The organism is Psychrobacter sp. LV10R520-6, from assembly GCF_900182925.1.
In the GTDB taxonomy this organism is placed as follows: Bacteria; Pseudomonadota; Gammaproteobacteria; order Pseudomonadales; family Moraxellaceae; genus Psychrobacter.
Genome location: NZ_LT900024.1, coordinates 2,940,076 through 2,997,746 on the forward strand (window position 1 = coordinate 2,940,076; position 57,671 = coordinate 2,997,746).

At 42.5% G+C, this 57,671-nt stretch carries 55 protein-coding genes and 4 tRNA genes (2 of these 59 only partly in view); 29 read left to right on the plus strand and 30 right to left on the minus strand.

Features of this window, described 5'->3' with window-relative positions; all coding sequences use genetic code 11:
• The 4 genes from dapA to U1P77_RS12315 all read left to right on the plus strand — a co-directional run.
• Positions 1-87, plus strand: partial view of a 4-hydroxy-tetrahydrodipicolinate synthase gene (gene dapA, locus U1P77_RS12300; RefSeq protein ID WP_321155257.1) — the 3' portion only. The gene continues 819 nt to the left of window position 1, outside the view; only the last 87 of its 906 coding nucleotides appear in the window; the start codon falls outside the window, past its left edge; it ends in the stop codon at positions 85-87.
• Positions 88-178: 91 nt separating this feature from the next.
• Entirely contained in the window at positions 179-565 is a 387-nt protein-coding gene (locus U1P77_RS12305) for a hypothetical protein (RefSeq protein ID WP_321155258.1), read from the plus strand.
• A gap of 159 nt (positions 566-724) precedes the next feature.
• Positions 725-1,438: a phosphoribosylaminoimidazolesuccinocarboxamide synthase gene (purC, locus tag U1P77_RS12310; RefSeq protein ID WP_321156697.1), complete on the plus strand. Its 714-nt coding sequence runs from the start codon at positions 725-727 to the stop codon at positions 1,436-1,438.
• A 287-nt stretch (positions 1,439-1,725) separates the two neighbouring features.
• The gene (locus U1P77_RS12315) at positions 1,726-2,076 is read left to right on the plus strand and encodes a DUF3817 domain-containing protein (protein ID WP_321155259.1); all 351 of its coding nucleotides are present in this window, start codon (positions 1,726-1,728) and stop codon (positions 2,074-2,076) included.
• Positions 2,077-2,096: 20 nt separating this feature from the next.
• Here the strand turns inward: U1P77_RS12315 and U1P77_RS12320 are convergent, their stop codons facing one another.
• The 6 genes from U1P77_RS12320 to U1P77_RS12345 all read right to left on the minus strand — a co-directional run bounded on the left by U1P77_RS12320 (position 2,097) and on the right by U1P77_RS12345 (position 6,825).
• On the minus strand, positions 2,097-2,798 hold the full coding sequence (locus U1P77_RS12320; protein WP_321155260.1) for a glutathione S-transferase: 702 nt from the start codon (positions 2,796-2,798) through the stop codon (positions 2,097-2,099).
• An 801-nt stretch (positions 2,799-3,599) separates the two neighbouring features.
• Positions 3,600-4,619 carry an IS701 family transposase gene (locus tag U1P77_RS12325; RefSeq protein WP_321155261.1) on the minus strand — a complete coding sequence of 340 codons (1,020 nt, stop codon included), beginning with the start codon at positions 4,617-4,619 and terminating at the stop codon, positions 3,600-3,602.
• 4 nt (positions 4,620-4,623) lie between these two features.
• Positions 4,624-4,851, minus strand: coding sequence for a hypothetical protein (locus tag U1P77_RS12330; protein ID WP_321155262.1), 228 nt, complete (start codon positions 4,849-4,851; stop codon positions 4,624-4,626).
• A gap of 311 nt (positions 4,852-5,162) precedes the next feature.
• Entirely contained in the window at positions 5,163-5,318 is a 156-nt protein-coding gene (locus tag U1P77_RS12335) for a hypothetical protein (RefSeq protein WP_321155263.1), read from the minus strand.
• 21 nt (positions 5,319-5,339) lie between these two features.
• Positions 5,340-6,287, minus strand: coding sequence for a glutathione S-transferase family protein (locus tag U1P77_RS12340; RefSeq protein WP_321155264.1), 948 nt, complete (start codon positions 6,285-6,287; stop codon positions 5,340-5,342).
• Between the two features lie 85 nt (positions 6,288-6,372).
• A complete protein-coding gene (locus tag U1P77_RS12345; protein WP_321155265.1) occupies positions 6,373-6,825 on the minus strand; it encodes a DoxX family protein in 453 nt (150 codons plus the stop codon).
• 158 nt (positions 6,826-6,983) lie between these two features.
• Between U1P77_RS12345 and U1P77_RS12350 the strand changes: the two genes are divergently transcribed.
• From U1P77_RS12350 to U1P77_RS12360, 3 genes are all read left to right on the plus strand, one after another.
• A complete protein-coding gene (locus U1P77_RS12350) occupies positions 6,984-7,919 on the plus strand; it encodes a LysR family transcriptional regulator (protein WP_321155266.1) in 936 nt (311 codons plus the stop codon).
• 473 nt (positions 7,920-8,392) lie between these two features.
• Positions 8,393-9,040: a DNA-3-methyladenine glycosylase gene (locus U1P77_RS12355; protein WP_321155267.1), complete on the plus strand. Its 648-nt coding sequence runs from the start codon at positions 8,393-8,395 to the stop codon at positions 9,038-9,040.
• A gap of 156 nt (positions 9,041-9,196) precedes the next feature.
• Positions 9,197-9,508, plus strand: a complete 312-nt coding sequence (locus U1P77_RS12360; protein WP_321155268.1) for a YqfO family protein — start codon at positions 9,197-9,199, stop codon at positions 9,506-9,508.
• 545 nt (positions 9,509-10,053) lie between these two features.
• Here the strand turns inward: U1P77_RS12360 and U1P77_RS12365 are convergent.
• Positions 10,054-10,524 (minus strand): hypothetical protein, encoded by a 471-nt coding sequence (locus tag U1P77_RS12365; protein ID WP_321155269.1) that lies wholly within the window; start codon positions 10,522-10,524, stop codon positions 10,054-10,056.
• Between the two features lie 375 nt (positions 10,525-10,899).
• On the opposite strand from U1P77_RS12365, the gene U1P77_RS12370 reads away from it, so the two are divergent.
• Entirely contained in the window at positions 10,900-11,607 is a 708-nt protein-coding gene (locus tag U1P77_RS12370; RefSeq protein WP_321155270.1) for a ZIP family metal transporter, read from the plus strand.
• A gap of 680 nt (positions 11,608-12,287) precedes the next feature.
• Here U1P77_RS12370 and U1P77_RS12375 read toward each other — a convergent pair.
• From U1P77_RS12375 to U1P77_RS12385, 3 genes are all read right to left on the minus strand, one after another.
• Positions 12,288-12,491: a CsbD family protein gene (locus tag U1P77_RS12375; protein ID WP_321155271.1), complete on the minus strand. Its 204-nt coding sequence runs from the start codon at positions 12,489-12,491 to the stop codon at positions 12,288-12,290.
• A gap of 74 nt (positions 12,492-12,565) precedes the next feature.
• A complete protein-coding gene (locus U1P77_RS12380) occupies positions 12,566-13,267 on the minus strand; it encodes an IS1 family transposase (protein ID WP_321154869.1) in 702 nt (233 codons plus the stop codon).
• 404 nt (positions 13,268-13,671) lie between these two features.
• Positions 13,672-14,489, minus strand: a protein-coding gene (locus tag U1P77_RS12385; protein ID WP_321155272.1) for an IS5 family transposase whose coding sequence is annotated in 2 segments (ribosomal slippage) — positions 13,672-14,108 and positions 14,108-14,489 — 819 coding nt in all. Because the reading frame shifts where the segments join, the coding sequence is not laid out codon by codon here.
• A 40-nt stretch (positions 14,490-14,529) separates the two neighbouring features.
• Between U1P77_RS12385 and U1P77_RS12390 the strand changes: the two genes are divergently transcribed.
• Positions 14,530-15,225: a molybdopterin-dependent oxidoreductase gene (locus U1P77_RS12390; RefSeq protein WP_321155273.1), complete on the plus strand. Its 696-nt coding sequence runs from the start codon at positions 14,530-14,532 to the stop codon at positions 15,223-15,225.
• Positions 15,226-15,230: 5 nt separating this feature from the next.
• Complete coding sequence (locus tag U1P77_RS12395) at positions 15,231-15,770, plus strand: molybdopterin dinucleotide binding domain-containing protein (RefSeq protein WP_321155274.1); 540 nt, start codon at positions 15,231-15,233, stop codon at positions 15,768-15,770.
• Positions 15,771-15,915: 145 nt separating this feature from the next.
• On the opposite strand, the gene U1P77_RS12400 is transcribed toward U1P77_RS12395, so the two are convergent.
• Together U1P77_RS12400 and U1P77_RS12405 are read right to left on the minus strand one after the other, a co-directional pair.
• Complete coding sequence (locus U1P77_RS12400) at positions 15,916-17,244, minus strand: D-amino acid dehydrogenase (RefSeq protein WP_321155275.1); 1,329 nt, start codon at positions 17,242-17,244, stop codon at positions 15,916-15,918.
• Positions 17,245-17,403: 159 nt separating this feature from the next.
• A complete protein-coding gene (locus U1P77_RS12405; protein ID WP_321155276.1) occupies positions 17,404-18,168 on the minus strand; it encodes a CAF17-like 4Fe-4S cluster assembly/insertion protein YgfZ in 765 nt (254 codons plus the stop codon).
• A gap of 338 nt (positions 18,169-18,506) precedes the next feature.
• Between U1P77_RS12405 and U1P77_RS12410 the strand changes: the two genes are divergently transcribed.
• On the plus strand, positions 18,507-18,863 hold the full coding sequence (locus tag U1P77_RS12410; protein WP_321155277.1) for a zinc ribbon domain-containing protein YjdM: 357 nt from the start codon (positions 18,507-18,509) through the stop codon (positions 18,861-18,863).
• A gap of 102 nt (positions 18,864-18,965) precedes the next feature.
• Here the strand turns inward: U1P77_RS12410 and U1P77_RS12415 are convergent, their stop codons facing one another.
• Positions 18,966-19,352, minus strand: a complete 387-nt coding sequence (locus tag U1P77_RS12415; RefSeq protein WP_321155278.1) for a hypothetical protein — start codon at positions 19,350-19,352, stop codon at positions 18,966-18,968.
• Positions 19,353-19,716: 364 nt separating this feature from the next.
• Here U1P77_RS12415 and hemL point away from each other — a divergent pair, with 364 nt between their 5' ends.
• The 7 genes from hemL to U1P77_RS12450 all read left to right on the plus strand — a co-directional run bounded on the left by hemL (position 19,717) and on the right by U1P77_RS12450 (position 28,058).
• Positions 19,717-21,018: a glutamate-1-semialdehyde 2,1-aminomutase gene (gene hemL, locus U1P77_RS12420; protein ID WP_321155279.1), complete on the plus strand. Its 1,302-nt coding sequence runs from the start codon at positions 19,717-19,719 to the stop codon at positions 21,016-21,018.
• Positions 21,019-21,267: 249 nt separating this feature from the next.
• On the plus strand, positions 21,268-21,414 hold the full coding sequence (locus tag U1P77_RS12425; protein WP_321155280.1) for a hypothetical protein: 147 nt from the start codon (positions 21,268-21,270) through the stop codon (positions 21,412-21,414).
• Between the two features lie 367 nt (positions 21,415-21,781).
• The gene (gene ppx / locus U1P77_RS12430; RefSeq protein ID WP_321155281.1) at positions 21,782-23,308 is read left to right on the plus strand and encodes an exopolyphosphatase; all 1,527 of its coding nucleotides are present in this window, start codon (positions 21,782-21,784) and stop codon (positions 23,306-23,308) included.
• 284 nt (positions 23,309-23,592) lie between these two features.
• On the plus strand, positions 23,593-24,396 hold the full coding sequence (locus tag U1P77_RS12435) for an acetyl-CoA carboxylase carboxyltransferase subunit alpha (RefSeq protein ID WP_414479016.1): 804 nt from the start codon (positions 23,593-23,595) through the stop codon (positions 24,394-24,396).
• 129 nt (positions 24,397-24,525) lie between these two features.
• Positions 24,526-26,205, plus strand: coding sequence for a tRNA lysidine(34) synthetase TilS (gene tilS / locus U1P77_RS12440; protein ID WP_321155282.1), 1,680 nt, complete (start codon positions 24,526-24,528; stop codon positions 26,203-26,205).
• A 204-nt stretch (positions 26,206-26,409) separates the two neighbouring features.
• Complete coding sequence (proC, locus tag U1P77_RS12445) at positions 26,410-27,243, plus strand: pyrroline-5-carboxylate reductase (protein WP_321155283.1); 834 nt, start codon at positions 26,410-26,412, stop codon at positions 27,241-27,243.
• A 245-nt stretch (positions 27,244-27,488) separates the two neighbouring features.
• Positions 27,489-28,058, plus strand: a complete 570-nt coding sequence (locus U1P77_RS12450) for a YggT family protein (protein WP_321155284.1) — start codon at positions 27,489-27,491, stop codon at positions 28,056-28,058.
• Between the two features lie 131 nt (positions 28,059-28,189).
• Here U1P77_RS12450 and U1P77_RS12455 read toward each other — a convergent pair whose 3' ends face one another.
• Complete coding sequence (locus U1P77_RS12455; protein WP_321155285.1) at positions 28,190-28,984, minus strand: hydroxymethylpyrimidine/phosphomethylpyrimidine kinase; 795 nt, start codon at positions 28,982-28,984, stop codon at positions 28,190-28,192.
• Positions 28,985-29,516: 532 nt separating this feature from the next.
• On the opposite strand from U1P77_RS12455, the gene U1P77_RS12460 reads away from it, so the two are divergent.
• From U1P77_RS12460 to U1P77_RS12470, 3 genes are all read left to right on the plus strand, one after another.
• Positions 29,517-29,605: transfer RNA gene (locus tag U1P77_RS12460), tRNA-Ser, on the plus strand.
• A gap of 183 nt (positions 29,606-29,788) precedes the next feature.
• A tRNA-Arg gene (locus U1P77_RS12465) sits at positions 29,789-29,865 on the plus strand.
• Positions 29,866-30,054: 189 nt separating this feature from the next.
• The gene (locus tag U1P77_RS12470; RefSeq protein WP_321155286.1) at positions 30,055-30,711 is read left to right on the plus strand and encodes an RDD family protein; all 657 of its coding nucleotides are present in this window, start codon (positions 30,055-30,057) and stop codon (positions 30,709-30,711) included.
• Between the two features lie 52 nt (positions 30,712-30,763).
• Here the strand turns inward: U1P77_RS12470 and U1P77_RS12475 are convergent, their stop codons facing one another.
• The 10 genes from U1P77_RS12475 to U1P77_RS12520 all read right to left on the minus strand — a co-directional run bounded on the left by U1P77_RS12475 (position 30,764) and on the right by U1P77_RS12520 (position 40,005).
• On the minus strand, positions 30,764-31,735 hold the full coding sequence (locus tag U1P77_RS12475) for a calcium/sodium antiporter (protein ID WP_321155287.1): 972 nt from the start codon (positions 31,733-31,735) through the stop codon (positions 30,764-30,766).
• A gap of 237 nt (positions 31,736-31,972) precedes the next feature.
• On the minus strand, positions 31,973-32,353 hold the full coding sequence (gene panD / locus U1P77_RS12480; protein WP_321155288.1) for an aspartate 1-decarboxylase: 381 nt from the start codon (positions 32,351-32,353) through the stop codon (positions 31,973-31,975).
• A 234-nt stretch (positions 32,354-32,587) separates the two neighbouring features.
• Positions 32,588-33,169 carry an aminoacyl-tRNA hydrolase gene (gene pth, locus U1P77_RS12485; RefSeq protein WP_321156699.1) on the minus strand — a complete coding sequence of 194 codons (582 nt, stop codon included), beginning with the start codon at positions 33,167-33,169 and terminating at the stop codon, positions 32,588-32,590.
• 136 nt (positions 33,170-33,305) lie between these two features.
• Entirely contained in the window at positions 33,306-33,995 is a 690-nt protein-coding gene (locus U1P77_RS12490; RefSeq protein ID WP_321155289.1) for a 50S ribosomal protein L25/general stress protein Ctc, read from the minus strand.
• 399 nt (positions 33,996-34,394) lie between these two features.
• Entirely contained in the window at positions 34,395-35,342 is a 948-nt protein-coding gene (locus U1P77_RS12495; protein ID WP_321155290.1) for a ribose-phosphate pyrophosphokinase, read from the minus strand.
• Positions 35,343-35,436: 94 nt separating this feature from the next.
• Positions 35,437-35,511 (minus strand) — tRNA-Gln (locus tag U1P77_RS12500).
• Positions 35,512-35,759: 248 nt separating this feature from the next.
• Positions 35,760-35,834, minus strand: a tRNA-Gln gene (locus U1P77_RS12505).
• Between the two features lie 148 nt (positions 35,835-35,982).
• Positions 35,983-37,089, minus strand: coding sequence for a 4-(cytidine 5'-diphospho)-2-C-methyl-D-erythritol kinase (ispE, locus tag U1P77_RS12510; protein WP_321155291.1), 1,107 nt, complete (start codon positions 37,087-37,089; stop codon positions 35,983-35,985).
• A gap of 60 nt (positions 37,090-37,149) precedes the next feature.
• Positions 37,150-37,779, minus strand: coding sequence for a lipoprotein insertase outer membrane protein LolB (gene lolB, locus U1P77_RS12515; RefSeq protein WP_321155292.1), 630 nt, complete (start codon positions 37,777-37,779; stop codon positions 37,150-37,152).
• Positions 37,780-38,052: 273 nt separating this feature from the next.
• Complete coding sequence (locus U1P77_RS12520) at positions 38,053-40,005, minus strand: tetratricopeptide repeat protein (protein ID WP_321155293.1); 1,953 nt, start codon at positions 40,003-40,005, stop codon at positions 38,053-38,055.
• Between the two features lie 682 nt (positions 40,006-40,687).
• Between U1P77_RS12520 and hemA the strand changes: the two genes are divergently transcribed.
• From hemA to U1P77_RS12540, 4 genes are all read left to right on the plus strand, one after another.
• Positions 40,688-42,076, plus strand: coding sequence for a glutamyl-tRNA reductase (hemA, locus tag U1P77_RS12525; protein ID WP_321155294.1), 1,389 nt, complete (start codon positions 40,688-40,690; stop codon positions 42,074-42,076).
• 702 nt (positions 42,077-42,778) lie between these two features.
• Positions 42,779-43,915 (plus strand): aminotransferase class V-fold PLP-dependent enzyme, encoded by a 1,137-nt coding sequence (locus U1P77_RS12530; RefSeq protein WP_321155295.1) that lies wholly within the window; start codon positions 42,779-42,781, stop codon positions 43,913-43,915.
• A 170-nt stretch (positions 43,916-44,085) separates the two neighbouring features.
• On the plus strand, positions 44,086-44,523 hold the full coding sequence (locus tag U1P77_RS12535) for a YeeE/YedE family protein (RefSeq protein ID WP_321155296.1): 438 nt from the start codon (positions 44,086-44,088) through the stop codon (positions 44,521-44,523).
• Positions 44,524-44,591: 68 nt separating this feature from the next.
• Entirely contained in the window at positions 44,592-45,011 is a 420-nt protein-coding gene (locus U1P77_RS12540) for a DUF6691 family protein (protein ID WP_321155297.1), read from the plus strand.
• A 31-nt stretch (positions 45,012-45,042) separates the two neighbouring features.
• On the opposite strand, the gene U1P77_RS12545 is transcribed toward U1P77_RS12540, so the two are convergent.
• Complete coding sequence (locus U1P77_RS12545) at positions 45,043-46,260, minus strand: NAD(P)/FAD-dependent oxidoreductase (RefSeq protein WP_321155298.1); 1,218 nt, start codon at positions 46,258-46,260, stop codon at positions 45,043-45,045.
• 171 nt (positions 46,261-46,431) lie between these two features.
• Positions 46,432-48,399 (minus strand): acetate--CoA ligase, encoded by a 1,968-nt coding sequence (acs, locus tag U1P77_RS12550; protein ID WP_321155299.1) that lies wholly within the window; start codon positions 48,397-48,399, stop codon positions 46,432-46,434.
• A gap of 372 nt (positions 48,400-48,771) precedes the next feature.
• Between acs and U1P77_RS12555 the strand changes: the two genes are divergently transcribed.
• Both U1P77_RS12555 and U1P77_RS12560 read left to right on the plus strand, forming a co-directional pair.
• The gene (locus tag U1P77_RS12555) at positions 48,772-50,082 is read left to right on the plus strand and encodes a BaiN/RdsA family NAD(P)/FAD-dependent oxidoreductase (RefSeq protein WP_321155300.1); all 1,311 of its coding nucleotides are present in this window, start codon (positions 48,772-48,774) and stop codon (positions 50,080-50,082) included.
• A 228-nt stretch (positions 50,083-50,310) separates the two neighbouring features.
• The gene (locus tag U1P77_RS12560) at positions 50,311-51,282 is read left to right on the plus strand and encodes a pirin family protein (protein WP_321155301.1); all 972 of its coding nucleotides are present in this window, start codon (positions 50,311-50,313) and stop codon (positions 51,280-51,282) included.
• Positions 51,283-51,408: 126 nt separating this feature from the next.
• Here the strand turns inward: U1P77_RS12560 and U1P77_RS12565 are convergent, their stop codons facing one another.
• Positions 51,409-52,512, minus strand: coding sequence for an alkene reductase (locus U1P77_RS12565; protein WP_321155302.1), 1,104 nt, complete (start codon positions 52,510-52,512; stop codon positions 51,409-51,411).
• 786 nt (positions 52,513-53,298) lie between these two features.
• Here U1P77_RS12565 and U1P77_RS12570 point away from each other — a divergent pair.
• Together U1P77_RS12570 and U1P77_RS12575 are read left to right on the plus strand one after the other, a co-directional pair.
• A complete protein-coding gene (locus tag U1P77_RS12570) occupies positions 53,299-54,303 on the plus strand; it encodes a lipoate--protein ligase (RefSeq protein ID WP_321155303.1) in 1,005 nt (334 codons plus the stop codon).
• Between the two features lie 93 nt (positions 54,304-54,396).
• Positions 54,397-54,813, plus strand: a complete 417-nt coding sequence (locus U1P77_RS12575) for a VOC family protein (protein WP_321155304.1) — start codon at positions 54,397-54,399, stop codon at positions 54,811-54,813.
• Positions 54,814-55,121: 308 nt separating this feature from the next.
• On the opposite strand, the gene U1P77_RS12580 is transcribed toward U1P77_RS12575, so the two are convergent.
• The 3 genes from U1P77_RS12580 to U1P77_RS12590 form a co-directional block, all read right to left on the minus strand.
• Entirely contained in the window at positions 55,122-55,751 is a 630-nt protein-coding gene (locus U1P77_RS12580; protein ID WP_321155305.1) for a HEPN domain-containing protein, read from the minus strand.
• Positions 55,744-56,772, minus strand: a complete 1,029-nt coding sequence (locus U1P77_RS12585; protein ID WP_321155306.1) for a ParA family protein — start codon at positions 56,770-56,772, stop codon at positions 55,744-55,746. Before U1P77_RS12585 ends, U1P77_RS12580 begins: the two co-directional genes overlap by 8 nt.
• Before the next feature lie 146 nt (positions 56,773-56,918).
• Positions 56,919-57,671, minus strand: partial view of an NADPH-dependent 2,4-dienoyl-CoA reductase gene (locus tag U1P77_RS12590; RefSeq protein ID WP_321155307.1) — the final stretch only. 1,470 nt of this gene lie beyond the right edge of the window; only the last 753 of its 2,223 coding nucleotides appear in the window; its start codon lies beyond the right edge, outside the window — the gene reads right to left on this strand; it ends in the stop codon at positions 56,919-56,921.

Consider the following 57,671-nt stretch of genomic DNA (forward strand, 5'->3'; position numbering starts at 1 on the left):
ACGGGTATCCGCTTACCACTAGTATGGTTAGCTAAAGAACATCATGCGACCATCGACGACGCTTTAGTACGGGCAAACTTACTATAAGTATTAAGCGGGTTATTAGTTATAAACGCTCAGTAACTATTAACGCTTAGTAACTATGAATGCTCAATAAAACTTTCAAGTTTAAGAAAAAATGATCAGCTGGCCGCCTGAATGGGCGATGATTGCTCACTCTGAGAAACAATATAGAGATAATATGATTAAGACATCATTTACTACCCCAAAAACGTTTACTGTTATGCTGACCCTGATCTTGGGCAGTACTTTAGTCCTAAGTGGTTGTCAAACTGCAAAAGGCTTCATGGGTAAGCGAGATAATGGCAGCTTAGACTATCAACAAAGCGAAAAGCTGGCTCCACTGGAGCTACCAGCTGGGCAAGAAACGGCGCCATTCGTACCTTTATATCCGACCCCTAATGCGGGCGTAAATACGCTCGAGCTACAAAATGAGTCGGGTAAACAGTATCAATTGCCTAAGCCTGAGCGTGCCGTTGCGGTGAATACCGCTCCTTCTAAATAAACAAACGAACAAACCTCTATTCATACCGTTAGCGCTTTTTTATTGTCATTACTTATATCATTATAGCTATTGATATAATGGTTAGTACGGTAATATATAGCCCCTAACGGTAGCTGCGCGTTTTTACCACACAAGCTTGAACGAACAGGAACTCTCATGATGCAAAAACAACAACTGCTATATAAAGGTAAAGCCAAATCCGTCTATGAAACGGACGATAGTGACCTTCTTATTTTACACTTCCGTGATGATACTTCAGCTCTTGATGGCAAGCGTATCGAGCAGTTGGCACGTAAAGGCGAAGTCAATAACCGCTTTAATGCTTTTATCATGCAAAAGTTAGCCGATGCCGGTATTGAGACCCATTTTGAAAAGCAGCTGTCGAGCGACGAAGTACTAGTCAAACGGTTAGAGATGATTCCAGTTGAGTGTGTGGTACGTAACTTTGCTGCCGGTAGTTTAGTGCGTCGTTTAGGATTAGAAGAAGGGCAAGTATTGAATCCGCCCACCTATGAGTTATTTTATAAAGACGACGCGCTTGGTGATCCGATGGTTAATGATTCGCTAGCAGTGACCTTAGATTGGGCAACTGAGTCGCAACTGGCAAAAATGGAAGAGTTGACCTATCAAGTTAATGAAGTGCTGAAAAAGTTGTTTGATGCTGGTGATTTAATGCTAGTAGATTTCAAACTAGAATTTGGTGTCTTTCACGACCGTATCGTCTTAGGTGATGAATTTTCCCCAGATGGCTGCCGTATTTGGGACAAGAATAGCAAGAAAAAATTGGATAAAGATCGTTTCCGTCAGTCACTCGGTGATGTCATTGAAGGTTATGAAGAAGTGGCCAAACGTATTGGTGTGCCATTAAACTAAGTGTAAAACTGAGCTAAGTGTTTAATTAACTTTATTGCAGTAAAAAAACTGAGCCATGCGCTCAGTTTTTTTAGGTCTATTTCGATTCCCTTAGCATATTCAAAAACATATTCAAAAATATCGAGGGAATTAAAATGCGAGTGAATGCAGAATGGTTAGATCAAAGCGCAACGTACTAAGTGACAGATGACACAAACTAACACTTCAAAGCCCTGAGTATAGCCTTTATCATAGTGACATTGAGTGTCCCCTGAATTATTTATTGATAATAACAAAAGGAAAATACAGTGTCGCAGGTTCAGTCAACTACCGAACAAATATCCGGTCTTGGGAAAGAACAAAACACCGCCTTAAAAAACCTCACGATTATAGGCTACCTAGAAGGCACCTCTTTCTTATTGTTGCTCTGCATCGCCATGCCACTAAAATACATGATGGGCATCCCAGAAGGTGTGAAATATATCGGTATGGCACACGGTATATTGTTCATCGCCTATATCTTGATGCTTATGGTCGTAGTCAACAAAATAAAAATGCCACTCTGGGCCATGCCAGCAGGCGTACTCGGATCGTTCTTACCGTTTGGCCCGTTTATATTCGACCATTTGTTGAAAAAGAGCTTAAAGAAAAACGTTTAGAAAGCAGACTAAAACAAGCCCTACTGCGGATGATGCAAGCACACCCCACCAAGCAGACCCAATGATGAAGGAAAAACCACCACGTCATCTCCCTCTTGCCATGGCTGAAATTTGGTCATAGCTTGCAAAAAGAATGGGTGCTCCAACCAGTTTTGTAGCCATAGCTGCAGCTTCGGGTAAGGTAAGCTGTAAAAAACATCGCGATCCACATGGGCGAATTGGCGGATAAAAGGCATGATGCCAATATCGGCAATGGTTGCTCTATCTCCCAGTAAGTAAGGGTTTTTAGTCAGCAAATCCTCTAAAACCTGTAAAAATTCTTCACCCCGTTGCCGGTACTCTGTCTGGGTCATCGCAAAATGACGGTCGGCGTATTTATAGCGATCCAACCAATGTTTAAATTCTTTGTCGTTTTGCTCGATCAAAGCATCGGCCTGATGCAAAACCTTCGCATCCAATAACCCCTGCGGATCTTTCTGCTCAAGCGCCCATACTATAATCTCTCGGCTCTCTTCAATTACAGCACCATCCACAGTAGCGTCAAAAATCTGTAAAACAGGCACGGTACCTTTTGGGCTAATCGCTAGCATCTGGGCTGGTTTGTTTTTCAAAATTATCTCTCGCAGCTCTACCTGTAACTCGGCAAACAAGAGGCCGAGGCGGGCGCGCATGGCATAAGGACAGCGACGAAAAGAGTACAGGCGATGAAGTGAGGAAGTCATAGGTGTTTTTCGCAGTTGAATCGGGATCAGTCAGCTTAGAATCACTGATTCCAATGGTTATTTAATCTTATCCTTGATCTCTATTATGGAGCGCTTAAAAGCAATTTCGATCTCTTTCTGGGCTTAGTTGGCTTGAGATTCACGATTTTTAAAAATTCCAAACATGATTATCAATTGTCATGATAACCACTTAAGTTTGAAATGGAAGCTATTATTTTACTACTAACCACGTCCGATTAAAAAACGTTATCCAAGTTAAACCAGTGAGGTACGTCAAAAGGTAATTATATTCTCTTAAATTGAGTTCGGTTCCCTAGTGAAGACTTGAATCTTCGGCTGTAGACTAATGATATCGAGGTTTTGAATTATTGTGATAACTGTAGTGTACTTCATGGTGTACTGTTTGAGCGGCTCAAGATTATTTAAGTAAGATGGTATCTATACTAAAATATTTATCACCTGAAGTTATAATTATAGACACGTACTACCCCAATAGTAGCATCAGGATTATCTATCACTTCTTCGCCCCCAGCGAAAAAGAAGATCCCATCCATGAATTGCCCTTTATCATCCGCTAAATAGTGCGTATCTTCTGTATCATCCAAAACTAACTCATGGTTTATATCCGCAATACGGCTGCCAATTTTTATACCACCATCGAAGATTTCGCCTTGATAACCTTCACCAACTTGAATGAAGATAAGCGTACCCTGTTCAGAAAAACCAAGCTCTAGCGTAGGATTTTTAAAAAATATTGCGTATCCATTACCGTACGATGAATCCCATTTATATAGTTAGGACTTACGCAACCATCAACCCAGGCGAGCGCAACTGCTCGCAGAGGTAGTTATCAAGTAAGCCATGTTTTAACTGATATACCGTTTTCTTTGTTTGCTTAGCAATACGGGTCAAGCATATCCAAACCAATATAGAACAACAAATATGATTGCGTTGAATACGTGCTTTGCGACACTGATTAGACTCTATGCCTGTTAACTGTTTAATCTCTCTATGAAACTGCTCAATCTTCCAGCGTATGGCGCACACCTGTTGTACATCATCACGATTCGTTTGAGTGGTATCGTTGGTCACGACCCAATCCGTGCGGTGAGTACTCACCACGACCCGAAACAATTGCACTTTATAATCTTTAGGGAACTTATTTATCTTAATCAACTTGCCGTTATCTTGTTCTGCCTCTGTCCATTCTAAAGTACTTACTGCGCTATAAGCTCGTTGTCCTTTGGAGTCATCAACCAAACGGTTGCTCTTAAGCGGACAGTAAAATATTTTATCCAAACCATCAATGGTGAGCATGATGTCTTTGGTGGCATACCAGCTGTCCATAAGCACGGTTTTAAATAAAAGCTGCTTGTACTCAATACTGTGCTGTAGCATGTCCTTTAAATGGTCAAGCTTACTTTTACCATCAATCGCTTTGTCATAAATACGGTAATCAATAACCCAATACTGCTGGGTGTGCGGATTAACGTAGATGCAATTTACAAGACCAATGCCTTTAATTAGGCGTTTGGCATTACCACTGTACTGGCGGTTGACCAGTTCTATCTTGTGACTGTGGTCTTTGTCTAATACGGTGTCATCAAAGATCAGGTAACCATCAGCATGGGCGACAAGGTCTTGTTTGACTTGCTCCCAGACTAGTCGGGGTTTGAGCTTATCGCCTTTCAAGTAGCGATTGATACGGTCATGACTGATATTTTCAGGATGATGATCAGCATAATTAGTAATGGTGTAGTTTATTTGACTCACCATGAGATATTGGCAATAATCTAGTCGGGTTACTTTGGGCTTTTTCATGACTTTATGCTACTACGTTATTCTTGAGGTTAGCAATACCTATCGGGTTTTGCGTAAGTCCTAATAGTAAGACTCCTTCATTATTGTTTACTAAATCAACGTTCCATGGGACGTCATTACCATCTATAGTCTGATCGACATAAGGCAAAAAGCTGTCCAATTTTTCACCTAATGTGAACCCTGCTAAGGATTTACCAATCTCTGCTTTAGCATGTATATCCAAATGAGCCATTTATTTAATTAACCTTATATTGACTAATAAGCTTTGCAAGCCTGAAAATAGTATGAAATCGTGATCGATGCGCTATACAGGCACCGAACTGCTAGTGTTAGATACAACTTTAATGACTACGAAGTCGATAGCATGAACCATTATCATTAAGCTGTCTGACTAACATGTCCGAAGTTGGTTTCTACGATATTGTCAGCATAGATCAACGAGCCTTATGCAGTTGTCTCTGAGTCTTCAGAAATAGTAGATATTTCTGAAGTATTGCAGACCCTTATTCATAATCAATAGTCGCTTTTTAGTATGGCTGTTGTTCACAGTGATCCTAGCAAACGACTTGAAATATTGGTTAAAAATTTAGCCATTTGCTCCCAAGTGCCTGCTGGCTGCCAATTCATAAAGAAGCAAGGCCCAGCACCGTGAGGTATATAAAATACTGGCTGCTTTACGGTGGTTAATTGATGATTCATGAGCTTCACCCTTTTATTTTATTAAATAGTGTTAGGACCAACAGGCACAATTCCGTTAGGATTCAACGCTTTTATAGAGTAATAGCCTGCTTTGATATGTTTTATATTTACCGTCTCATCAATACCATCAAGCGCTAAGATTCGTAGCATATAAGCATGTAGAAAACTCATATCTTTGATCAAGTTACGGTTGCATTTGAATAGCCCATGATATGCGGCATCAAAGCGCACTAAAGTCACAAACAGGCGAATATCTGTTTCCGTCAGCTGTTCGCCAAACAGATAATGACGACCATCGCTCAGACGCGCCTCAAGCATATCTAGCGTGTCAAATACTTGCTGGTAGGCTTCTTCGTAAGCGACCTGTGTCGTCACAAATCCTGCTTTATACACCCCATTGTTTAAATTGTCGTATATGACCGAATTCAAAGCATCGATATCATCAGCCAGCTGTTTTGGGAATAAATTAACCTCATTTGGCACCAGCTCTGCAAAAGCCGTATTGAGCATACGCAAGATATCAGCGGACTCATTATTAACGATAGTATTGGTTTTTTTATCCCAAAGTACAGGTACAGTTGCTCGTCCAGTAAAGTCAGGATTTGCCTTGGTGTATAGTTGATGAGCAAATTTAGCACCATTAATAGGATCGCTGTCAGCATCTTCAAAGCCACCAAACTGCCAGCCTTGATTGCCAAGCTGCGGATTGACCACTGTGATATCAATCATATCTTGCAGACCTTTTAGTTCGCGTGCCATCAAAGTACGTGAAGCCCAAGGGCAAATCAGCGCCACATATAAATGATAGCGACCTTTTTCGGCTTTAAAACCACCAACGCCCGTCGGCCCTGCTTGTCCATCAGCAGTAATCCAATTTCGAAAGGACGAGGTCTGACGAATAAAACGTCCTTGCTCATCTTCTGCTTGTACCGGTTGCCAGTTTTCAGTCCAGTTGCCATTGATTAACATTGTCGCTTACTCCTATTAGTTACCTATTGATTTATTACATAGTTTATTAGATAGTCATTAAATTCTAATTTATAGTTAATAATTATTAGGCACGCCCTAGTTTTTCTGACAATGCCTTATCCATACTAAGATAACCACCGCCTTGTACTGCCAAAGCGAGCAAGGCGACCATCAAGATCAAGGCATACTCATAGCCACCATCAGCGGCAAATAATCCATTGCCAATATGAACAGAGAAGATAGCAACTAACATGGTGAATGCGGCTACCAGTGCAGCGGGTCGAGTGAGCAATCCTAGTACTAATGAAAGACCACCAAAGAATTCAGCCCCTCCTGCCAATATTGCCATTAATAAACCAGGTTCCATACCCATGCTACTCATCCATTGAGCAGTGCCTGCCAAGCCGTTACCACCGAACCAGCCAAATAACTTCTGACCACCATGAGCCGCCAAAATTAGACCAACGGGTACACGTAGAATCAGTGCAGCAGCGCCAGCTTTAGAGTGTAAAATTTTATTTATCATTAGGGTCTTCATTTACGATTACTCCATTATTTATTTTGAAAGTTGTTTAATCTCTTGGAATAATCCTACTTTACTATCAATACAATATGAGAGTAAGATAGATAATATTGAATTATTAACAACGTATCGTTGATAATAGCTTTGATGGTTAAATAAAAACAGGACAAAATATGGATAGAATCGATGCGATGCGTGCCTTTGTGGCAGTGGTGACCGAAGGCAGCTTTAGTAATGCGGCAAATACTTTGCAGCTGTCACCGCAACTGGTGAGCAAGTATGTCTCTAAGTTGGAGGAGCAGCTAAATATACGTCTGCTTAATCGCACCACTCGTAAGGTAAGCCTTACCGAAGCAGGTAATCATTACTTTGGTCATGCGCAGCAAATTCTATTGAGTATTGATGATATGGAGTCGCAACTAAGCGGCTTGCAACAGAACCCCAAAGGCGTGTTGCGCATAAGTGCGCCAGTATCTTTTGCCCTAAGGCATATGGCACAGTTAATCACTGATTTCCAAATGCGCTATCCATTGGTCACAGTCGATCTACAACTCAATGATCGTAAAGTCGATATTGTCGAGGAAGGGTTTGATGTCGCCTTGCGTATCGGGCAGCTCAAAGATTCATCACTTATTGCGAAGCAAGTCGCGCCCATTCGCGTAGTTCTGTGCGCGTCGCCTGAGTATATAAAGAATCATGGCATACTCGATAAGCCTGAAGACTTAGAACATCATCGCTATTTGCACTACAGCTATATGAACATGGACGCTAAGGAAGACATCTACCAATTACTAAAGGCGAAGGTTCTCAAGCAAGGTAGCGAGTTTCGTAGTAATAATGGTGACGTATTAGTGGCTGCAGCTATCGCAGGCGCAGGTTTGGTATTACAGCCGACTTTTATTATCAGTGAAGCCCTTAGTAGTGGCAAACTAGTAGTAGTGTTGCCCGAGCTTGAACCTAAACCTTTAGGCTTATATGCAGTCTACGCCCATAGAAAGCTACTACCGCATAAAGTACGATGTTTTATAGATTTCATGGAAGGCTATTATGGGTCGCTGCCCTATTGGGATGAGTGTATAGCCAAAAGCCAACCGTTCAGCACTAAGTAGCTGGCTTCTGCTAAGATGAATACAGTTTGCTCTTTTATTGCCAACATTTTATGCACAATGTTAAACATGCCCTAGTCTTTTAAATTATTTAAAGCTCTAATTAACTGGTTACACTAGGGTATACCTCAATGGAACTATCTATTTGCATTACTTAAACCTATTAATAGACCACTTAAAATAGACCACGTTAATGGAACTACTTATAACAGACTATCGAGCTTTGCGTATGTGCGTACTGTGCTAGACACTTAATGATAGTTTACTGCCTCGCGCTAGTTATCTACTGATTCCCTAACGTGTGAGTGTTGCCGTTCTGTGCAATCAGTTCTTCTTGTTTAAATTTTTTGAACATTAAGAATTGGCTGTAACAGTCTTCGAACGCAGCTTAAACACTGTCATCACGCCCTATTTTAGTTTTTATGCTAAATTATTAGATACTCAATAGTATAGAAAATAAGAATAAGGTCTAACTGATGTCATCTTCAAAAACGTCTACTCTTCAGCCTATTATATTAGAACCGTCATGGTTTGCCCGTCCAACTTGCGTGGTCGCTGCCGATTTGGTTGGCAAAGTCTTGTGTCGCCAACTGACGGATAGTGATGGCACGCAAAAAGTGCTGCGAATGCGTATCTCTGAAACTGAAGCTTATATCGGCGAAGATGATGGATCAGTTCAGGCGCATGTGGCAAAAGGAAAAGAAAAATCTGAAATCATGTATCTCGAAGGTGGAAGCTTTTATGTCTATTTGACTTATGGCATTCATCCTATGCTCAATTTGGTCAGTGGACCGATAGAATCGCCAGAATCGGTTCTTATACGTGCGGGTTTTTTGACGGCTGATAGTGATCGACTGATAGAGGAGCAACAGCCCAGCGCAGATAAGCAGCTGACTCATCCCAAACAGCTTGCTGGCCCCGGAAAGCTGACCAAGCGTTTGCAAATCGACCGCGATTTATATGGCAAGCCTATCAATCCAGAATCTAAGGTTTGGGTTGAAGATGACGGTTGCCTGCCACCAGTATCGCTACGCCCGCGTATCGGTATTGATTATGCTGGCGACGCTAAAAACTGGTTACTGCGTTATATATGGACCGATCATCCCTCCTTATCGAAGAAGTAGAGTATGGCTATTCATTCAACATCGATTACTCAAAAGTATTTTTTAAGTATTTCTTCTCAAAGCCTCCTCTAAAAGTCTTTTCAAAGTTGCGTTCTCAAAAAAAGTTGCGTTCTCAAAAAAATTTGCGTTGTTAAAATTAGATCATAAGGTGATGATATGTATAAGCTAACTGTTTTTATTCCTGAGCAAGCTCTTAACGAGGTAAAGTCCGCGCTGTTTGCAGCGGGCGCAGGGACAATTGGCAATTATGAACAGTGCTGCTGGCAGGTACAAGGAATGGGGCAGTTTATGCCGCTGGCAGGTAGCTCACCGCATATCGGCACACATGACAGTATTGAAACAGTCAGTGAGTGGCGCGTAGAAATGGTGGTTAATGAGGTAGCAATTCATAGTGTCATTACTGCGTTAAAGCGTGCTCATCCTTATGAAACGCCTGCTTATGATGTGATTAAGGTATTAAATTTTTAATGCATTAGCTTATACAAGCTTCTTGTAATAGCGTATTGCTTAGTATCGTTATGTTTTTAATGTTCCAGAATAAAAGTATAGGATAAAAAAAGTCAAATAAATCAAGGACTGATTTATTTGACTATAGGCGTCAACTCACAAATGACGCCAAAATCTTAGCTTAACATAGCAAAATCAGTCTCAGTCAAAATCAGTCTTTTTTAATCTTAATGACATTTAAGCTCGGATAGCTGTGTAATATTTTATAATCGTGAGAGCCACGTCTGGCTTCAATTTCAAGGACGCCACGATTATTTTTTAAAGAATTAGGTCTTTGAAACGGTAGCCCATAGACCTAATTTTATTGATAGCTCGCTGCTTAGTGGCAGGATAACGCGAGTCTCTTTTGATGGTGTCTCCAATATAGTGGATTCAAAATAAAAGAGTCACTTATATCAGCGTGCTACTGGTATAAATTTTTCTTGCGTGCTGTTCGCAAGCGGGACAGAGGCTGCAAAAAATTCAGCCCAGTAGCACTGTACCGTTTCCGAATTGGATTAACTATACTACCGATTTTTGTATCGGTTATCGTGTTTATATTTCCCGTTATCTTTATGTTTACCTTTGTTTTTATGTTTGTCTTTTTTGTGGTGGTCTTTGTTGCTTTGATACTTATCATCTTGCCAATCATTAGACCAGTCTCTCTTATTTGAGCTGATGAGTCTTAGACTAGGATAAGTGTATTTGAATTCATAAGCTTGATGGTTCTTTTTGGCATAAGCCGTAATTGCCCGATCACCACGATAGCTGTCAGATCTGATATCCATGACCCGATAGCCTTTACTACGTAGATCTTGACGCAGCTGTTGGCTTACGCGATTAAAACTATCGTTTCGATTATTATTATCGCCACGATACACGGGCTGATTGTCATAGCCTGGACCTACAACGGTACAACCAACAGTCGTGCCTAACAAGGTAACTGCGAGACCAGCGGATAGGGCAGTCTTTAGCGAAAAAAGATGTAAAATTTTCACGATGAAATCTCCAATAATAGATATTAAATCAATAGCGATGGGGTTGTCTTTAATCTCTAAAAATACAACGTGGGCTATAAAGGGTCTAATATAATAGCGAATTCAAAAGCTTCTATTTCACTTATACCTCACTAATCACCGTCGTATAAATTTGAAATATTTCCTTACATTATCTATAGTAAAGCATAAAACTTGATAGCATATGTAGTTTACGTTAATAACTTGTAATCAATGCAAACGCTCGTTTACTTATTGCGCGCTTTGAATAAGAAAAATTTGCTCATAGGCTTTCTATGGCTAAGACTCTAATGATAGTTTGTTATAGATAATAAAAGCTTGACTAGGTAGGCATAGCAACAAAGAAAAGGAGTAATCATGCTGTTTAAGCTTATTTTATTCTCGGGTTTTGCTGGTGCAACGGTATTTATTGGCGGACTGTTGGCCAATTTGTTTGACCACCACATCAAAGAGAGCCCCGTAAAATACGAGGTAATTCATACCTTAATGTCATTTGGGGCGGGTATTATCCTATCGGCACTAGCGTTAGTGTTAGTGCCTAAAGGCATGGAAGAATTGAGTGTTTGGGGAGTGATGGGCTCTTTCTTGCTGGGCGCGGTGTTGTTTATGGCTATTGATCGCCATCTGGCGAAGTCGGGTAGCCAACAAGCGACTTTACTAGCAATGATGATGGACTTTGTCCCTGAGTCTATCGCACTCGGCGCCGTATTTGCTATTGAGCCACAGATGGCATTATTACTGGCGGTATTTATAGGGTTACAGAATCTGCCGGAGTCATTTAACTCGTTTCGCGATTTGGTACAAAGTGGCTTTAGTGTCAACAAAACCTTATTTATTTTCTTTGGGCTCAGCTTCTTTGGTATTCTCTCAGCGCTTATCGGTCATTTCTTGTTGAGTCAGCATCCTAATCTCACTGCGCATCTGATGATATTTGCTAGTGGGGGAATATTATATTTACTCATTCAAGATATCATTCCTGATAGCAAGCTAGATAAGAATCATCTGACCTCATTGGGCGCGTCACTAGGATTTTTGATCGGTATCGTTGGTGAGATGTTGATTTGAAAGTAAATAAAAAAAAGTAAGGAATGAAGAGAAGTAAGAAGAAATGACTCATTATAAAGCGCTTGTAAGCATATGCTTACAAGCAAAGACGCTCACGCGACTTAACAACAGGGCAACAATTTGACACTATAGACGTACGGCATCAGGGAGTGTGACTCAAGGATTGAGTTTACCGTATTATGGATAATAATTCAGTTACTAGTATCAGGATGGTAATGGTAACTGAAGAAAGGACACATATCCCGTGCTGGTGGTAGATAATACCAATAGTAGTTGTACGTAATGGGTAGGATGCCCAGCTGTCACGACGCACTTAATATCTTGCAAGGATGCAGCGATTGAAGTGGTGATGGGTAACATGGATCGTTAACAATAAAGCCGCATAACAATTAATTGCTATGCGGCTTTATCGTGTCTAGACTTTATGAAAATCTAGATTCTACGACAATTCTGGTTGATATAAAAAGACCTTACATAGATGGCAACACAGTTTGCGCAGTGATACTTATTAGGGAATGCTCTATTCCTTTGATCGGAAGTTATTGATTTTGCTACTTATTTTTAGTTAATTGCTAAACGTTAAACAATAAAAAACCGCATAGCTATTTGTATCGCTCGATGCGGTTTTTTTGTTCAGATTAGTAACTTGTATAAAGTATTATCAATAGGTCAGTCATAAGTTAGTATTTGTTTTCGCGGCGCCAGTCATCTACTTCGCGCTCAGCATCATCTTTTGCATGACCATAACGCTCTTGAACACGACCAACTAGCTTGTCACGGTTACCTTCAATATGGGTAAGGTCATCATCAGTTAGATCTCCCCATTTTTGTTTTACTGAACCTTTCATTTGGTTCCATTCGCCTTTTAAGGTATGTTTGTTCATTATTATATTCCTTTTATTGGATTTATCATTTTTAGTAGTTTTTTAGGGGTGGTGTTTCAAAAAGTATGCTGGCATTAGACATAACCATAATTGATATAAAAGAACACCATATTGAACGTCTTAAAATGATTATCAAGTTTCTTAGAAAAAGCACAAGTCTTTCTAACTGCTCGCCTCAATCGGTGTCTTAAACGGCAATTATTACCTTCTATGCCAACAGTATATCTTTTACCAATCTGCTTAGGGTCTGCCTTGAAGGCGGTTTTAAAGCTATCCCAGTTGTCCATGCTGATTGAACCATAGCTCACCTTAAGTTTCTTAAGACGAGCTCGAAGCGCTCTGGCCGTGGCTAAATCACGTTTACCCCAAACATGGGCAACAATCTCACCAGTATCACGGTCATAGGCGTAGATTAACCATACCTTCTGCTTCTTGCAACGTACGTATGTCCAGAACTCATCAACTTCTAAACGCGAGTAGTAATGCTGCTTTGGTGAGATCTTATAGATCGATGAGCCTATGGTGCTTAGTATCTTGCCAATGCTGACAGAGGTGATAGTGGCAATGTCTCTAACACTACAGCCTCGTACTATCATCAGTCGTATCTTATGCTCTATTTTAGAGTGGCAACCCTGATAGGTAATGGCGTGGTCGCCAATGAATTGACGTTTACAGTCTTTGCATTGGTAGTTTTGCTTACCATAGCTTTTTATACCGTTTTTCTTTAGACTAGGACTGTGGCAGTCGGGGCAATTAATCTCTATTTGTGTCTTCATAACCTCAAATATAGCATCTTTGCTTTGACTGGCACCCCTCCTTTATTTACTCAGCATACTTTTTGATACACCACCGTTTTTTAATAGATACTCTTATGAACTACCCACTACCTAAGAGGTAGGGGTTTCTTGGGTAATACCCATACTTATTTGCGATGTTCTGCAATAGCGGTTAGGCAAGTTTACCGAGCTATCCCCCTCGCACCGAGGGTTCACATTATTGCTGTTTTTAAGCAATTCGGTGACAGACTAACGATGATGTTATTAGATTGCTCTAAAGGTCTGAAATGCTGTTCCTTAAGTAGAATTTAGCAACTAAGCGAGATTTTGTCAAGACGCATTCATCCCACTACCTTAGAGGTAGGGGACTTCTGCGCTAAAATGTTAATAGACCTCTTTCCAAACTAGGCTAACTCTAAGTTATAAATAGCAGCAATCAAATTAAACCGCAGCCCGAAACGCTTTCTTCGATTGCGATTGCGACAAGATAAAATTCTAAAACGTTTTAAGACACCGATAACAGGCTCATTAGTAATGCGTTCAGCCGCAAGCTTCCTATTTTCTCTCTTCTGTTCTTGCGTTAATGGATGCTTCTTACTGTTTTTTTGAGGGGATACGCTGTTGCTATGCTGTTTTTGGATACCTTGATAGCCTGAGTCTACTTTAATCGTTATGTCTTCGTTTATGGTTAGTTTTGAGTGACGAAAGAGGGTGAAATCATGACATCTACCGGTACTGAAATGAGTGCAGACAATACTTTTATCCGCTTTGTTAACCACTATCTGAGCCTTTAGGGTATGTCGTTTCTTTTTACCGGAGTAGCCTTGTTTTTGCTTTTTTTGGGACGCTCTATGGCCACTTCTGTGGCATCAATGAGTACGGTATCCATGTAAGGGTCTTGCCATAGGGCTTTTTTACTCGGTAATGCAAAGTCTGGATGTTTTATAAGCGCGTGCTCTACCCAGTGAATACTTTTACATACCGCACTTTCTGATATACCAAAGTCTTGAGCAATATGAAACTGGGTTCGGTATTCTCGGTAATAGGTGAGCGTTATGAGTAGTTTGTTTTCTACGCTGATACTACTGTGACGCCCGCCTTTTTTATGCTTAACTTGATAGCTCTGATGACATATTTGGATCATTTTATCGAAGGTGTCTTTGTTGACGCCTATGTACCGTTTGAAGTGGTGCGCTGGTTTGATAAGTTCGTTGTATGTCATGATGAGGGCGTCTGTTAGGTAATTTGTTGGTTGATTTAACATGTTTTCTGGTTTGGAAAGAGGTCTATTAAGTCAGTATCTCGCTATGGTCATTAATATCGTCACGGGTCGCTTGGATGAAGTTGGCGGTTTAATGTTCCCTAACCCGGCGGTCGACGTCGTTAATAATTCGGGCTCAGGCTATCTAGGTAAGCGGCTTAGCCGAGTAAGTAACTTGCCCGATTTCAATGGCGAGTATCCGGTAGTGGCTATGGCGGATGAGATGCTGGTAGAAGGTGAAGGGCAGTTGAAGGGATTCATCAGCGTCGCTGGCAACCCTGTATTAAGTACCCCCAATGGTGAAAAATTAGACAAAGCCTTTTCGCAGTTGGACTTTATGGCAGCGTTTGATTACTACGTTACTGAAACCAGTCGTCATGCCAATATAATTTTGCCGCCAGTATCCCCACTACAGCGCGATCATTATGACCTCACCTTTAATAATTTTGCCGTACATAATGTGGCGAAATATTCGAAGGCGTTGTTCAGTAAGAAAAAGAATGAAAGACACGATTGGCAAATTTACCTAGAGCTCGCGAAACGCTTGAACAAAAAAGTGCCTTTGGCAACCAAAGTCGAGCGTACGTTAGTCAAGGTGTTGGGGCCAAAATTCTTGCTCGATCAAGGTTTGAGACGTGGTCCTTATGAAGGCATGACGTTAAAGAAACTGAAAAAAATCATCACGGTATTGATCTAGGTCCTATGAAAGGTATGTTACCGCAAGCCTTAAAGCATAAAGATAAGAAGATTCATCTCAATGTTGATTTTTATCAAGTAGATTTAGACCGCGTGAAAGAAATGATGCAGCAATACGACGACAGTCAGATTCTACTTATTGGCCGTCGTCATGTGCGTAGTAATAGCTCATGGTTGCACAACAGCCATCGATTGGTAAAAGGCAAGTCACGCTGTACCTTGATGTTGCATCCTGAAACCGCTGAGCAGCATGGCATTGAGCAGGGTCAAAACGTGAAAGTCACCTCTCGAGTGGGCAGCGTTATTATTGCAGCAGAAGTCACCGATGAGCTCATGCCAGGGGTTGCCAGCATTCCGCATGGTTGGGGTCACGGTCGTAAAGGTGTTAAGCAAAAAATTGCCCAAGCGCATGCTGGCGTCAGCGTTAATGATCTGACGGACGATACCTTAATTGATCAGTTGAGTGGTAATGCGGCAGTAAATGGCGTACCGGTGCAATTAGAGGCAATCAAGATAGAAGCTGTTGAACTTGAGGCACTGGGTTAAGATTATTGATCTAGAGACTCATCAATCATCTTAACTGAAAAGGCGCTTACCTATAGTAAGCGCCTTTTTTATGTTTGTATTACCTTTGCTGTTGTACTGAAACTACTGTACTTTAGCTATGAGACTGACGCCGTTAAACTGGTATTTATTGAGCCTTTATACCAACGAAGTCAAAATCGACGGGTGGACTCTCGCCTTGTATCAATAAACTAATCGCTTTTGCTGATCCGCAAGCGTGCGTCCAACCAAGCGTTCCATGGCCAGTATTTAACCATAAGTTATCAAAGGTAGCATCTGTATTATGACTACCATGACGAACTTGACCGCAGTGCGCGCGCCCGATTAATGGCACATTCGATGGGGTCATAGGGCGTAGTCCTGCCCAGTATTCAACGGAATTAGCGATAATACCTTTGGGGAATAGCTGCTGTACGCGGTGAGTAATAGCTTCGCAGCGCGTCGGGTTTAACTCTAAATTATAGCCATTAAATTCTGCGGTTCCCGCCACCCGCAATTTATCACCTAGGCGCGACATGACCAGTTTATATTCATCATCAATAAGGCTAATAAACGGTGCTAAATGCGGCGCACGTGGATTGACCTTATAGGTAGCTGAGTAGCCCTTGGCAGGGAAGATAGGTAAATGAATATCCAAGGGTTTGACCAAGGGCACGCTATAGCTACCCAGTGCTAATACATGACTGTCTGCACTAAAGGTTTGGGCGTTTTCACCTTTTGGATGAATGGTAATACTATGTACATGCGGACGGGCAGAATGGGCGTCCGCATTGAGCGCTATAATCTCGGTATCGTACATAAACCGCACACCAGCTTTTACGCATCTTTCCGCCAGTCGTTGGGTAAATAAGTGCGCATTACCTGATTCATCGCGGCTGGTATAAGTCGCGCCAGTGAGCTTGTGAGCGATAGGGTAGAGTGCTGGTTCTAGACTGACCGCATTACTGATATCGATTAAGTGACGCTCGCAGCCCAATTCCTGCATGCGCTTAGTCGGTGCAATGGCGGCATTAAACTCAGTCTGGCTGGTATAAAAGTGCATAATACCGCGCGCTTGCTGTTCGTAATTAATACCAATATCAGCACGCAGCTGTTGCAAAGTATCTCGTGAATATAATCCGAGGTGCACCATTTGCACCAGATTAGCATCTGCTTTGTCCGCGCGGCATTCTTGCAAAAACTGCATAGCCCACTTGAGCTGTGCCTTATCTGCGCGCAGTCGATACAGTAGTGGCGCGTCCTTTTTAAACAGCCACTTGAGTGCTTTTAATGGGGTTGCGGGATTTGCCCAAGGCGTGGCATGTGATACCGATATCTGTCCGCCATTGGCAAATGACGTCTGCATTCCTGCTGCTGACTCGCGATCAATCACTGTCACGTTATAGCCAGCTTGCCGAAGATACCATGCGGTGGTCACGCCCACCACGCCTGCTCCGAGTACTGCAATATGTGTCATATCACTCTCTATAGTTAAGACAGCCAAGCTCATGTAACTCTACTACGGTGTCAAACTTGCTTGCTGTAATATGCGTACTATCTGCGCTCGATTTTTTTGTATCAGAATAATTTGGTTTCGACTAGATTCGGACGTTACTTAATGTTTGCCAACTATGTCCTACTTAAGGCGGGCAACATCGGCTTGTAGAGCTAGCGGTAATTCCATTATTGTTAAATCACTGTCAGCAAGATGGTCTGGACGAGCCACTACTAACGCCTCAAAACCCTGCTGGATATCTTGGCCGTTTGCTATCGCATTGACCACTTGAATCTTACCCAGTTTTTCACCTTCTGCTGGCACGTCGCTTGACCCTTGTACATGATGCAAAAATGCTTTGGGTGCCGATTTAAAATAAATACGGGCGATAACTTCTTGCCCTAAATAGCAGCCCTTGTCGTAATCCATACCGCCGCGTTGATGCAGACGCAACTCTTGCGGTTGAAACTCACCTTGGGTGGTGCTTGTTATCCAGTAATTACCCGTGGCGATACTACATTGCATCCACGCTTGATTATCCTCTGGCGTATTGTGGGTGTCTTTGTGGCTAAAGGTTGTCTCATCTGCCAGTACGCAAGGGTAAATCGGCGTCGGCGCGCTGGTTTCAAACTTCGAAAAGGCACCATATTTATTGAGATGCGCTTTTAAGGCGTCAGCACAATCGGCACTGATAACCACATCATAATGCTTCTCAGCTTGTTTTTTAATCCAAATACCAAACTCGATACGACCCTTTAGATTACCGATAGCGGCTGCCTGATAACTGAGGCCCAGTTTGGTCACATCACAAGTTAACTGGCCTTGTAAGAACTTTTCGGCGTCGTCGCCTTGGATAGTCAACTGTTGAAACTGCGGCATAGGAGATGGGTTCAAAGAATCATTCATAGTTTTTATCCTTATTATAAAAATTTAAGTAATCAAATTCGAGTACTGAAGTAAGTACTGAAGAGAGCTATTAAAAAACAGTCGTTAAATATAGGGTGTTCTAAATATATTACTTAAAGACAGAAAAATTAAGTATAGAAGTAGATAAGTTTAAAGAGAATACCACAAAAAACAGCCACATAAAAAACGGCAGGCTTAGAGTATAAGTTGGGCAAAGAGTAGCGTTTTCAAGCGAACCGATTGGTTAAAGATAGCGTCTTGCGGTACAATGTTGATTTAGTTTACTTTAAAATAATTGCTTTAAAACCGCCCCTGTTTTTACGGCTAACGAGGATATTATGAGCTTACCCACTTGCCCCGCATGTGATGAAAATTATACTTACGAAGATGGTGCGTTATTGGTATGTCCGATGTGCGCCCATGAATGGACAGCGGCTGAAACTGATACGGCAGAAGAGGGCGCTGAACAAGATAGCGTTATCCGTGATGCGGTCGGCAATGAGCTGCAAGATGGCGATGCGGTTACTGTGATTAAAGACCTAAAAGTGAAAGGCTCATCAACCATTATTAAAGTGGGTACCAAGGCAAAAAGTATCCGTCTATTGCCTGATGCATCCGATGGTCACGATATTGACTGTAAACTTGAAGGATTTGGCCCCATGAAGTTGAAGTCCTCAGTGGTTAAAAAGGCTTAATTGACCAAAATATTTCAAATAACGCCTTAAACACTCAGCGACAGTTTCGCTAAGTGGTATTAAGAAGCGTTAAGCGTTGACTAAATGCTTGTCAGATAACGGTCAGTCAATAATTTTACCGAATTTGCCCAGCCGTGAAGTAATTGAGCCTTTGGTACGTTGATGATATTCGACAAGTGTGACAATAGAATCGCCGTTATCAAAAGCATCTATAAGCTGCTGGTCTTCTTCGCTATTCCATGGCTTACCAGCATTGACAGGAAGATTGGACTTACGGATATCGGCTTTAATTTTACTTTCAAGCGCAGGAATGGCAGCTTGCAGGGCGCGTTGGATATCATCGTTCAGGCATAAGCTATTACTGGGTAATGGCTCATCAGATAGAGGATTGATGCCATCAATAAGTGCTTGAATAATATTTATTGCTTCTTGATGATTCATAAGCTTTGGAGTGGGCGTTTCTATAGAACTATTAGGTGCACTATTCATAATTTATTACTTCCATATCCGACAAAAGTTTATGGTCCGGCTTCACTATACTATAAACGCATTATTAAAAGGCACATCATTGTAGGTGCATTATTATAAATACATTATCGTAGCTACATTGCTTTAGCGAAAGTAAGTGTGTGGTGAGCTGGACTTATCTTCTGATAAAAATTGCTTTTAATAATGGCGACTATCTGAGATAGAGGTGTAGCTTTTCGTTATAAGCAATCGCATGGTATTGTGTTTTTTGCTGAGCAGCACTCAAGGCTGTCAAAGTAACATTTAAAAGAATTAATCTCTAAAAGAAGAAGTAGCTACAGTGAATTATTAAGATTAAATCCCAATAAAATAATAGAGAATACTTATGAGTACTAAAAACGAACAACTTTTCGCCCAAGCCCGCAAACATATTCCCGGTGGCGTGAACTCGCCAGTGCGTGCCTTTGCTGGAGTAGGCGGTACACCCGTATTTATGCACCGCGCTAACGGTAGCAAGATTTATGACACTGAAGACAATGCCTATATTGATTATATTGGCTCATGGGGCCCAATGATTTTAGGTCATGCGCACCCAAAAGTTATCGATGCGGTTAAAAAAGCCGCCGATGATGGACTTAGCTTTGGGACGCCAACACCGTTTGAGACTACGGTTGCCGATAAAATCTGCGACATCGTTCCTAGTGTTGAGATGATACGCATGACCAGTTCGGGCACGGAGGCGACTATGAGTGCGATTCGTCTGGCGCGCGGGTTTACTGAGCGTGACAATATCGTCAAATTCGAAGGCTGTTATCATGGTCATTCAGACAGCTTGCTAGTAAAAGCCGGCTCAGGAATGCTTGATATTGGCGAGCCGACTTCGAAAGGCGTGCCCGCTGATTTTGCTAAGCACACTATCACTTTGCCATATAACGACCCGCAAGCGATTAAAGACTGTTTTGAGAAATGGAGTGACACGATTGCTTGCGTCATCGTTGAGCCTATCGCGGGCAACATGAATATGGTGATTCCTGATCAAGCGTTTCATGATACCTTGCGCGAACAATGCACCGCGCACGGCGCAGTACTCGTCTTTGATGAAGTAATGACTGGCTTTCGAGTGGGACTTGGCGGCGCTCAAGCCTATTTCGGTGTTGAGCCTGACTTAACTTGTTTTGGCAAAATTATCGGCGCAGGTCTACCGGTAGGTGCCTTTGGCGGTAAGCGTGAGATTATGTCTTGCATCGCGCCACTCGGCGGCGTTTATCAAGCGGGCACCTTATCTGGCAATCCGCTGGCAATGCGTGCAGGTATTGCTATGTTTGAAGACCTAACAGTAGAGGGTTTTTATGATAATTTATCCGCTAAGGTGGACTATTTAATCGAGGGTATTCAAGCTGCCGCTGATAAACACGGCATTCATTTGCGCACCAATAAGCTTGGTGGTATGTTTGGCATGTTCTTTGTCAAAGACAGTAACACTGCCACTCCACTTAATTTTGATGATGTGACCGAATGTAATATGGACGCTTTTAACACTTTCTTCCATGGCATGCTAGATCGTGGTATTTATTTGGCACCATCCGCTTATGAAGCGGGCTTTATGTCCATTAAGCATAGCGATGAAGATTTGGATATTTCTATTAAAGCAGCTGATGAAATATTTGCAGAAATGGCAAAAGTATAATTTAATAGTTTTATGCAATAGCTCTAAGTTCTAAATCTTAAAATGACAACCAGCACGGATCACTGTGCTGGTTTTTTTGTGGTTAAATTTTGTTGATGTGAAAGGTTATGCTCAAAATAGGGTTAATTGCTTTAGTGAATGAAAATAGCCAAAAAATTGGGACGGACAGCTGTTTAGGAGCTTGCAAAATAGCCATTAAACCATGCTATGCTGAGGCCAACCAAAATTACTTAGCAAGGACGCTATCTTATGAACACTACGTCTGACAATAGCTCTTCTAATGCAAAAAACCCACCACAAAACCCACCCCCTTGGCTGGCTGCTTATGAGAAGTATGGGCTTGAGAATGACTTGGATATGTTAGACGGCAACGAAGTCCTTGCTGTTAATGACTAATTATTATTTATAGTGTTATTTATAGTGTTATTTAATACGTACCCATAATACGCACCTACAAATAACAGATAAGTGATTGTTATTTATTAGAATATTACTCATGTAAAATGTAGCAGACGCTATTGGTGAATACAAGCGCTAACAGAGCACTCAACGTTCGCTTTCTACTCCCCTGCTAGTTATTTTCGGAAGGCGCCTTAGTAAGAGTTTTGTCGTGCTTGCCAGTGTTTGGCATAAATGCTTTAATGACCAAACTTGCCTATGATGCGTCAGAATGGCGTAAATTGATAGTCGTACTACCTACATAGAGCACCACCTTTTATATGGTTAGACAATCCATCTAGCCCACATGGTAACTACTTTTCCTATGCTCAATAATTACCTTAAAAAACCGCCAATCGCCGATGACGAACTGCTGGCAGCCATTGATATTGGTTCTAACAGCTTTCATCTGGCTATTGCTCGCCTTGACCACGGTGAAGTAAGAAAAGTAGCTTCCATGTCCGAAAAAGTACAGTTAGCAGCAGGATTGGATGAAAATAATATTTTAGATGCCGCTGCTGAGCGCCGGGGTCTTGAGTGTCTGAGTCGTTTTGTTGCTCGCCTTGATTCAGTGCCGCCTGAACGTATTCGTATTGTTGCAACCAACGCGCTGCGCCAAGCTAAGAACGCTAACGACTTTATTAAACGTGCCAATGAGATTTTGCCCAAACCTATCGAAATCATCGCTGGACGCGAAGAAGCGCGATTGATTTATTTGGGTGTCTCCCATACCAATGCCAGTAGTGATAAGCGTTTGGTCATTGATATTGGTGGCGGCTCAACAGAATTTATTATTGGTAAAGGGTTTGATCCGCTATTGACCGAAAGCTTACAGATGGGCTGTGTTGCCTTCACTAAAAAGTTCTTTGCGGATGGTCAAATTACTGACAAAGCTTTTAATGATGCTATTGCGGCGGCCCGTAAAGAAATATTAGCTATTAATGGTCGCTACCAAAAGACCGGCTGGAATAGCGTGGTCGGCTCTAGTGGTACGATTAAAGCGGTACGGAACGCCCTAGTCTCAAAAGGCTGGTCCGATGATCAAGAGCGCGTGACTTATCAAGGGGTCAAAAAACTAGAAAAGTTATTAATTAAAATTGGTAATGTCGATGACATTGAGCTAACTGGTGTTAAAGAGCATCGCAAGGCCGTATTTCCAGCAGGGGTGGCCGTACTGCGCGCCGCTATGAAGGTACTTGGTGTGGAAACTATTACTTACTCTGATGGGGCGCTACGCGAAGGCGTCATGTATGACATGCTTGGGCGCTTTGCTAGTGAAGATGTACGTGACCGCAGTGTGTTGGCGCTAATTAAACGCTATTCTGTGGACAAAAAACAAGCCAGACAAGTGGTCAGAACTAGCCGTCATTTACTCAAGCAAGTCCAAAATGACTTACAGTTGACTGGCGATGATGCAGATGTATTGAGACGTGCTGCTTATTTGCATGAGATTGGACTTGCGATCAGTCACAGCAACTATCATCACCACAGTGCTTATCTACTTGAAAACCCAGATATTCCTGGTTTTTCACAAGTGGATCAAAAGCGTATGGCCCAATTGATGCTGAGCCATAGGCGCAAGCTAAAAGGCGATATGCTTGAGAAAACTTGTATCCTTGGTGGTAATCAACTGGTTTATTTGTGCTTGCTACTAAGACTTGCGGTCTTAGCTCATCATAGCCGTAGTGAATATGACCTGCCTCAGATGCAGCTGGTTGTCACAGACACCAATTTCTGGCAAATTACCGTTAGTACTGACGACAAGCATTATGCATTTTTATATTCCGATCTTTGCGATGAGATTGAACAGTTTGCCAAGTGGGGTGTTAAGCTGAGCGTCATTGAAGCCTAAGGTTATTAAAAAGTTAGGGTCTCAATAGCGCTATTGGTTGGTATTTTAATCAATATTTAGTTAAAAACTAACATTACAAAAGCGGTATGGTCAGTAATGCCATGGCATATTAACTGTGCTACTATAGCTTTTATTGAGTTTACAACTGTACTTTCATGATGCTTAAACGGGCAGCACAGTTGCTTACGATATTAACATTACGTTATGACCCTACTTTTCAGCTATACATGTAAATGTAACCACACTATATAATTATATCCGATAACAATAAAAAGGAAACGTCTATGAGCACCGTCTGGGATAGCGTTCAGCTTGCACGGCATGCCAAACGTCCATTATTTATGGACTATGTTAATCAGCTATTTACTGAGTTTGATGAGTTGCATGGCGACCGGGCTTTTGCTGATGATAAAGCGATTATTGGTGGTCTGGCACGCATAGATGGCATGCCAGTAGTGGTGGTCGGACAACATCGTGGCCGTAGTACTCGCGAGCGTATCGCCCATAACTTTGGCATGGCAAACCCTGAAGGCTACCGTAAGGTTATTCGCTTGGTAAAAATGGCTGAGCGCTTTAATATTCCGGTCATGACCTTTGTCGATACTCAAGGTGCTTATCCTGGTATCGGTGCTGAAGAGCGTGGACAGGCACAAGCAATTGCCGAAAGTATCGCAGTATTCTCAAGCCTTAAAGTACCCATTATTGTTACCATCATTGGTGAAGGTGGCTCAGGCGGCGCACTTGCTATCGGGGTTGGTGATAAAGTTAATATGCTGCAAAATAGCATTTATTCGGTCATCTCTCCTGAAGGCTGTGCGTCTATCTTATGGAAAACAGCCGAAAAAGCACAAGATGCCAGTGAAGCCTTAAAATTAAATGCCATTAATCTCTATCAAATGGGCTTGATTGACGCGATCATCGACGAAGGAGAGGGCGCCCATATCCATCCACAGCCAGTAATGAATTCACTTAAAGCGCTTTTAATTGAACAATTAGATGAGCTCCAAGGCATGGATGCATACGACCGTTGTGAACAACGTTATGAGAAGCTCAAGTCCTTTGACTCAGAAGTAATGTTGCCTTCCTAATGACTGAACACTAAGCTTATTTAATATTGAGCTTATCTAATATTAGATACTTAGATTAATGCTAAGATAATAACGTGTCATTTTATGGCACGTTTTTTTGTATATAAAATTAAATAGATAAGATTGATTATGACCAGCAGCGCAATCCTTCCACATCCTATTGAGCCATTATCTGAGTCGCCGATAGATGAAACTCTAGCAACGGCATTATTGAACAGCGTGGCTGAATCTTATGACCAGCTACACGGTCGCCGTATTTGGCTGGCATGTAGTGGTGGCCGTGATTCACTGGCATTAGCAGCGCTGTGTTTACAGCTATATCAGCAAGGTAAGCTGCCATTTTTGCCGCAGTTATTACATGTCGATCATGGCTTACAATCTGATAGCAGTAATTGGGCAATGCACGTTGCCAAATGGGCGCATACTCAGAAAATGCCTTGTCAGATTTTACACGCTCAGGTAAAAGGTAATGACGAGCAAGCAGCGCGGCAAGCACGTTATCAAGTCATGCTGTCCCATATCAATCAAGATGATGTTTTATTATTAGCCCATCATGCCGACGACCAAGCTGAGACTGTACTGATGCGCTTGATTCAAGGCGCAGGAGTAAACGGCTTGTCAGGTATGCAGCCGTGGCGAGTACAAACGCAAGGCGCACGCCGTAATATCTTATGGCGACCGTGGTTATCGATACGCCGTTCGAATATTAGTACCTATGCGAAGCAGCTAAAGCTACCCTATATTGACGATCCGACTAATGACAACGGTGATAACGTACGTAGCGGCATGCGCCGTGAAATCATGCCAGCATTAGCAGCTTATAATGCTAATGTGATTGATAATATTGCCCGTAGCGCGCAGCTGCTTACCGATGCTCAAGCAACCGTCAGCGCGCAAGCTGCTCAAGATTTGCAACAGACTGCTATTACAATATTACAATTGCCACCCGCGCAACGGGTGCTTAGCATTCCTGATTTGCACCTCCTACCACTCTACCGCCAGCGGCAATTGCTCCATTATTGGTTAGGGCAAGACGAGCCGCTACCGCCCTCTAAACAATTGATAGATGATGCGCTAAGCCTAACTCAGCGTAGCGATAATGACCATCAGACCCAATTAGATTGGCAAGGTCGCAAGCAACAGTACACCATTTGGCGTTATCGTGAGCAACTCTATCGTCTCAGCACTACCTGGCTGAAATGGCTTACTATACCGATTGCTGAACAAAGGCAAACATTAGCTACTGCTAGTTTTTATGAAATCGATTTTTCTAAAACTGGATTGTCTAAAGTCAGTTCCTCTAAAAGCAATTCGCCTCAAAAAATCCTAACGACAATCACCTTACGTACAAGTGAAAGTTTCATTTGGCAGTTACCGTTAACCTTCAATGGAATAGGGCAATTACTAAGTCGTTTAAACGGTTCATTGGTTAATGATAATTCATTAATAAATATAGCGAACTTGATAAGCAGCCAGGATGAGGTTGTGTTAAAGATCGAACCGTTAGGTCGTCAGCAGCGAGTACAAACCGCGCTTGCTACGCGACCACAAGCAGGCAAAAAACTATACCAAACGTTGAGCATTCCCTTGTGGCTACGTGATAGCTTGGTGGTTGTTAGTCTTGTTTCCACTAATGCAGAGGATGCTCAGTCAATTGAGTCGCCAATTGATCTACCAATATTGTTACTATCACCATTCGACAGCTGGGTGTTAGGGTTGGATAAAACAGCAGTAAATATGATAAATGATGATATCGATAAGGTTGTCAGTAGCCTTTTAAGCCTCAAAGACTCTATTAAACACCTCTAAAGATTTAAAACACCCCTTTTGACTCAGTGTTTAACTCAACCATCTAGCAGAGTTAAATGTTATTGTTGTCGTCACTAATTTATCAAACGGTCGCAGTGGCAGTATGGTAAACTAAATGTCACTTTAAATGCCGTTATATCACTTTGAAGACTTTCGAAAGTTACCGCAAAGTTGCCAATACGGGACTGTTATTAGGAGATTGAAATGTCAGTATTAGATAATAAGAAAATTACTTTTATCGGTGGCGGGAACATGGCGCAGGCCCTGATTAGCGGGCTTGTTAGCTGTGGTGTTAAGCCTGAACTAATTACGGTAGCCGATCCTAGCGAGGAGGTGCGTAAGCAGTCAACGGCGCTTAAACTGAATACCGTTGACCCTGTCTCCGATCCAAAAGCAGCGGTTATCAATGCTGACGTTATTGTGCTTGCAGTGAAGCCGCAAGTGATGAAAGCCGTGGTTAGTGCGTTTGCTGATGTCTTGGATGATCAGTTGGTAATTTCAGTAGCAGCAGGCTTATCAACCGATATTTTATCTAGTATGCTTGGCGGTTATCGCAATATCGTACGCGCTATGCCTAACACCCCAGCTATGATTCAAATGGGTGCCACAGGTCTATACGGTACTGATGATACTACTGAGAAACAAAAGCAGTTGGCAACAGCAGTAATGGAAGCTTCAGGTCTGGTCATGTGGGTAGATGATGAAGAGCATATGCATGCGGTGACGGCTGTTTCCGGTTCAGCACCGGCCTATGTCTTTTACTTTATCGAGTCAATGATAGATGGTGCGGTTGCCTTAGGGTTGGACAAAGAACAAGCCTCAGCGCTCGCTATGCAAACAGTCTTAGGCGCAGCAAAAATGGCCATGGGCAGTGATGATACGCCAGCTGAACTACGTCGCAAAGTCACGTCACCGAATGGTACCACTCAAGCGGCGATTGAATCAATGCAAGACAATGAGATCGGTCGCCAAATCGCTGAGGCAATGAAAGCCTGCTCTGACCGTAGCCAAGCACTTAGCGAAGAGATGAAAGATTAATTAACTTTAGGGCGTGTCATCATTTAACACAATTAACATCTAATGGGCTAAAAATGGCTATATTTCCGCCACTCTTTGAAAATTTATAGACAATATATTCATATTCTCTGCAAAATTTACTTTGATTGACGAAAATCTATCTCACTTTTATCCTCATTACTTAATTGATAACACGCCCTAGCTAGCTGTAGTAATAAGAATTTAATAATGGCCTCTGTTAATACGGGTATATTGAGTAGCGCTTCATGAACAATATGTTATTGCAAATTTTCGATTTGGTCACCACCTTCGCTATGCTGTTGGTGTTTATACGCTTTATGCTACAGTTTGCAGACATGGACGCCAGCGATCCCATGATTAGCCCTGCTTATAAAGCCACCCACATAGTGGATGTGTTCGGGCGTATCTTTCCGACCGTTGCCCAAGGGCGTATCAGCATTGCCGCGATTGTATTAATGCTTTTAATTCGGCTGATTGATATCTCTGGTAAGGCAGCGTTAACTCATAAAGGTATCGCGCCTGTTCCCTTATTTTTCACTGGCTCAGTCAGTTTGGTTCTAGACTTTTTGCGTATGTGTCGCTACTTGGTAATTGGCTCTATTATCGTCAGCTGGATTGTGGTTTTCACCCAATCATCGCATCCCATTATTGGTATTATTATGCGTTTAGCGGAGCCAATCTTAGCCCCGTTCCGCCGTATTACGCCAAACCTTGGCATGCTTGATTTGTCACCTATGGTTGCCTTTTTTGCTTTTTACTTACTAGAAATTATGATCGGTGCGTTGGCCTCAAACTTTATGCCAATGTTAGGTTAAACAGCTAGGTTAAATAATATTTTACCGTATAAAAAAACGCTCTATATTAATGGAGCGCTTTTTTATGCTTATTTTTCCGCTAGCCAATGACTTTTATACGCTGTGTTTTGAAAGCAAAACAACAATAGCCTTTAAAAATGTACAAAACGATTCGGTATTAACTGTGCATTAGCATCATCAGGATGAGGCGCGTCAGCCGCAGTCAAGGTCTGAGTAATCCAATGATCCGCTGCGATGACGGCTGATATCAATGCATCGCCCAGCGCTAAGCGTCCAGCGATAAAGCTGGCGAGTGAGCAGCCAGAGCCGTGAAATTCGCCGTTTAAGCGTGGTAGGGTACTTTGATGTACCATCTTACCTTGCACATACAGATACTGCTCGATATCACCGCTATCAAAGTCATGCGAGGTTTTAACCAACACCGCATGCGCTCCTTGTTCACATAACTTCTGCGCCCCAATATGTAAATCTTGCTCACCACTTAATGCGCGGAGTTCGTGAGTATTGGGCGTAATTAAAGTGGCATAGGGCAATAATTTTCTAAATGCAGCAACTAGCGTTTGCTCATCGCCTAAGCTGCCGCCACTATTAGCAACCAACACCGGATCAAGTACGAAAGGTGTGCCTTCAGCGATAACCTGCTTAGCGAATAAGCGGGTTAGCATGGCAATATTATCCGTCGTACCTAACATACCCGACTTGATGACGCGAACGGGTAAATCATCTAGCACGGTCGTGGCTTGGGCTTCTACCAATGCGGTCGCACACGCTTCAAAGCCAAACACCTGCTGCGAGCTTTGCACGGTGATAGCAGTACAAGCAACTGCGGTATGAGCACCTGCTTGTCCGATCGCTTCAATATCTGCTTGTAGCCCAGCACCGCCTGACGGGTCTAATCCTGAAAAGCACAATACGACTGGTCGCATAAGGTCTCCTATTTATATTTTATTAGGGTTGTTTAGGGCGTGTTGTCAATTAACACTTGTACTTCTTCTATACTCTTAAAATAGCCAAATTTTCGCTAAGTGGTATTAAAATTCTTAACGATAGGCTCATATTCATTACGAGCTTTTCTTGGTCTAGCATTAACTTATCGTATTTTAAGCCTTACCATTTAACAGATAACACGCTCTGGGTTAATCATTGCCAGTTACTATAGCCATCCTCGGCAAGAAAAGCCACAGCAATAGGGAAGGGTTTATTGTTCTTTTGACCCAAAGCCGTCAAAGATAAGGTAAATAATTTAGGAATTAACGCATATTAGTGTATCAAAACGATTGATATCTACAATTAACTCAAAAGAGTCATGAAAATTGCGTATAAGGCTTGCAATTCGTTTTGGCTTTGTTATAATAATCGCCCACGACATAAGACGTATCTTTTGCAAAGATACTTATTTCTAGAGCTTAAATCTTTTTAGAGATTAAGTTTTAAAAATTAAAAAGTCTGACATCGTTTGGTGAAGTGGGTGAGTGGCTGAAACCAGTTCCCTGCTAAGGAACCATACGTTCTGCGTATCGAGGGTTCGAATCCCTCCTTCACCTCCATTATATTTAGTTATTAATAGATTTATAATGTAGCAAACTAAAATCAGTGATGATTTAACCCTTAAAATAGGAACAATGCTGTTTTAATTGTTAAAAGACATTGACACTAGCTGTATTATCTATATAATAGCCAACCTAATTTGCTGTAAAGTTTTTAACTTCGCAGTAGATGATGTGCAATACGCGCCTGTAGCTCAGTTGGATAGAGCACTTGGCTACGAACTAAGGGGTCGGGAGTTCGAATCTCTCCAGGCGCACCATTTGCATACTAAATTATAGAGCAACACTTATATACTAAATCAATCGCCTGTCTTATGACATTTCGGCGGTTTTTTTATGTCTGTCGCTTTTGTACTAGTGGTCTAAAAGCCGGTCAGGATAATATACGATAACTGGCTTAATTACGGTACAATAGCGCTATTATTCTCTGCTTGCTACGAGCTCGTACCATGTCAAAAAGTATGTCGAAAGGGGCTATTAAGTCTAAAAACCAGCGAAAAATGCGACCACAACGCACGCCAGAAGTGGAAGAACCTACCATTGCCAAACCAATGGAGCGGGTTGTTGCTATTGTTTACGATGGGATGTTGATATTGGCGTTGTTATTCTTGGTAGGGACAGTGCTAACAGTCATTGGCACGCTGCTGACCATGCAAGCTGGAACCCAGTCAGCAGAGGCGCAGTCGTTACCGACTTGGTATCAGAACTTTATCATGACCCCCTCATTTGTGCTGACGCTAGTAGGCTTCTATGGTTTGTTTTGGCGTCGCGGTGGTCAGACGCTAGGGATGCAAACGTGGCGGCTAAAAACGGTCAATAATGCCGGTCATCTGCTGACATGGGGTCAGTCCTTTAAGCGTATATTAGCGGCCTGTTTGATCCCTTTGTTATGCGGAATTATTGGCAGCTTAATTGATGGCTCGCGTGCTGTTTTGTTGGCCAGTATTTTTTTAGGATGGATATTTAATTACGTATTTTGCCTCTTTAACCGTCGCGGTTTGGCAGTGCAAGATATGCTATCGAATACTATTACCTTGAAGATGCCAAAAGTACAGCATGAAGGCTTATGGAGTGGCTTTAAGAACCGTAAGAAAAATAAAACTTAACTGACGGTTCTTAAGTAATAGTCTTTATACGACCATGTTTGCCTGACCCTACTTACATACTAACCGTTCGGATAAGTAAAAAGGAATAACCGACAAAGAACAGTACTAAGGTGACACCAGAGGCACGACCGAATTTACGCTTAGTTTTGTAGGAAAATATACACATTGCAAACAATAACAGAGTCAAAATTCCCATAGCCAATACATCGCGCGATAAGATGATGGCGTTAGGGGCAATAGGCGCGATAAGTGCTGCCAGTCCTACTACTGCTAAGGTATTGAAAATATTAGATCCGATAATATTGCCCAAAGCCATATCATGCTCGCCTTTGCGCGCGGCTGATATACTGGCTACCAATTCAGGTAATGAGGTACCGATGGCAACAATAGTTAAACCAATAATCAGCTCACTTAAACCCCAAAATGTAGCCAACTCGACCGCGCCCCAAACGATAGCTCGCGAGCTCAATATCAGCACTGATAGCCCAAGAAACAAGCTACCTAGGCCACGCGCCATGCTGTGTTCAGAATCTACAATTTCTTCTATAGTATCATCTTCATGCTCATGATTGCCCTCACGTAGGCTTAGCACAATTTGAAGACCTAAGACCATTACTAGCAATACTATGAGCATAATACCGTCAGTATTGCTCAATACCCCGTCGCTTAGCTGCCATGCTGCCACTGCCGTTACTAACAATAGTAAAGGCATATCACGCTTAATGATACTTTTGCGAATGATGATTGGACTTATCAACACGGTTGCCCCCAATACTAAGGCAATATTGATAATGTTGGAACCATAAGCATTACCCAATGCCAGCTCTGGGCTACCTTCTAGTGCTGCTAATACGGACACCACCATCTCAGGTGCTGATGTACCTAGCCCTAAAATGACTACCCCAATCAAAAAACTTGGAACGTTTAGCTTATTTGCTAAAGCTACTGCACCATCAATGAAGACATCAGCGCTCCAGACCAAAATTACAAGACCTATTACTACTGCAATAACTGCCAACCACATCAGTATGTTTCCTTGTCTATTAAAAAATAATTGACCTTATCAAAAGGCAAAAAAAAGCTGAATCACAATTTGAATTCAGCTTTTATATTAGCATAATTTTTTAATAGTACGATAAAAATAACTTAAATAATAGATCCTGACGTTTAGTTTTTCTAATCAATATTTAAGACATTATAAACTTAAAAAATCTTAAATACAGTACAAAATAAAAACGCTCAGTTATCGTGAAATAAATATTTAAGCGACTTGTACCGGAATAATATTAGCCGTGTCTTTGACCGTATTGTCTTCATTGCAATAGACCAGCTTTGGCTGGTAAGTATCTGCTTCAACTTCATCAAAATGAGCGTAGGCACAAATGATAACAATGTCACCTAAGTCGGCCATATGAGCGGCAGCACCGTTCAAAGAGATGATGCCAGAGCCGGCTTCAGCACGGATAGCGTAGGTACGAAAGCGTTTGCCATTGGTGACATTATAGATGTCGATGGACTCGTTTTCGCGCAGACCAGCGAGGTCTAATAAATCGCCGTCGATGCCGCACGAGCCTTCATAATGGAGCTCAGCATGCGTGACGCGGGCACGGTGCAATTTGCATTTAAGCATATTAAGTAGCATAGATTGCTTCCTTAGCGTGACAAAAGTAATAGGTTAATGGGGGCGCTTGCCGCCAAATTAAAGGGTAAGGAACCTGTTCAGCACGCAAAATTGAGCACGGTGCCCAAATTTGAGATAGCAGCTAGTGCTGCTAACTCAGGAATTAAAGCGAATATTTAAGCATGGCCATAAAATATGGTTTATACCGACGTATATCAAAATATCCGCTTGTTTAAAAGAAAGTATAATACCTTGTCAATCCGGTAGTTTAAAGCCATTAATTTGCGTACGTGCGCGTTCAATATCACCCTCTAATAATAGTGGTAGCGACTCAAAGGTCGCAGTAAGCGCACTATCAATAGCGATTTGTTCATCAGGCGAGGCTTTAGAGAGCACATGACCAGTGACTTTAGATTTATGACCTGGATGACCAATGCCCACACGTAAACGGTGAAAGTCACTGCCAATATGTGGGGTGATATCACGCAGACCATTGTGACCACCATGTCCGCCACCTGTTTTTAGCTTGATACTACCTGCTGGAATATCCAGCTCGTCATGAGCAATGAGTAATTGGTCATTATCAATATTATAAAAATTGACCATGGGCACTACTGACTCACCAGATTTATTCATAAAGGTCAGAGGCAGTAATAGTCGCACATCATGACCATGAATCTGTCCGCGTCCGGTTACCCCATGAAACTTTTTGTCAGGGCTCAGCTCGATATTGAACTGATGCGCTAAATGCTGCACGAACCAAAATCCAGCATTATGGCGCGTAAACATATACTGCTGACCAGGATTGCCAAGACCGACGATAAGCTTTAGGGACATGACTGTACTCTGCTTCAATTTAATAAATAATGGAATGAAACTTGCCGCATATAATCCACAAGCGGCACTTACAAAAACAGCAGGAGACATTTATCCCCTGCTGTTTTTTTAATATAAGTACAAATTAATGTACTTATTATTCGCCGTCTTGGTCTGCGTCATCAGCAGTAGCTTTGTCGCTTTGCTCAGTAGCAGGAACTTCGTCAGCGTCAGTTTCAGCGTCTTCGTCAACTTCTTCAACCGTTGGTGGCCGCATGTTAACAATAGTACGATCATGACCGTCTTCTAGCTCAAGCTCATTAATAACGACGCCTTCAGGTAAATCGATATCTGATAGACGGAATAGATCACCAATTTCCATAGTAGATACATCTAATTGTAAGTACTCAGGTAATAATGAGGGTATGCAAGAGATTTCGATATCTGATACCAGCGTAGATAGTACGCCGCCTTTTTCAGTACCTGGTGCCTCTTCTCTACCCACAAAATGCATAGGAACATTCATGCTGATTTTTTGACCTTTTACAATGCGCTGAAAGTCAGCATGCATTGGAAAGCCTTTAGCAGGATGGCGCTGTAGGTCTTTGATAACGACTTGATGTGCTTCGCCATCAACCGTAATGGTCAAAATGTGCGAGAAGAAGGCTTCGAATTCAAGCGCTTTTACCAATTCGTTAAGTTTGATAGAGATAGCTTTCGGTTCTGCGTTACCACCATAAATAATAGCAGGAACAAGATTCTGCTTGCGTAGGCGGCGGCTCGCACCTTTACCTTGCTGGTCTGCAGAACGATTAACCGTATATAGTTCAAAATGATTAGTGCTCATGGGTATAATCCTGTAAAAAGAGTGATGAAGTGTCTGGTTATAAAAAAGTGGATTTGCGACCGATCCACTAATAGGTGATGATAGCCATCAGTCATGGTTACCAACGATAAAAACCAGTAACGACGACCTAGTGCTATTTGCTACCGCCCGTCGTTTAGCTTAATAATAACTATCATTATAGCTGTCGTCGTGTAGCGTGCTCAGCACTTTTTTTGATGCTGTCCTGCTCATATAGAACAAATGATCAGCACAGGCGCGCATTATACGTGGTTTTGGTGCAATAATAAAGGCTTACAGATAATACTTAGCGCCAAGATTTTCATCTTGACGCCAGTTTTTTATAAACAATTTTGTTGTTTAAGCAGTCCAATAGCAAACCAGCAATTATGATTTAAACCTCTAGGCATCAAACATGGCACTAATAGATTCTTCATTATTAATGCGGCGTAAGCTCTCAGCTAGCATTGGGGCGATAGATATTTGCCGAATTTTGCTACAAGCTTTTGCCGCAGCAGATAACGGAATAGTATCGGTAACAACAATCTCATCTAGTGCTGATTCGCTAATATTTTTGAGCGCATTACCGGATAAAACAGGATGAGTAATGTAGGCCAGCACGCGGCGTGCCCCACTGTCCTTTAACGCTTGTGCGGCTTTACATAAGGTGCCAGCGGTATCGACCATATCATCAACAATCACGCAATCGCGGTCACGAACATCACCGATAATATTCATTACTTGTGATTCATTGGCACGCGCCCGGCGTTTATCAATAATAGCTAAGTCGGTATCGCCTAATTGCTTGGCCATTGCGCGCGCACGCACCACACCGCCAACGTCAGGTGAGACCACCATAATGTTGTCATAATCTTGTTTTTTGAGATCATTAAGCAGGACAGGAGTCGCATAGATGTTATCAACGGGAATATCAAAGAAGCCTTGAATCTGATCAGAATGCAAATCAACCGTCATGACCCGATCAATGCTGACGATATTAAGCATATCAGCAACGACTTTGGCAGAGATAGGTACACGAGCTGAGCGCGGGCGACGATCTTGACGGGCATAACCGAAATAAGGCATCACAGCAGTGATACGCCCGGCACTTGAGCGCCGCAAGGCGTCAGCCATCATCATGATTTCCATCAAATTGTCATTGGTTGGCGCACAGGTAGGCTGCATGATAAACACGTCTTTACCGCGTACGTGTTCCTTGATTTCTATAGCGATTTCGCCATCAGAAAAACGAGTGATGTCAGCTTTACCAAGAGGAATGTGGAGGTGGTCGGCTACGGTTTTCGCTAGTTCTGGGTGGGCATTACCCGTAAAAATCGCCAAATAAGGCATGACAGAAGTCCTATTGAGTGACTCAAGCAGCGACCGCTAAGCAGTGTCAAACTGCTCAAATTAAGAAAAGTGTGGTGAACATGACTCTAGAAAATGGTAGGGGTAGCTGGACTCGAACCAACGGTGTCAGGATCAAAACCTGATGCCTTACCAACTTGGCTATACCCCTGTAATATGTAAGCTGTGCACTACCGATGTCTAATATTAAACAAATTTCTAATAAAAAATATTAGAATGGCTGAGCTGCCTTTTAAGTCGTTTAGAAAACGGTTAAACCGTTTAAAAACAACATTTCCTAACGGTGTTCGTTGCGAACTATACCGAAACTGGGAAGGTATTGTCAATTGCTATAAAATAAGTAGCTATTTATGCTAGCACCTATTATAAGTATGAATCAAGCAATACAAACTAAAAATATGGTAGGGGTAGCTGGACTCGAACCAACGGTGTCAGGATCAAAACCTGATGCCTTACCAACTTGGCTATACCCCTATATTCGCGACCTATTATAAATAAATATTTCGATATTGCAAGACATTTGCGCCTTTTTCTAGTTTTATATTCATAATCGGCCAATACCAGCGCTATTCTAGCAAATTAATGACACTAAGCCTACCGTTGTTAATGATTTATATTTATATTACCCTCGTAAATTATTTACCAAATAAGCGGGGCAAGGTGCACCAGCTATCCAGCTTGTTAACATTTGAATATCGTCAGTAACTCCAGGATCTAATGGCAAAAATACCGCGCTACCTGAGCCGGTCATCCGTGCGATTCCTAACGCTTGCGGCTCTAATTCTCGTAAATACTGTAATGCTCGGCTCACTGCTGGCGCCAGACTCTCGACCACTGGGGTAAAAACGTTATGATAAGGGGCATTAAGCGCTTGAATATAACACGCTGATTGCTCACTGATAGTCGTAGCGGTAAGCGTCTTAATATCTCGGCGCAGCTTGGGATGGGCGAATAGCTGCGCGGTATTGACATGAGCGTTTGGGGTCAGTAATAAATACTGCTGATTGGGCAATTCTATCGGCGTGAGCTGCTCACCAATGCCCATTGCAATGGCATCTTGTCCAAAGATAAATATCGGCACATCAGCACCCAGCGTTGCTCCAATATCACACAGTTGCTTGTTAGTAAATTCTAGTTGCCAAAGCTCATTAAGCACTAGTAAAGTAATGGCCGCATTAGAGGAACCACCGCCTAGTCCTGCGCCCATCGGCAGGTGTTTATCTAAGGTGATGCTGACGTGCGGTAGCTGAATGGGTAGTCGCCCCAATTGTAGGGCGTAAGCTAATAATGCGCGTGCTGCCTTTATAATTAAGTTATCCGCTAAGCTATCAGTAATGGTCTCAGCACCAGTGAGTGACACCAGTTGATTGCATAGCTTATTTGGCAGCTTATTTGGCAGCTTATTCGACAGTGCGGCTGCTTGCTGATAGGCAGCAGTGCTTAGGTCAGGTACATTTCGTTCGGGTAAATTGGAGTCTTCTGATAGATGCGTCACGCTGGCATTAAAGTCGGTATCAACGTCTTTATCAATATTAATGTCAGTCGTCGATAATGACAGCAAATCCGCTGGCAAAAAGTGTAGATAATCACCCCAGTCAAGCAGGCGAAAAACGGTTTGCAAGTTATGATAACCATCGGCGCGCCTGCCTGTAATATGCAAAAACAGATTGATCTTCGCAGGCGATAGTCGTGTAACTGGGGCGTGAGAGATAGCCATGTTTTTAATCATAAACAGCATTCTCAGTCATAAACAGCGGTCTTTATAAGTGATAATAAAATTTACTGTAGATTATTTATTTTGGTGGTCGATAGTCATAACGACTTTATGACCTTGCTGCTGTAAAGCGCTAATCTTATTCGGCAGCTTATCGTTGCCTTTATAAGTAAAGCTTGCTGTCCAGGGGCCGTTGACTGAGCTGATAAGTCGACCTTGAGCATCAGTTTGCGGTGTGATGTCTGAAGGTGCGGGACGCCCAGAAATCCAATAGGGCATTTGCGAGATCGGCGCTTGCCAGCCAGTGGCTTTTTGTAGCAAGGTTTCAGGATTGTCTGCCGTCAAGGTGCCGGTCTTTTCGCTCACTAAAGTGGCCGTCCGACCGTCATACTCGATATTGGTCTTGCCAATCCCTAACGCGCCAATCAGCTCAATAGCGAGGCGGTCATTTTGCTGACCCCATGCATAAAAGGCACTGCCACCTTGGGTACCTGTATTCGCTGCGTTATTAGGCATAGTCACGCCGATTTTACCGGTGATGTTAAAATTAGCTAATTTTTGTGGTTGTACGATAGGAGCGGATTTAGTAGTGGCATTCGCGCCTTGTAAAGACTGACAGCCTGAGGTGATTGCCAGCGCTGCTGTTAGGGCAGTAAATGTAGCTAACTTAGCGGATTTATGACGGGTTGTTTGTAGAGACGACATGGTGTTTCCTCAAAATTTACAAGCTTAAAAATATTTAATTTTAAGCGGTTAGCTTAAACCTTGTTTGTTACTCTGTTATGAACTTTTGTTTTCTTATTACAAGTACCCTGTACAGTCGGCTCATTTTAATGGGTCAATCCAAAATAAAAACAGCCCACAACTTTTATAGTGATTTTTTACAGCATAATTAACGCTGTTATCCGCGAGCAGTCATGATGGCTGGTTTATCTTTAATCAATCACACCTGAGGTCCTCTTAAACCGTAGTTAATTATTAATAAAGTTGTGTGTGGTCATTGATATTGTGCTGCCCGAATGAGAAGCGCTGCTGAAGATCCGCTAACAAGGCGTCGACCTTATCATTATTCCCTAAGCCTTGATAAGCACGCAATAACAACACACCCGAGCGCAAGCTGGGAAACACATCGTAAGGCGTTTGCAAATAGTTAATAACTTGAGCGTAATTGTCATTGGCTAAAGCATTACTAGCAAGCACATTTAACGCTTGCAGATGCAAGTCATTGTCGTAACGCGGGTCGTCGTAGCGAATCTGAATGATAGCGGTTGCCAGCGCTAAACCTTGCTCAGAGCTGCCATCATTCGAGAGCAGCAGTTGCGCGTAGCTGAGCTGATAGGATAAGTTGCTGGGCGCTAACGCTTGTAAATGATTGAGTAAGGTACGCTTGATTACATAGTCATTACGATCGTCAAGCAGTTGGGCGCGGGCAAAAAGTAAAGCTTCATCGTCAGGATATTTACGGCTGGCGCGAGTTAATAATTGTAGCGCCTCATCGGTCTCCTCTTGCTGCCATAAGATATCAGCTTCTAAAACATAAGTTTCAGGGGCAAATACTTCAAATTGTTGGCGCAGTTTTTGTAGGGTGGCGATTGCGGCATCGACGTTATTATTAAGTAGCTCAAAGGCAACAACTTTTTTACGCGCCGCCAGCACTAAGTCCTCTTGCATGACGCCGTTTAAGTAGTATTTGGCCTGCTCAAAGCGCTGCTGACGCTCAGCACTGATGCCAAGATAATAATAGGCTTGGTCAAGGTAAGCTGAATTTTTTGCTAACATATTAAGCAGTTGATCAGCGCTATGATATTCTTCAACATCCAGGCTGACCAGCGCTGCTAATAAAGTAATCTCAGCATCATCAGTAAAGCGATTATGTGCATCAAGTAACAGCTGCCACGCTTTTTGACTTTGCTTCAAATCAAGCAGGTAGCGTATCTCGTACAGGTATAGGCTTTTGCTGTCAGGATTACGCAGCCTTGATTGGTTGACATAATTAATCACCGTTGCGTCTGGTTCTATTTTGCGTAAAATGTCAGATTTTAGGGTGATAAACGGTACATAATCAGGCTGGCGCGCTAAAGCACGATTAATATGAATAAGCGCCAACTGTGGTTCATTAAACTGGTAGAGCAACCCTGCTTTTAATACTGACAATGAGGCATTTTGCTCACTATCAAGGGGTTGTAAAGCGGCAAGCAGTTCGCGTTTGTCATTGTCAGTATTGGGATAGATGCCGATAAGAATTTCGCTCAAATCTGCACGGGGATCGTAGCGTAAAATACGGTTTAAGGTCTCACTAGCTAACGTATAGTCGTGCGCTCTTAGGGCTAAATGGGCCACATAAAACCAAGCGGGTACGTGATCGGGGTTTTGGTCTTGCCAGGTTTTGGCAAACTGGAGCGAAGAGCCAATATTCTCGCTACGCAAAGATAAGCTGAGCCCTCGCTCAAAAACCGCTGTGGCGTCTTCTTTAAAGGACTGCTGTTTATAAATGGCTAGGGCGCGGCGGGTATTACCGCGATCCGCTGCAAACTCGGCATCCAAAATACTATATAGACTGGGCTCGGTAAGCTCTGGCTGCAACACGGTTGCCGATGGTAAGCTATTAACGTTAGCCACCCTGTCTACTATCTGCGTTCTATCACTACTATTGTTAGTACTACTACTGCTATTATTATTCCTACTATCTTGCTCACTATCGGCAGTAGCTATTGAACGCTTCACTACGGAAGTATTAGATATGATGTCATTCGATGGTAAACTAAGGAGGCTTGCTTCGGCAGGGGTAGTTAAGCACAGGCAAGCGGCCAACAGTAAGGTTAGCTTATGGCGCTGACACAATCGATCAATGACGACACGCAATAAAGCTTGAAGGCTAGATTGGTCGTTATGCGCAAGTTGTGATTGAAACGATAACCCAAAAAAAATCATAACTAGCAGTATTCACTCATTAATTACTAATAACGTCACTTTATTTCAGGTCGCTCTATGTAAAGCCACTTTATTCATTATTTACTTACCAATATGCTTTATCTACAAAGCCAATTTAATGTATTGATTTTATGAGTTTATGGTAGACACATACTGAGAGTATTATAGAGGCGAACGAGTGCTATAAACAATAGTACTCATGTTACTCCAGTATTTATAATACTGGCCGTACGCAAGAGATTTTTATAGATAGTAAACTTATGACAGTGTATTAAGACCTGAAATGGGTAGGTAAGTTGACAGCTAAAAGTCATTAAGACCGTTGATTTATCGTTAAGTTACTCAAATACAAGTAAATAGTGGTGAGGTAGCAGGGCGAGTATTAAACAAAACGGGTAACAATGGTACAATGAGCAGTTTTATACTTATCGTAACTGATTTTAACCTGTTTTTGAACTTAGTTTTTATCCTATTCAAATCAATAACGCCGCCTGATTATGCAACTACTTGCGTCTGACCGTAGTATGTTTTAGCCTGCGGTTCAAAACAAATTTTATCCGCTTTTAACCCTAGCTTTTAGATAACACTAGTCTTTAGATGATACTGGCTTTTAGAATCTGCTTTTAAAAATAGAGCGGTGGTTTAGCAAGTAAATGAGCGTTATGTTTATGGTCTATCAATAATGAGATTAGTGGTCATTGGGCTCAATCACAAAACTGCACCAGTCGCTTTACGTGAGCGCTTGGCGCTTGTGGGTGACGAGGTAACTGTTGCGCTTGACCAGCTCAAAGGCTTTACTGATGGTAGCGTGATTGTCTCGACTTGTAACCGTACTGAGATATATGCGCTGGTGCCGCAAGCTAATGCTACTAGTGCTACCAACAATATCACTCCTACACGCTCACCTACAGCATCTTCTACATCACCCCCTAATAGTAGCGCCAGCTTCGGAGTCACCTCAGAAGCCATGAGCGCTCATATTATTCAGATTAAAACCTGGCTTGCTAACTTTAAGCAGTTTTCTGTGGCTGATATTGAGCCATATCTATATGTGCATCGTGATACCCACGCGCTCACCCACTGGTTGCGAGTCGCGGCGGGTCTGGACTCGATGATATTAGGCGAGCCGCAAATACTCGGCCAAATTAAGCAAGCCGTCCATCTCGCGCAAAGCGAGCAAGCACTAAGCAATCAGCTAGGCTGGATTATTGATCAAGTGTTTGCTGCCTCTAAACGTGTGCGTAATGAGACCAATGTGGGGGCGCATGCGGTATCGCTTGGGTTTGCAGCCGCTAAGCTAGTCACCCAGATTTTTGATAATATGCCCAGTCGTACCCTATTAGTGGTGGCCGCTGGTGAGATGAACCGTTTAGTCGCTACTCATATCGCAGGACTTGGGGTTGGACGGGTCATCATTTGTAACCGTAGCCCTGAGCGTGCCGAAGCTTTAGCTGCTGAATTACGCCAACCTAACCGTAGCGTGGAGGTTAGATCGCTACAAGAGCTATCGCAAGTGCTGGCGGATGCAGATATCGTCAGTAGCTGTAGCGGTAGTATGGATTTGTTAATTGATAAAACGATGACCACGCAAGCGCTGAAGCGCCGCCGTTATCAGCCGATGTTGATGATAGATTTGGCCGTACCGCGTGATATTGACTCGACCATCAGCCGGATAGATGATGTCTATCTCTATTCTGTTGATGACTTGCAGCACGTCATCGCTGGTAATCTTGAACAGCGCCGGCAAGCTGCCGTTGATGCTGAGCTGCTCGTTAGCCAATTGGTCGTTGAGATGGAGCGGCGCTTTCAAGTGCGGCAAGTGGGCAAAGATATTCAGCAGTATCGGGTGCGCACTAATGAGCAAGTAGATAAGCTACTCCATGAATCACTCGTCAAGCTTGAGCACGGTGATGTCAGCGCTGAGGACGTGATTACTGAGCTATCACGGCGCCTGACTCAGACCTTGACCCATGCCCCATCGAAGCTTATGCGTAAGGCGGCGCGCGAAGGCGATAGTGAGCTGCTAGACTTTGTGGTTTCAGGGTTACACGACGCTTATCGTCATCGCTGATATAGTCGATTCAAAATAAAAGAGAGTCATTTGTAGCAACGTGCCACTGGTATAAATTTTTCTTGCGTGCGGTTCGCAAGCGTGACAGAGGCTGCAAAAGATTCATACTAGTGGCACTGTGCCGTTTCTAAATTAGACTAACTACAGTTAGTAGATTATTTTTTGCTAATAACTGGTTAATAAATCACCAATAGCTTTACTGATAAAAAGAAACTTACGGTAGATATATTGTTGAGCTAACAAACCGTTGTCAACCACCATTATCAGTGCTAGTATCAAGCTGTCATGATTGCATTGAGTCATGGAACTGTCATGGTCATCGCTATCGGCGTTGGCAGACAGATTTTAATCTAATAAGATTACCAGTGACTATTATCATCTGTCTGCCGCTGTGCAGCAACTATAATGGCCCTAATGTCATAAGCAGTCTTGCATAAGGCATTACTTACCAACGGCAATAGCGCTAGGATAAAGTGCTATATTGTCAAGCCCACGTTGTACTCTCTAGTAAGACCCTTAATGGTACCTATAATCAGTAGCATCTATAATTAATCGTACCTATAATTAGTCGTATATATAACTCGCAGTACCTATCGCCATATTCAGTATTTTTATGTCACTCAATATGGCTATACTCAAGCTTTATCTGTGCTCAACTTTTAGTCACATCTAAATAATTTAACAACAAACAAGGAATGTCCTATGTCTGCATTACGTCAAGATATCGATCCAGAAGGCTTATTAGAATATTCAGTGGTTTATACTGACCGCGCCCTTAATCATATGTCAAAAGCTTTTCAGCAAGTGATGAATGATTTATCTGCGGATCTAAAGTCAGTTTATAACGCTGATGCCGTGGCCATTGTTCCAGGTGCTGGTACTTATGGCATGGAAGCGGTTGCCGCTCAACTTGCTCGTGACCAAGACAGCCTCATCATCCGTAATGGTTGGTTTAGTTATCGTTGGACGCAAATTTTAGAAAAGAACAATATCGGTAAAACAACCACCGTATTGGCCGCTGACCGTACTGAAGATACCGATGCCCCAAAACCATTTGCGCCTGTTGACATCGAAACCGCTGTTGCCAAAATCAAAGAACACAAACCTGGTATCGTTTTTGCTCCGCACGTTGAAACATCTGCTGGTATAATTTTACCAAAGGAATATATCAAAGCCTTAGCTGATGCGACTCATAGCGTCGGTGGTCTATTGGTTATCGACTGTATCGCTTCAGGTTGTGTCTGGCTTGATATGAAAGATCTTGGCATTGACGTACTTATTAGTGCGCCGCAAAAAGGCTGGAGCAGCACCCCTTGTGCCGGTCTAGTTATGCTTAGCGAAGCAGCTGTGAAAAAAGTAGACAGCACTGAATCAAATAGCTTTAGCCTAGATTTAAAACAATGGTTAAACATCATGCGTGCTTATGAGAATGGCGGTCATGCTTACCATGCGACTATGCCTACTGATAGCTTACGTCAGTTCCGCGATACTATTAATGAAGCCAAAGAAATCGGCTTTGATAAGCTATGTGACGCACAGTGGGAACTGGGCAAGCGTATTCGCAAGGTACTTGCAGACAAAGGTATTGAGAGCGTTGCTGCTGAAGGCTTTAAAGCGCCAGGCGTAGTGGTTTCTTATACCAATCGTGATGATATGCATAAAGGCAGCGCGTTCGCTGAGCTTGGTATGCAAATTGCAGCTGGTGTTCCGCTTAAATGTGGCGAACCTGAAAGCTTTAAAACTTTCCGCTTAGGTCTATTTGGTTTTGACAAATTGACTAACGTTGATGGCGCTGTTGAGCGTTTTGAATCAGTCCTTGAGAAAGTATTGGCTAAATAGTTTGTATAATTAGGGTCTGTTAAACAGATTAAATAAAAATACTGAGCCCAGCGTTCAGTATTTTTTTACCTTTTTGTTATACTTTATTATATAATGTATTTTTATAAATAGAATTTTAAATTTAGTATTGATAATTAACAGTCGACAAAAATTAAGTTAGGTAAATAGTTATGAGTATACAAGTAGACTGGCAAGCATTCACTCCAATATCCTTGATAGGTGGTTTGATGTTGGGTGTGGCGACTGTGATTTTGCTATTAGGTATTGGACGTATCGCGGGTATCAGTGGCATTAGTGCCAGCTTGCTGAAGCCTAAGCGAGTGGAGCTGTGGCAAATATTATTTGTATTGGGGTTGGTTGTATCGCCCCTGTTTTATCAGCTGGTATCACCGCTACCTATCATGCAAATGACTAGCTCTTTACCTTTATTGATTGGTGCAGGTTTGCTAGTAGGTTTTGGTACCCGGTTGGGTTCGGGATGCACTAGTGGTCATGGTATTTGTGGTAACGCGCGTCTGTCGCCACGGTCGATGGTAGCGACGGTCACTTTTATGTTATTTGGCATTATCACCGTTTATGTTGGTCGGCAGGTGCTAGGGCTGATTTAGTAGCTGTGTAGACTAACGCTAGAGTGTTTTACAAGATAAAATTTTATAAGACAATATAAGAGACGACAATGCTAAAAAATATAATTGGGCTAGTAGCAGGGTTATTATTCGGGTTTGGTTTGCTGATATCAGGCATGACTGATCCTGTAAAAGTACAGGGCTTCTTGGACGTGTTTGGCGCGTGGGATATCTCATTAGCACTGGTGATGGGCGGTGGCTTAGCGGTGGCAATCGTTGGTGTGCAACTGGCAAAACGCCAGCATAATAGCTGGATTGGTACGCTGATTGAGATGCCCACCCGCACCACTATTAATAAAAAATTATTAATCGGTGCGATGCTATTTGGTATTGGTTGGGGCTTGGTCGGTATTTGCCCAGGACCGGGGATTGTATTGCTCGGAACAGGACAGTGGCAGGCTTACGTATTCATGCCAGCGATGATAATCGGTATGCTGATATATCAATGGTTTGAGCCCAAACTGACGTAAGATGTTTAATGTAGTTTGTTTGCTTGATTTATTAACTTAACGCTGAAGTTATGACTTTTACCGTCTCTGCTGCCATGTGATAACAACTTTCGATATTACCTTGTCCGCACCAGTCGCCACTGACAATCCATTGATGATTGTTATCAACTAAGATACCAAGCTCTTTATTGGTTTTAGTACTGTTAACCGTCGCAGCATAACGCCAGCGGTGACAGTCACTTTGGCTAGGTGCCGTATCTTTGTCCCAGTCCAGTGCTTGCTGCGCAGCTTGCATTAATTGCGCTTTTATTGTTTCGATATCATCATCGACATGTGCCTGCGACCAGTCGTTACGGGCATGAATAGTGACGCTAGGTAGGAGATTGTTATGCATAGGCTTATGATGCTCTATGAATATTCTATCGAGTATAGAGTCAGTCATATAGGCCACATCCCATACTGGTGTTGCATTGCGATTTAGCGTCTTAGGTAGCTGTTCTACGTCATTCCAACCTAGCATCAGCGTATAGCACGCTTGCATTTGTGGTTCAGTAATTTTTGCTTGCTTATTAAAGCCACTATCCGCCATTAATTCTACCGCCTGACCATTTGGCGCGGTACAAATAACCCAGTCGAACCAGCCCAAGCTGTTACCGTTCTCGTCAAACAATTCAGTTTTTTTATCGGGAGAGTCGTTCTGTGAGTTATTGCTTTGCCGTTCTAGAGGGGCAACCCGAGTTTTAAACTCTAATGTTGTCAACTGTAGATCGTCAGCCAATGCTCTTCCCCAACTGGTCATTTTAGGGGTGCTGATATAGCGGGCGTGGATAGTATCCCATTGCTCTTTCTTAGTTACTATAGACGACTGATGGTTATCGTTGGCTGGCACTAAATCAACCACTTGGGCACACCAAGGTTGTAGCATACCTGTAGCTAACCACGGCTTGATAAACTGTGAAAATTCAGTCGATTTTGCGGTAAAAAACTGCGCCCCGAATGCCCATTGCCAGTTTTTGGCGGTGCTCTCATCCGTACGATAGCGGGTTGCCAAACGACCAACGCTACGTGATTTTTCAAAAACAGTTATCTGTGGCAAGCTTGCACGAGCAGCAGGTTTATCGCCTTGCTGATTAAACGCCCGCTCTAATAACGTGGCGGTCAACAACCCAGTAAGCCCGCCACCAATGATGGCTATTGTTGGGACGGTGTGGTCAGTATCAGAGGTGTGGGTTTTGGTGTTATTAGCATCATTTAGAGAATGGTCAGTCATAATGACAATAGGCCTTATAGGATATTTGGTAATAAGTAAAAAGGAAGTTCAAATCGTTTAAAGCGTATCGCTTTATCCTATTTTGAGGATAGCCATATTAAAAAGCCATGCTATGCTATCTTGAATAGCATGACTTATTCTAGGCTCTTAACAGCCATTATTTATTAAACATTAATGACACGCCTTACGTTCAGCTTTGACCACTTCAACCAGCTTATTGATCACCGAGCTATCAGCAAGGGTGGATAAATCCCCCAGCCCTACATATTGCCCAGCGGCTAGGCTACGCAAGATACGGCGCATGATTTTGCCAGAGCGGGTTTTGGGAAGGACATCTACGAGATAGATGGCATCTAAGTTGGCAATCGGTCCAATCGCGGTGCGCACGTGGCGATTTAGCTCGGTTTTTAGACGTTCACTGGCGGCCTCGCCAGATTTGAGAATAACAAAGGCACAAACGCCTGTACCTCGAATGTCGTGTGGCATGCCAACCACAGCCGCTTCCGCAGTAGAAGGGTGGGCGACGATTGCGCTTTCAATTTCGGCTGTGCCCAGTCTATGTCCTGAGACGTTGAGCACATCATCAACGCGGCCAGTAATCCAGTAGTGACCATCTTCATCGCGCTGCACGCCATCACCAGTAAAGTAATGACCTAAATAAGTGCTAAAGTAAGTCTCTAAAAAGCGTTCATGATCGTTATAGATAGTGCGCATCTGTCCAGGCCAGCTGTTACTGATGACCAAATTACCCTCAGCGGGACCGTCAAGCACGGTGCTATCGGTATCCATGATATTTGGTATGATGCCGTATAACGGGTTCATTGCGGCACCTGGCTTGAGTGCCACCGTACCCGGAATCGGCGCGAGCAAAATACCACCGGTTTCTGTCTGCCACCAAGTATCGACAATTGGACAGCGACTGCCACCAACGACATGGTAGTACCAATCCCATGCTTCAGGATTGATAGGCTCGCCGACCGTACCGAGCAAACGTAGACTTGAGCGTTCAGACTCCCGAACAAAAGCGTCGCCTTCTTTCATCATTGCTCGAATGGCGGTAGGGGCGGTATATAAGATACTAATATTATGCTTATCGATGATATGGCCGACCCGTGCCCATGTCGGATATTCTGGCACACCCTCGAACATGACTGTCGTGGTCCCATTGGCAAGGGGCGCATAGGTGGCATAGGTATGACCTGTTACCCAGCCCACATCAGCGGTACACCAGTAGATGTCATCATCTTTGATGTCGAAGACATCACGGAACGTTGATAGCGCATAAGTAATATAACCACCAGTGGTGTGCAGCACGCCTTTGGGCTTACCAGTTGATCCGGATGTGTACAATAAAAACAGTGGGTCTTCGGCATTCATCACTTCTGGTTCGCACTGCTTTTTTTCGCCACTGACCAAAGTATGATACCAAACATCGCGGCGACCACTCATTGGAATGGAATTACCAGTACGATGCACCACAATCACTTTTTCAACGCTTTCTGTACCATCGATATCTAAGGCGCGGTCGACATTTACTTTTAATGGTGTGATCTTATTACCACGCAAACCTTCATCAGCGGTAATGACCAGCTTAGACTGACTGTCAATGATACGGTTACCGAGACTTTCAGCTGAAAAACCGCCAAACACCACTGAATGCACCGCACCGATACGCGTACATGCCAGCATGGCTACCATGGATTCCGGTATCATCGGCATATATAGAGTTACGCGGTCGCCTTTTTTGACCCCAAGTTTACGCATGGCATTACCTAAACGGCAAACCTCAGCATGCAATTCTTTAAATGAGATGATTTTATGCAAGGAGGGGTGATCCCCTTCCCAAATAATGGCAGGCTTGTAAGGGTTGGTTTTTAGGTGACGATCGAGACAGTTGACCGAAATATTCAGCTCACCATCTTCGAACCACTTGATGCGGAAGTCCTCTAAATCATAGCTGACGTTGCTGATCTTGGTGGGCTTTTTTATCCAGTCGATTTGTTCAGCCCGCTCAGCCCAAAAAGCATCAAGCGCATCAGATGAATCAGTAGAATGCTTATAGGTCTGCACATACTGTTCAGGGGTAATGTTGGCGGTGGCGACAAATTCAGCCGTAATAGGAAACGATTTCTGAGTCATGATAACTTCCTTTTTAATTATTATTACCTGTATAGGCTTGGGTTGATAATAGCGGTAACTTATCAACGACAATCGATACAGGCGATGCGGCGTCATCTTCCATAATGTGCGACACCTTAGTTCTAGTTTGACAAATAAGGGGGGCTGTTGCAAGACATCAACGGCTAATTGCAACAATATCACTGTACGTATGTACACCTAGCATCTACTGTTACTTATTATTAAGTATTTACTTTTAATTGAAGGTTTATTTTTAGAGCAGTTGATATTTAGCCCTTGTAACGTTGACTTAAATATGGACAATAGCCACTCTAAAAACATCTTTTTAAACTTATCGCTTTATGAACTTAACCGCAATGGACAATTACCGCTATGAACAATAGTCATAATGGAAAAAACCTCAGCTATTATGATGTCATTATCATTGGTGCGGGTGCGTCAGGACTATACTGCGCGCTCACTGCTGGCCGCCGTGGCCGTCGCGTACTGGTGCTCGATCATGCCAACAAAGCGGGCAAAAAAATCTTAATGTCAGGCGGCGGTCGTTGTAACTTTACTAATTATTTCGTGGAGCCTGAGCACTTTATCGGGGCCAATCAACATTTCTGTAAATCAGCGCTGAGCCGTTATCCCAGCTGGGAATTTATTGGGCTGGTTGAGCAACATAAGATTGCCTATCACGAACGCGAACATGGACAGCTATTCTGCGACGATTCCGCACAAGATATCTTGTCAATGCTGCTGGACGAATGCGCGGCGACCGGTGTGCAAGTACGTCTCAATACTCAGGTTGAACAGGTTTGGGTCCCTGAGAATGGTGACCGTAATGCAAACAATGATAGCGCGCGCTTTCAGCTGTTAACGAGTAAGAAACTCAGTAAGAAGGATAAAAAAGACTCGGCAGACGAGATGAAGCCAGCTCAAACGACCTATAGCTGTGAATCGCTGGTGGTCGCCACTGGTGGGCTTTCTATTCCAACGATGGGCGCCAGTGGTCTAGGATATGAGTTGGCACAGCAGTTTGGACATCACTTAAATCCTATAGATGCTAGCCTCGTACCGTTTACTTTTACCGATAAAACAGGTGAGTTGATTCGCGCGTTGGCGGGTATCAGCTTACCAGTCATTGCTAGTAACGCTCGTATCTCGTTCCGACTGTCAATGCTATTTACTCATCGAGGACTGTCTGGTCCTGCGATGCTGCAGCTGTCTAACTATTGGCAAACGGGCGAATATATTAGCATTAACTTACTCCCCGATATCGATATAACTGAGTTGCTACTTGCTCATAAAAAGTCGCATCCGAAGCAGCTCATCCGTACAGTACTGACTGATTATACTAATAATAGCTTACCTAAAAAGCTACTGACCGCACTACAAACTACGCTGTGGGACGATATCAAAAACACTGAGCTTGCTAATATTAAAGATGAACGTCTAGCAGAGCTTGGGGCGACCATTAATGGTTGGCAACTCAAACCCTCTGGCACCGAAGGCTATCGTACCGCTGAGGTTACTCGCGGTGGTGTGAGGACTGATGAAGTCTCGTCCAAAACCATGCAAAGCAACTATCAAGAGGGACTATATTTCATTGGTGAAGTGCTGGATGTGACGGGTTGGCTTGGCGGCTACAACTTCCAATGGGCATGGGCAAGTGGTTTTGTTTGCGGTGAGGTTATTTGATTGCAAGTTTATATGTCATCTCTATTTTATTTAGGATTCATTATATATAGCAAGCAGGCAAGCGATTTAAATAATGTTTAATCTTGTGGTTTAGCCGCTTTTTATTTATAGTTAGCATTCTAGCTATTGTGAATTTTTAATAACCATTAATGGCTGAAATATTTAGCATAACTTAACAGTTATTTATTGTCATATTTTTAAAATCGAGCTTATTTTAGGAGGTGATAAATGCGTGCAATCAAACATCTTCATGGCGATAAAGCGCCTCATTGGGTAGGGGATGGCTTTTATGTGAAAACCTTAATTAATCATCTTGAGGCCAATCCTGACTTTAATTATACCCATACGGACCCTTTTTTATTGTTTGACTATGGTGAGCCGACGACATTTGCGCCCAACCCTAATTATGAGTCGCAGCCACATGGTGTCGGGCAGCATCCACACAAAGGCTTTGAAACCGTAACCTTGGCCTATTCAGGTGAAATCAGTCATGCCGACTCAGCAGGCGGACACGGCGTTATCTTGGAAGGTGATGTGCAATGGATGACCGCAGGACGCGGTATCATGCACGAGGAGTTTCACTCAACAGCATTTGGACAGCGCGGCGGTGTCTTTAGCATGGTACAGATGTGGATCAATCTACCCCGCGCACACAAACTAGCCGATCCTAAGTATCAAACAATCAAACGTGCTGATATGCCTACCGTCGAGTTAACCGCCCATAACAACATCGGCGAGCAAGTGTCCATTGGTAAAGCCGTTATTATCGCTGGTGACTGGCAAGGAACGTCAGGCGCTGCCAGTACGTTTACCTCAGTCAATTTATGGGATATCGAATTACGCTTAGCAGGGTCGACGACCCTACAGATTCCGAATACTCATAACGTGATGCTACTGGTGCAAGAAGGTGAACTACTTATTAATGATAGGTTGGTCACTGCAGGACAACTTATCCAGTTTGAGGCGCCTATTGGGGGTAATGAGCAAAACTCACCAGCGCAAAATGATGTTACTGATACTATCAAACTTACTTATCCTGCAACGTCTAATGCTCAGCCAACCTCAACATCGGTCAAGTTATTACTACTAAGTGGTGAACCTATTGGAGAACCGGTTGTGGGTTACGGACCATTCGTGATGACCACGCAAGAAGAATTAAAGCAGACCTTCCGTGACTATCAAAATGGTAATTTTGGTTAAAGGTGCTTTTGGTTAAACGATAAAACCGTACCCAATAGGCAATAAAAAAAGTCGCCTTACTATAAACAGTAAGGCGACTTTTTATTTAGCAGTGGTAACTGCTATGTTTTTCAAACAATAGGCTGATTAGGCTTCGTTCATGAAAGGGTAATCAGTATAGCCTACTGTCGTACCACCATAGAAGCTTTCTGGATGCTGCTCATTAAGTGGGGCATCTTCGCGAATACGCTCAGCCAAATCAGGATTGGCAATATAGTCACGACCAAAAGCCACAGCATCAATAAAGCCTGCACGGATATTCTTTTCAGCTTTTTCGGCCGTGTAACCACCAGCAGCGATAATCAAGTTATCAAAGGCGTTACGGATATTCTGACGGAAGCCATCATTGTATGGCGTGCCACCGGCCCAATCAGGCTCAGACAGATGCAGATACATGATACCGCGTTTATTAATTTGCTCAATCATCCAGATATTTTCATCTTCGTGATAACCAGCTTCAACATTATTGAACGTGCCTAGTGGCGAAATTCGAATACCCACATGATCACTATCCCAGGCATCAACGCAAGCATCGATAACATCAAGCGTTAAACGGGCACGGTTCTCACGACTGCCGCCGTACATATCTTCACGCTTGTTGGTATGCTCTGCCCAAAACTGATGTAATAAATAACCATGAGCGCCATGAACTTCTACGCCATCAAAGCCAGCTTCTTGTGCGCATTTGGTCGCATGAACGAAGTCTGCAATCACTTGCTTAATCTCATCAAGCGTGGCTGGACGCGGCGGCGTAGCATCCACGCGAATGGCTAGGTTGTCACTGTCACGCAACGAGGTACGGACGCCAACGTCGACATCGGAGGCAGAGATGGGCGCTTGTCCATCAGGCTGTACGCTTTTGTGTGCGACCAGACCAGTGTGCCACAACTGTACAACGATTTTACCGCCTTTGGCATGCACATTGTCCACAATCGTTTTCCAAGCAGTGGTTTGATCTTGAGTATGGATACCCGGTGCGCCCGCATAGCCTTTCGCTTGAAATGAGACTTGCGTCGCCTCAGTAATAATTAAGCCTGCGCCAGTACGTTGCGAGTAATACTCTCCTGCCAATGCTGTCGGTACATCGCTTGGCTCAACCGCGCGCAAGCGGGTTAATGGTGCCATGATAATGCGGTTTTTTAAGTTCTGTGTGCCCATTTCGACGGATTCAAATAAGTTATCGTGTGCCATAATCTGCCCTGTTCATTACTATTATAAAAAGATTAGTTGGTAATAAATCTTGCCTAAAAAATTATAAAAACACAAAAAAACATGTTTTTATCGATTTCCTTTATAGGGGGCAGGGCGGGTTATTCAAGCGAAATTTACAAACAGAAACACCGATATAGCATGACATCGATATTGATAAAACTCATCATTCACGTGCTCTTATCAGTGTATTAAGAAAGTAAATTTAATAAAAACGATGAAGGATGGATAATGCTAATAATTGAAAAACAACAGCAAGAATTGGCTAAGCGATAAAGTGATTCAAATGACCTAGCAGATTACTTAGCAGCGCTTGCCAAGACACAATCCGTGTACGTAAATATTTCCAATTTTCTTAAGGTTTGGTATAGCTTGTTAGAAAGCAGTCGTTATATTCATAATGGCTAATTCATACTAAATAAAATAGATAGGAGTTATAAAAATCGTAAGGCTGGCAATGACGGTATGAAAATAAGTGGAAGGACTTAATGTTAGATATTATCGGTATCGCAAGTGAGGTGATATGGATAACAAAATATAGGCAATAAAAAGCTGGAAATTTTGCCCAGCTTTTTATTGCCTTAAAGTTTTCTGGGTTAAAACCTATCGCATATTACCAATCGCAATAACCAAAAGCTCCAAACCAAACTGCTCACTAGATAGCAATTGAGTTTTAATCGCGCATCGGTAAGAATGACTGCATCTAATTTATAAAAGCTAACTTATAAAAGCCAATCTATAAAACTCATTCTAAAGAGGAACAAATAAATGAAACTACGTATCTTGAAATCTGCAGTAACCAACCCTTGGTTTAATCTGGCGACAGAAGATTGGATATTCCAAGCGCTTGACCCTGATTCGCATACGCTATTCTTATGGCGTAATGATGAAACTGTGGTGGTTGGGCGCTCGCAAAATCCTTGGGTAGAATGTAAAACCGATAAAATGGAAGAAGACAATGTCTTTCTGGCTCGTCGTCAAAGTGGTGGTGGGGCCGTTTTTCATGATTTAGGCAATACCAACTTTACCTTTTTATCGCCCAAAAACGAGTACGATCAGGCAACTAACTTTACTATCATCGTAAATGCTCTGAAAAAACTGGGTATAGATGCCGAGCTGTCTGGCCGTAACGACATGCAAGTGGGCGATCGAAAAATATCAGGCAGCGCCTTCAAACATGCTGTTGATAGAAGCTTTCATCATGGTACTTTACTGGTAAACGCCGACATGAAAAAGCTTGGCGATTACCTCAATCCGCATCCGCTAAAATTGCAAGCAAAAGGTATCAAGTCCGTGCGCTCGCGTGTCGCTAACTTAGTTGAATTCAATGAAGATATTAATCACGAGATGCTGTCTGAAGCGATTATCGAGGCATTTTGTGAATATTATGGACAAAGAGTTGAAGTAGAAGCGTTAGATGAAGCCAGTCTCGCAAAGCAGCCTAATCTGAATAAATACTATCAGCAAATGTCAGACTGGGATTGGCGCTTCGGTAAAACTCCGGAGTTCTCGCATCGTATCGAAACTCGGTTTGATTGGGGAATGATCGATTTACATATGGATGTGAAGCAAGCGGTAATTGAAGAGGTGGTCATATTTTCTGATGCACTAAATGTTGAGTTGATTGACACTTTAAAAGACACGCTGACCGGAATTAAATACAACAAGAATGACGTTAGAGCCACGCTTGATGAATTAAAGAAAGCGCAACCTGATTTAGCAGCGCAAGTTGACGATTTTTGCGGGTGGTTGATTGGTGAGATGGAAGGTTAGATTTTGGGCTTTGTGTGTTATAAGAATGAAACATAATCCACAGTATCTGCAATTACTAAATTTTCCAAGAATTATAAATTATAAGGAGTTGTTATGAAATACTTACATGCAATGATTAGAACGAACAAACTAGAGGACACCTTAAACTTCTATTGTGAGCTTATGGGATTGAAACTTCTTAGGAAGAAGGACTCTGAATCAGGTAGATTTAGCTTATACTTTTTAGCGACCCATGAAGGTGCTCCAGAGATTGAGGTTACTCATAACTGGGACGAAGAAGAATATGCCAACGGAAACAACTTTGGGCACTTTGCCTTTAAAGTCGACAACATCTATGAGCAATGCGAAACATTTATGGAAGCTGGTGTCGATATATTAAGACCGCCTAGAGACGGGTATATGGCTTTCGTTAAAGACCCTAACAATATCTCAATCGAACTGCTTCAAGATGGTGAGCGATTAGAGCCCATTGAACCTTGGATTTCGATGGAAAATATTGGTACATGGTAAATAAAAAAGGTTAGATTAGCCTTATTAGACTCTCGCAGATAATGAAGACTAAATATAATCTACCGTTATATATCAAAGATAAGCTTGATGGTTTGGAGCAAGCGCAGCCTAACTGAGCGTATCAAGTTGATAATTTTTGCGTGTGGATGATTGAAGAGATGGAGAGCTAGCGGTTTTTATTTTTTCTCCGGAATAAAGTTTAGCGTAGGATGGAGTAAGTATAAAGTAAACCACCCTACACTAACTTGTAGTTTCTAAAATTAGTGGAGAATTAAACGCAATAAAATTTTAAATAACTACACTCTGCTTTATTTAACAAGTTCGTAAATAGCAGTTCCACACTCCAATAAGAACTGTACAGTGTCATCACAATCACTCTTAAATATAGGAATTTTCTCTAGAGTCTGTGGGTCTATGTCCGCTTCATGCACAATAGAGTTCCTTCTACTCACTATAAGTTTAAGCTTTGTTTTGGTATCTCTTTCACTACTAGAAAAACTTTGTGAAATAATTTTCCATTTTTGACTTTCGAGACAAATATAGCTTAATCCATCAGATATCTTTGAAGGGTCTTGATACGAAATATACTTAAGCTTTTCAGATATAGCTTTCTCGAAAATATTAGCTTTAGTCATTACACCTGTATCGAACAGGTCATCACTTGCACTCAGTAGGTCGTGATAAAGCTCCATCTTCAAAGGCTCAGATGAGTACTTTGGGGTAGAAGGACGTGAACCATTAAATATCTGTATAATTCCAATTTTGACTAAGTCATGGATTAGTTTATCAAGCGCACTTAAGGAGTAGACAAGTTGAGACCTAAGAATATCATCAAAGCATATAGGCACATTAATATTACTTTCTAAATACTCATAAACAGCTGATAGATTCTTAACTTCATCCAAATTCTTTTCGAAGTTCTTATAAGACCTATACATGATCCAATAACCTTGTAAGATTTGTCTCAAGTCCTTCAAAAATAGTAAGTAAATGATCTCGTTTAGTAAGCATGGTCTCTAGTACTTTTCCACTATATTCTATTTCTTCATCTAATAAAGCAAAAACTGGTACCTGAGCTTTATTAGACTTGGGTAACAAGCCTTGAAAATCGGGAATTTCAGCTAAACAATATCCTTCGCTAATAAGATTTTCACTATAAAACCCATCTAATGTCATACCAGCATTAGATATAGAATCATAAAACTCATTAGATATTTTTTGCTTAATCTCTGAAATGTTATCTCTATAAGGACGTGCTGCAAGACCGTTCCGAACATTAAACCTCTGAATTAAGCTACCTAGAAACTTGGGGTGAGATTCTGGCATAGGATAAGCTGAATCTTTAAACATATCCATAGAGGCTTGCTTCCACTGTACCCACTTTGGTAACACTCTAGTTAAGGTATCAATTGCCATGAGAGAAAATGGATCAGGGTTAGTAGGTACAATAAAAGAATCTGAGGATAAGAAAAGATTCTGATTAATTGCACTCAAACTTGGGTTTAAATCTATTATGGTAATGTCTATAGAGTATTTTTCTTCGGTCAAGCGTAATAGTTCGGAAAAAGCGCCTGGTAGATTTTGTAAAGTAGCAATGGCATTATTAGAAGTTTGTGCAAATGTAAGAGCTGCGTCATACTCTGATAAATTAGCATGCCCAGCAAGCAAAAATAAGTTATCAGCTCTTTCAGGTGAGTAACAAGTTACAGCTTCTATAGGATGCGGTCTTCCTAAAAAAGCTGCACTTACGCCATCTTTAATGTTCTGAAGCTTAGTTTCATCCTTAATATAATACTTTTCGAATCCTTCACCTAATATTAGGCTTGTTAAATTACATTGTGGGTCAGCATCAACCACTAAAACATTAAGATTTTTACTTAGCAACCATCCTATGTTATACACAGAAGTGGTTTTACTAACACCTCCTTTATGATTAAATACAGCAATTCTTTTAGACATTATTTTTCCTCGTTAAGTTATTTTAATATTTATAATTATCTACTTTTAGTGAATATAGCATATTAACTTAACCATAATATTTGTACTTTTATTTATGCGCTTTTCTAATGCAAACTACAAAACTATCATAAGGCTAATCTGCAGTACTAAATCCCCGCCGCAACCTCAGCCCCATCACGAATAGCACGTTTGGCATCCAGCTCAGCTGACAGTTTTGCGCCACCAATCAAATGATATTGCGCATCAGGTGCATCGCCAACATTGGGCATGAGTTCTACGACCGACTCTTGACCAGCACAGACCACCACGCTATCGACTCGTAATAGCTGGCTTTGACCTTGGTTATTAGTTATCCAAATACCTTCATTGGTGATTTTTTCGTACTGTGCGCCCGATACTTGAATAACGCCATGCGACCTAACATGGGCACGATGTACCCAGCCGGTCGTTTTATTAAGACCACCACCCAAGCGCCCTTTGGTACGCTGCATCAGATAAACTTGACGTACTGGCGTAATGGCGTCTGGTTTAATCAAACCACCTTCGCTTTGATAGTCAGTATCACTAGTCACGCCCCATTCTTCACGCCATTCGCTAATTGTTTGCGCTTTTGGACGGTAAGTTGGGTCTTTTAACACTTCAGAACCAAGCTCATCTAACGCCTGACCATGATTGGCGGTGAGGTATTCACTGACATCGAAGCCAATACCACCAGCGCCGATGACTGCTACCGTATCGCCGACGGCTTTTTCACCGGATAACAACTCTGCATAGCTCATGACTTGTGGTAGATCTGCACCTTCGAGCTTACCTGCCAAACTTCTGGGTACGACACCAGTTGCGACGATGACATGGTGGAATTTACTAGCTTCCAGTAGTGGCTTATCTACTTTAGTATT

Coding starts and splice junctions, on each gene's coding strand:
- U1P77_RS12305 (WP_321155258.1), top strand. CDS start 179: ATGATCAGCTGGCCGCCTGAATGGGCGATGATTGCTCACTCTGAGAAA.
- U1P77_RS12455 (WP_321155285.1), bottom strand. CDS start 28,984: ATGCGACCAGTCGTATTGTGCTTTTCAGGATTAGACCCGTCAGGCGGT.
- U1P77_RS12575 (WP_321155304.1), top strand. CDS start 54,397: ATGAAATACTTACATGCAATGATTAGAACGAACAAACTAGAGGACACC.
- ppx (WP_321155281.1), top strand. CDS start 21,782: ATGCTCAATAATTACCTTAAAAAACCGCCAATCGCCGATGACGAACTG.
- ispE (WP_321155291.1), bottom strand. CDS start 37,089: ATGATTAAAAACATGGCTATCTCTCACGCCCCAGTTACACGACTATCG.
- U1P77_RS12395 (WP_321155274.1), top strand. CDS start 15,231: ATGAAAGGTATGTTACCGCAAGCCTTAAAGCATAAAGATAAGAAGATT.
- tilS (WP_321155282.1), top strand. CDS start 24,526: ATGACCAGCAGCGCAATCCTTCCACATCCTATTGAGCCATTATCTGAG.
- U1P77_RS12470 (WP_321155286.1), top strand. CDS start 30,055: ATGTCAAAAAGTATGTCGAAAGGGGCTATTAAGTCTAAAAACCAGCGA.
- U1P77_RS12540 (WP_321155297.1), top strand. CDS start 44,592: ATGCTAAAAAATATAATTGGGCTAGTAGCAGGGTTATTATTCGGGTTT.
- U1P77_RS12370 (WP_321155270.1), top strand. CDS start 10,900: ATGCTGTTTAAGCTTATTTTATTCTCGGGTTTTGCTGGTGCAACGGTA.
- U1P77_RS12325 (WP_321155261.1), bottom strand. CDS start 4,619: ATGAAAAAGCCCAAAGTAACCCGACTAGATTATTGCCAATATCTCATG.
- U1P77_RS12555 (WP_321155300.1), top strand. CDS start 48,772: ATGAACAATAGTCATAATGGAAAAAACCTCAGCTATTATGATGTCATT.
- U1P77_RS12545 (WP_321155298.1), bottom strand. CDS start 46,260: ATGACTGACCATTCTCTAAATGATGCTAATAACACCAAAACCCACACC.
- U1P77_RS12330 (WP_321155262.1), bottom strand. CDS start 4,851: ATGGCTCATTTGGATATACATGCTAAAGCAGAGATTGGTAAATCCTTA.
- U1P77_RS12405 (WP_321155276.1), bottom strand. CDS start 18,168: ATGAATGATTCTTTGAACCCATCTCCTATGCCGCAGTTTCAACAGTTG.
- hemL (WP_321155279.1), top strand. CDS start 19,717: ATGAGTACTAAAAACGAACAACTTTTCGCCCAAGCCCGCAAACATATT.
- U1P77_RS12490 (WP_321155289.1), bottom strand. CDS start 33,995: ATGAGCACTAATCATTTTGAACTATATACGGTTAATCGTTCTGCAGAC.
- U1P77_RS12390 (WP_321155273.1), top strand. CDS start 14,530: ATGTTTTCTGGTTTGGAAAGAGGTCTATTAAGTCAGTATCTCGCTATG.
- U1P77_RS12355 (WP_321155267.1), top strand. CDS start 8,393: ATGTCATCTTCAAAAACGTCTACTCTTCAGCCTATTATATTAGAACCG.
- U1P77_RS12435 (WP_414479016.1), top strand. CDS start 23,593: ATGAGCACCGTCTGGGATAGCGTTCAGCTTGCACGGCATGCCAAACGT.
- U1P77_RS12375 (WP_321155271.1), bottom strand. CDS start 12,491: ATGAACAAACATACCTTAAAAGGCGAATGGAACCAAATGAAAGGTTCA.
- U1P77_RS12340 (WP_321155264.1), bottom strand. CDS start 6,287: ATGTTAATCAATGGCAACTGGACTGAAAACTGGCAACCGGTACAAGCA.
- U1P77_RS12345 (WP_321155265.1), bottom strand. CDS start 6,825: ATGAAGACCCTAATGATAAATAAAATTTTACACTCTAAAGCTGGCGCT.
- lolB (WP_321155292.1), bottom strand. CDS start 37,779: ATGTCGTCTCTACAAACAACCCGTCATAAATCCGCTAAGTTAGCTACA.
- U1P77_RS12475 (WP_321155287.1), bottom strand. CDS start 31,735: ATGTGGTTGGCAGTTATTGCAGTAGTAATAGGTCTTGTAATTTTGGTC.
- U1P77_RS12580 (WP_321155305.1), bottom strand. CDS start 55,751: ATGTATAGGTCTTATAAGAACTTCGAAAAGAATTTGGATGAAGTTAAG.
- U1P77_RS12335 (WP_321155263.1), bottom strand. CDS start 5,318: ATGAATCATCAATTAACCACCGTAAAGCAGCCAGTATTTTATATACCT.
- U1P77_RS12425 (WP_321155280.1), top strand. CDS start 21,268: ATGAACACTACGTCTGACAATAGCTCTTCTAATGCAAAAAACCCACCA.
- U1P77_RS12360 (WP_321155268.1), top strand. CDS start 9,197: ATGTATAAGCTAACTGTTTTTATTCCTGAGCAAGCTCTTAACGAGGTA.
- acs (WP_321155299.1), bottom strand. CDS start 48,399: ATGACTCAGAAATCGTTTCCTATTACGGCTGAATTTGTCGCCACCGCC.
- U1P77_RS12535 (WP_321155296.1), top strand. CDS start 44,086: ATGAGTATACAAGTAGACTGGCAAGCATTCACTCCAATATCCTTGATA.
- U1P77_RS12415 (WP_321155278.1), bottom strand. CDS start 19,352: ATGAATAGTGCACCTAATAGTTCTATAGAAACGCCCACTCCAAAGCTT.
- U1P77_RS12410 (WP_321155277.1), top strand. CDS start 18,507: ATGAGCTTACCCACTTGCCCCGCATGTGATGAAAATTATACTTACGAA.
- proC (WP_321155283.1), top strand. CDS start 26,410: ATGTCAGTATTAGATAATAAGAAAATTACTTTTATCGGTGGCGGGAAC.
- U1P77_RS12380 (WP_321154869.1), bottom strand. CDS start 13,267: ATGAAGACACAAATAGAGATTAATTGCCCCGACTGCCACAGTCCTAGT.
- U1P77_RS12530 (WP_321155295.1), top strand. CDS start 42,779: ATGTCTGCATTACGTCAAGATATCGATCCAGAAGGCTTATTAGAATAT.
- panD (WP_321155288.1), bottom strand. CDS start 32,353: ATGCTACTTAATATGCTTAAATGCAAATTGCACCGTGCCCGCGTCACG.
- purC (WP_321156697.1), top strand. CDS start 725: ATGCAAAAACAACAACTGCTATATAAAGGTAAAGCCAAATCCGTCTAT.
- hemA (WP_321155294.1), top strand. CDS start 40,688: ATGAGATTAGTGGTCATTGGGCTCAATCACAAAACTGCACCAGTCGCT.
- U1P77_RS12520 (WP_321155293.1), bottom strand. CDS start 40,005: ATGATTTTTTTTGGGTTATCGTTTCAATCACAACTTGCGCATAACGAC.
- pth (WP_321156699.1), bottom strand. CDS start 33,169: ATGTCCCTAAAGCTTATCGTCGGTCTTGGCAATCCTGGTCAGCAGTAT.
- U1P77_RS12320 (WP_321155260.1), bottom strand. CDS start 2,798: ATGACTTCCTCACTTCATCGCCTGTACTCTTTTCGTCGCTGTCCTTAT.
- U1P77_RS12400 (WP_321155275.1), bottom strand. CDS start 17,244: ATGACACATATTGCAGTACTCGGAGCAGGCGTGGTGGGCGTGACCACC.
- U1P77_RS12570 (WP_321155303.1), top strand. CDS start 53,299: ATGAAACTACGTATCTTGAAATCTGCAGTAACCAACCCTTGGTTTAAT.
- U1P77_RS12585 (WP_321155306.1), bottom strand. CDS start 56,772: ATGTCTAAAAGAATTGCTGTATTTAATCATAAAGGAGGTGTTAGTAAA.
- U1P77_RS12495 (WP_321155290.1), bottom strand. CDS start 35,342: ATGCCTTATTTGGCGATTTTTACGGGTAATGCCCACCCAGAACTAGCG.
- U1P77_RS12560 (WP_321155301.1), top strand. CDS start 50,311: ATGCGTGCAATCAAACATCTTCATGGCGATAAAGCGCCTCATTGGGTA.
- U1P77_RS12350 (WP_321155266.1), top strand. CDS start 6,984: ATGGATAGAATCGATGCGATGCGTGCCTTTGTGGCAGTGGTGACCGAA.
- U1P77_RS12450 (WP_321155284.1), top strand. CDS start 27,489: ATGAACAATATGTTATTGCAAATTTTCGATTTGGTCACCACCTTCGCT.
- U1P77_RS12565 (WP_321155302.1), bottom strand. CDS start 52,512: ATGGCACACGATAACTTATTTGAATCCGTCGAAATGGGCACACAGAAC.